We start from the raw sequence: 56,627 nt of genomic DNA on the forward strand, positions 1-56,627 counted from the left end.
GTTGTAGCTCGCAGCCTCGGTCAGTCAACGGCGGGACAATGGCCTGCGTTGGGCTGCTGTTGTGCCCAAGGAGTCTCCCAAATGTCCAAACTCATCACTTCCCTCTCCGTCGTCGCCGCGCTCGTGCTGTCGGCCTGCTCGACGACCAGCCCCGACGTCGTGCAGCGCGGTGACGCGCAACGCCTGTCCCAGGTCCAGGACGCCACCGTGCTGAACGTGCGCCCCGTCACCGTGGACGGCTCGCAGAGCGGCGTCGGCGGCGTGGCCGGCGGCGTCACCGGCGCCATCGCGGGCAGCACGGTCGGCGGCAGGCGTGAAGGCCAGGTGGCCGGCGTGCTGGGTGCGGTGGCCGGCGCCGTCATCGGCAACGCCATCGAGCGCTCGGCCACGCGCGAGGACGCGCTGGAAATCATCGTCCAGTTGCGCAACGGCGAGCGCCGCTCCGTCATCCAGGCCAAGGGCGCCGAGACCTTCAACGCCGGTGACCCGGTCATCCTCGTGACGACCGGCGGCAAGACCCGCGTGACGCGCGCCCCCGCCGTCGCGCCGGCCGCGGCCCCGGGCAGCAACAGCTGACGCCAGGCGCCGCAAAGGACAATGGCGGGCTTTGGCCCGCCATTTTTCTTTCCCGCCCATGCCCGACATCATCGATACCGACGAACCCGTCCACGAGCCGCGCCTGTGGCGCGACAACGGCTGGACTGCCCAGGTCATCAAGAACGAGGACGACGAGGGCTGGGCCGTCGCGATGTTCAAGGCCGGCGAAAGCGAGCCGGCCCTGGTCGGCCCCTGGACCATGGGCCGCGACAAGAAGAATCCCAAGCCGCTGGACGGCAACGCCTTCAACACGCTGGTGAAGACGGCCTCCGAGGTGATCCGCCGCCACGAGCAGCAGCTGCACGCCCAGCTCAACAAGACGCTCTACGTCGCCCGCGACGGCGCCTGGCTGAAGATCACGCTGGAGATCGTGCCCGCCGAGGACGATCCCTATGCCTGGCTGCGCGCCTTCGACGCGGCCGGCGAGCAACTGGCCCAGGTCAAGGTGGCGGCCGGCTTCCGGCTCAGCCAGTCGGCCGCCGAGGCCTGGGTGGACGCCGGTTTCGAGCGGCCCGCAGGCAGGGACTGAGGGCAATTCGGGGTCCGATTGCGGCCAGACGCGCCGCACCCGCCTCTGAAGAATCGCGTGCATCCCATCTCACGGAGCACGCCATGTCGTTTCGCATCACCGGGCTGCCGGCCCAGCCCTTCGCCCATCTATTCGGCCTGAGCGACGCCGAGCTCGCCCGCCACGGCGCCATCCGCCTGCCGACCCGGGAGGGCGACGCCCACCCCGACCGCATCGAACTCACCGACGCCAGGCCCGGAGAATCGGTGCTGCTCGTCAACCACGAGCACCAGCCGGCCGACACACCCTACCGCTCGCGCCACGCCGTCTTCGTCCGCGAGCACGCCGGCACGCCCTTCGACGCCGTCGACGAGGTGCCCGGCATGCTGAGCCGCCGCCTGCTGTCGCTGCGTGCCTTCGACGCCGCCGGCATGATGGTCGATGCCGACATCGCCGACGGCACGGCCCTCGAGCCCCTCATCGAGCGCCTGCTCGCGCGGCCCGACACCGCCTACATCCATGCCCACTTCGCGCGCCGCGGCTGCTATGCCGCGCTGATCCGGCGCGCCTGAGGCAGCGGCTTCTCAGGCCCGGCCCTTCATCGCCAGCCAGTCGCTGCGCAGCAGCGACAGCGAATGGCAGTCCACATACTCGCCCGCGACGAAGACGATGCCGCGCTGGATGCCCTCGTGCTTGAAGCCGCACTTCTCGGCCACGCGCCGCGACGCATGGTTGTGCACCGACATGCCGCAGGACAACCGGTTCACCGGCCAGTTCTCGAACAGATAGTCCACCAGCAGCGCGGCGGCCTCGCTGGCCAGGCCCTGGCCGCGCATCGCGATGTCGGCCATGGTCCAGCCGATCTCGCGCGCCGTCGTGTAGCGGGCCGCGGCGAAGTGCACCACGTCCCCGATGACGCTGCCGTCGATCAGGTGGCAGATCAGCAGGCGCTCGGCGTCCTCGCCCGAGAAACCGTTGTCCTTCCAGCGCTGGTCCACCGTGTGCGGTGTCATCATGCGCGAACCCATGAAGGGGCCGCGGATCTGTGGGTCGCTGCTGGTCCGTTTGAGCCAGGGCAGGTCGTCCTCGGTGACGTGGCGCAGGCCGACGCGTTGTCCTCTCAGCATGGATTCCGTCCTTCAAAAAAAGAGGCCCGACCGGAGTCGGGCCAGCGCAGAGTGTCCCTGTTTAGAAATGAATCCCGCGCATCATCTGCTGCAACGCAATCGCCTCGGGTGACAGGCCGCCGCCCTTGCTCTTGTCGCCCTTGGCCGCGTCGCTGTCCGGGAACATGCGGAAGCTCGTGTTCATGACGATCTGCGCGATGCGCGGCGCCGCGGCGTGCAGCATCTCGCCGGAGATGCCGAGCTTGGTCGCGATGCGCACCGGCTTGGCCACGCAGGCCTGGGCGATCATGTCGGCGGCCTCCTCGGGTGACAGCGTCGGCACGTTGTTGTAGATCTTGGTGGGCGCGATCATCGGCGTGCGCACCAGCGGCATGTTGATGGTCGTGAAGGTCACGCCGGTGTCGGCGAACTCGCTGGAGGCGCAGCGCGTCCAGGCATCCAGCGCGGCCTTGGAGGCGACATAGGCCGAGAAGCGCGGCGCATTCGTCAGCACGCCGATGGAGCTGATGTTGACGACATGGCCCTTGCGCTTGGCCACCATGCCCGGCAGCAGGCCCATGGTCACGCGCAGGCAGCCGAAGTAGTTCAGGTCCATCGTCCGCTGGAAGTCGTGGAAGCGGTCGTAGCTGGACTCGATGGCGCGGCGGATGGAGCGGCCGGCGTTGTTGATGAGGAAGTCGACGCCGCCGAAATTGCCGTTGCACCACTCGATCAGGTCGGCGCAGCCGGACTCGTCGGCGATGTCGCAGGCGAAGGCGTGGATCTGCGCCTCCTTGCCCGCCTTGTCCTTGATCTCGGCGACGGCCTCCTTCAGCTTGGCCTCGTCGCGGGCGCAGATCAGCGTGATGGCGCCCGCCTCGGCGAACTTGATGGCCGCGGCCAGGCCGATGCCCGACGAGCCGCCGGTGACCAGCACCACCTTGCCGGCGGTCGCGCCGCGCAGGCTGCGGTCGATGAAGAGGTCGGGGTCGAGATGGCGCTCCCAGTAATCCCACAGCCGCCAGGCGTAGTCGTTCAGGTCGGGGCAGGTGATGCCGCTGCCCTTCAGCACGGCCTCGGTGTCGCGGCAGTCGAAGCGGGTCGGGTAGTTGATGAAGGTGAACATGTCCTCGGGCAGGCCGAGGTCCTTCATCACCGCGTTGCGGATGCGACGCACCGGCGCCAGCGCCATCAGGCCCTTCTTCACGCTCTTGGGGATGAAGCCCATCAGCGCGGCGTTGATGAAGAGGTTCATCTTGGGCGCGTGCGCGGCCTTGCTGAAGATGTCCAGCACGTCGCCGACGCGGTAGCCCTTGGGGTCCACGAGGTGGTAGCAGCCCTGGCCCTTCGTGACCTTGTGCGAGATGTGGTCCAGCGCGTCGACGACGAAGTCCACCGGCACGATGTTCATGCGACCGCCCTCCAGGCCCACGCTCGGCATCCAGGGCGGCAGGATCTGGCGCATGCGCTGGATCAGCTTGAACACGTAGTAAGGCCCGTCGATCTTGTCCATCTCGCCGGTCCTGGAATCACCGACGACCATCGCGGGGCGGTAGACCGTCCAGGGGCGCTTGCACTCCTTGCGCACGAGCTTCTCGCTCTCGTGCTTGGTCATGAAATAGGGGTGATCGAGGTTCTCGGCCTCGTCGAACATGTCCTCGCGGAACACGCCTTCGTAAAGGCCCGCGGCGGCGATGGAGGAGACGTGGTGCACATGGCCGGCCTCGATGGCCTGCGCGAACTCCACCATGCTGCGCGTGCCCTCGATGTTGACGGCGACCTGCGACTCCTCGTCCGCGCTCAGGTCGTAGACGGCGGCGAGGTGGTAGAGGTGGTCGATCTGGCCCTTCAGGCTCTTGATGACGTCGCTGGCCACGCCGAGCTTCTTGCTCGTCAGGTCACCGTAGACGGGAATGGCGCGTGTCTTGGACACGCCCCAGTAGGCGAGCAGGTCGGGCAGCTTGGCCGCGCTCTCCTCGCGCATCAGGAAGTGGACCGTGCTGCCCCGGCGGGCCAGCAGCTTCTTGACGAGTCGCTTGCCGATGAAGCCGGTGGCACCGGTGACGAAATACTGCATGCGGGTCTCCTGCTTGTGGATTCGGACAATGTCGCATTGATTCTTCACCATCGCCGAAACCGGCCCGGTGGGCACTTTCCCGAGGAATCGGCGCAGCGCCACGGTAGAGCGCACTCACTAGGAATCCCCGTGCCGATGCGGGATCCGGCCGCTACAGTCTCGTCAGCAACTCGCTCACTCGAAAGGACGACCCATGGTCAAGAAGCTCCAGAAGATGGCTGACAAGAAGAAGGCTGCGGCCGCCACCGGCCTGCCCAAGGGCCTGCTCGACGGCGCGATGGCACAGAACGTCAAGGACAGCGCCCAGCAGATCTGGGCCGCCGGCCTCGCCTCCTTCGCCAAGGCCCAGGGCGAAGGCTCCAAGGTCTTCGAGGCCCTCGTCTCCGAAGGACTGAAATTGCAGAAGAAGACCCAATCCGCCGCCGAGGAAAAGCTCAGCGCCGTGGCCACCAAGGTCAGCGGCATGGCCGGTGACGTCGGCGCCAAGGCCGGCCAGCACTGGGACAAGCTGGAAAGCATCTTCGAGGCCCGCGTCGCCAAGGCACTGAAGACGCTGAACGTGCCCTCCGCCGGCGACGTGCAGAGCCTCATCAAGCGCATCGACGAGCTGGCCGTGTCGGCTGGCCTGAAGAAGGCCGCACCGGCCAAGGCCGCGAAGACAGCCCGCAAGGCCGTCGTCAAGAAGGCTGCAGTCGCGAAGAAGGCCGTCGCCGCCAAGGCCGAGCCGGTCAAGAAGGCCGCCGCCAAGAGGGCTGCGCCCGTGAAGGCCGCCGCCAAGGCCGTGGCCAAGAAGGCTGCTGCCACCCCGGCGAAGAAGGCCGCCGCGCCCGCCAAGAAGGCCGCCCCGGCCAAGCGCGCCCCGGCCGCCAGGAAAGCTGCCGCAGCGCCCGCCGTCGAGGTGAAGGCCGAGCAGGCCACCCAGGCCTGATACGGCTGACTGACCCTTCTGTCCCATGAGCCAGCCGAAGATCGGTTTGGCCCTGGCAGGCGGAGGCCCACTGGGCGCCATCTATGAAGTTGGCGCCCTTTGTGCTTTGGAAGAGGCCATCGACGGCCTCGACTTCACCGCCTGCGACGGCTACATCGGCGTCAGCGCGGGCGGCTTCATCGCAGCAGGCCTGGCCAACGGCATGACGCCGCGCCAGCTCTGCGCCGCCTTCATCGAGAACACCGCCGAGCCGCCGGACCGCTTCGACCCGGCCGACCTGCTGGAGCCCGCCTGGCGCGAGTTCGGCCAGCGCCTGCGCCAGCTGCCGGCCCTGCTCGCCCATGCCGCCCGCGAGGTGCTGTTCGAGGGCCGCTCCCTGCTCGGCGCCATCGAGCGCCTGGGCCGCGTGCTGCCCACCGGCCTGCTGTCCAGCGAGCGCTTCGGCGAGGCGCTGACGCGGGTCTTCGCCGTGCCGGGCCGCAGCAACGACTTCCGCAAGCTGCGCCGGCCCCTCGTGCTCGTCGCCACCGACCTCGACAGCGGCGAGGCCGTGCCCTTCGGCACGCCGGGCTGGGACCATGTGCCCATCTCGAGCGCCGTGCAGGCCAGCGCCGCCCTGCCCGGCCTGTTCCCGCCGGTCGAGATCGACGGCCACCACTTCGTCGACGGCGCGCTGAAGAAGACGCTACACGCCTCGGTGCTGCTGGACCGCGGCCTGGACCTGCTGATCTGCCTCAACCCCCTGGTGCCCTATGCGAGCGACCGCCACTCGCCGGCCCGCGAGGACCGCTCGCGCCGTGCCCGCGACCTGGCCCGCAAGCTCGGCCGCCCCGGCGGGCGCTGGCTGCGCCCCGGCATCCCGCGCCTGGTGGACGGCGGCCTGCCGCTGGTGCTGTCGCAGACCTTCCGCTCGCTGATCCACTCACGCCTGGCCCTCGGGCTCAAGGGCTACGAGCTGACCCACCCGCAAACCGACATCCTGCTGTTCGAGCCCGACCCGCACGATGCCGAGTTCTTCATGGCCAACACCTTCAGCTACAGCCAGCGCCGCCACCTGGCCGAGCACGCCTACCAGGCCACGCGCCAGTTGCTGCGCGAGCGTGCCGTCACGCTCAAGCCCCGGCTCGCAGCCGTCGGCCTGGTCCTGCGCGAAGACCTGCTGTCCGACCTGGAAGCCCGCCTGCTGCCCGTGCCGGGTGAGACGGGCGTGGACCAGGCGCTGCGCACGCTGCGCCGCAGCCTAACGGTGCTGGAGCGCCGCAAGCGGCGCTGAGCATCAGACCACCGCGTCCACCAGCTTGCGCGTGATCGCCGCGCGCAGCGGCGGCAGGTGGCGGGCCGCGTCGATGACGGCGCGGCGCAGGGCCAGCACCGGCGCGCGGTCGTCGGTGAAGAAGCGCACCAGCGCGTTCGTACCCGCATACATCGGCCCGGCGGCGCGGCGGTGCTCGGCCTCGTAGGCCAATAGCGGGGCCAGCTCGCCGGGGTCGCCCGCGGGGTCGAGCCGGCGCGCCAGCGCGTCGATGCCGTACAGGCCCAGGTTGTAGCCATGGGCCGTGACCGGGTGCATGCCGACGGCGGCGTCGCCGATCAGCGCAAAGCGCGGCGCCACGAAGCGCTCGGCCCAGACGGCCACCAGCGGGTAGACATGGCGGGCGCCGTCGACCTGCATCGCGCCCAGCCGGCCCTCGGCAGCGCCCTCGATCTCGGCCGCCAGCGCCGCGTCGTCCAGCGCCTGGATGCGCGGCAGCGCGGCATTGGCCACCGTCCACACGGCCGAGCTGCGCCCGCCGTTCATCGGCAGCAGCGCGAGGGTGTGGCCTTCGAGGAAGCATTCCTGCGCCAGGCCGCCGTGGTCGCGTTCGTGGCGCAGCGGCACCAGCAGCGCGCTGCGGCCGAAGTCGCGGTGGCGCGCGCCGATGCCGGCCAGGCGGCGCAGCGCCGAGAAGCGGCTGTCGGCCGCGACGACGAGGGGCGCGGCATGCGTCTCGCCGCAGCGGGTGCGCAATTGCGCCTCGCCGCCCAAGCGCTCGAAGCCCGCCACCGTGCGCCCGCACAGCACCGGCACGCCGCGCTCGCGCGCACCGGCCCAGGCGGCTGCGCGCAGATGGTGGTTGGACACCAGCCAGCCCAGGTCCTGCCCGGCAGCCTCGAAGGGTAACGGCTCACGCGAGCCGCTGGAGCGCACGCTGGCGCGGCGCAGCGGCGCGATGTCGGGCAGGCGCCGCCACAGGCCCAGGCCTTCGAGCAGGCGGCGCGAGCGGTGGGTCAGCGCGATCTCGCGGCCATCGTCGGCCGGCGCGGCCAACATGGCCTCGTCGGCCTGTTCCAGCACGCGCACGGCCAGGCCGCGGTCGTGCAGCGCGCAGGCCAGCGCGAGGCCGGCCGGCCCGGCGCCGCTGATCAGGATCTGGGGCGAGGAGGCGGCAATTTCATTCATGGTCGCGCAGCCTAGGGTGCACGACGACGCGCCGCCTTGACCCAGGTCAGGCCGGTTCGGGATCGGACTCGGCGCCGGCCTCTTCCAGCGTCCGCAGCTCCACCAGGCGCCGGTACAGCCCGCCTTCGAGGGCCATCAACGCCTCGTGCCGGCCGCGCTCCTGCAGATGGCCGTGGTTGAGCACGAGGATCTGGTCGGCCGCGCGTATGGTGGACAGCCGGTGCGCGATGGCCACCACGGTCACGCGCCCGTGCAGCGCCGCCAGCGCCTCGCCGACGCGCTGCTCGGTCGCGCTGTCGATGTTGCTGGTGGCCTCGTCCAGGAACAGGATGCTCGGCGCGCCGGCCAGCGCCCGGGCCATGGCCAGCAGCTGCTTCTGGCCGGTGGACACGCGGGCGCCGCCCTCGCCCAGCCGGGTGTCGTAGCCCTGGGGCAGCGCGGCGATGAAGTCGTGCGCGCGCGCGGCCCGGGCGGCGTCCTCGACGTCTTCATCCGTGATGCCGGGCCGGCCCATCGCGATGTTCTCGTGCACGCTGGCCGACATCAGATAGGGCTCCTGGGGTACCAGGCCCACCGCCGCGCGGAAGGCAGCGTCCGGCACTGAGGCCAGCGGCTGGCCGTCGACCGTGATGCGCCCGGCCTGCGCCGTGTAGAAGCGCAGCAGCAGCGACAGCAGCGTGCTCTTGCCGCTGCCCGTGTGGCCGACGATGCCGACGAAGCTGCCGGCCGCGATGTCCACATCGATACCGCGCAGCACCGGCCGCGCCGGGTCGTAGCCGAAGCTCAGGGCCTCGATGCGGATGGCACCCAGGGCGATGCCGTGCCCGTCCTGGGCCGGCCCGCGGTGCTCGTCCTCCTCCAGCAAAGTACGCACGCGCGACGCGGCCACCATGGACTGCTGCAGCTGGCCGAACTGCATCGTGATCTGGATCAGCGGCTCGACGACGCGGGCGATATAGCTGAGGAAGGCATAGAGCAGGCCCACCTCCAGGCCGGACAGCTCGCGCCTGCCGAAGCTGTAGATGACGGTGACGAGCAGCAGCACGTTCAGCAGGTCCAGCGCCGGGCGCAGCAGCCAGGCATTGGCGCGCAGCTCGGCGATGCGCGACAGCCGATGCTCGGCATTGGTCGCCTCGAAGCGCGCGCCGAAGCGCGCCGCCGCGCCGCTGGCCTGCAGCACGGCCATGCCGGCCATGCTCTCGGCCATCTGCGCATTGATGTCGCTGCGCAGCTGGCGCGTGCGCTGCACGGCCGGCGCCGACAGGCGCTGGTAGCCCGCGATGATGATCACCATGGCCGGCACCAGCGTCGCGACGATCAGCATCAGCCGCCAGTCCAGCAGCGCCATCGCGATCAGCGAGCCGACGACGACGATGGTCGAATCCAGCATCACATAGAGCACCTGGCGGTAGAGCTGGTTGACGGCCTCGGTGTCGTTGGTCACGCGGCTGACGAGCTGGCCGGTGATGGCCTTGTCGAAGAAGCTCATCGGCAGCGCCAGCACATGGGCGTAGACGCGCTCGCGCAGCCGCAGCACCGAGCGCCGCGCGACGCCGGCCATGCGCGACAGCTGGGCATAGCGGATCCAGGTCGCGGCCCAGCCGGTGAACAGCATCAACCCCAGCAGCGTGGCCATCTCACCGATGACGTAGCGCCCCGGCAGCAGGTGGTGGTCGATATAGCGCTTGCCGAGAATGGGCCCGAGCGCTTCCAGGCCGGCAGCGATGACGAGCCAGAGGCCGCCGCGGACCAGCTGCGCCCGCTCGGGCCGGGCCGTGTCCAGCAGCAGGCCGACGCTCTTCCACGGCGAGGCTTGTTGTTGCTTCATGTCAGTGATCCATGACGCCGACGCGTTCCCGCGACTGAACCCGACGGTTTGCGGGCCGAGCGCCGGGCCGCTCCCAAGCCGGCCCGCGCTGGCGATGTGCTTGGCGGTCGAGCCGCCAAGCATCGCCGCCCCCGCGGGGGGCGGACCAGCGTACCCGCTGGGCCGGGGGCTTCACTTCAGGCCGCTTCAAGGCTGGCTTCGATCTGTTGATAGCGCCACTGCGAGGCATACCAGCCGCCCAGTCCCAGCAGCTGCTGATGCGTGCCGCGCTCGATGACATGGCCCTGCTTCAGCACGATGACCTCGTCGGCATCCATCACCGCCGACAGCCGGTGCGCGATGACGATGACGCTGCGGTCCGGCCGCGCGGCACGCAGTTCGCGCAGATGGTCGAGGATGGCCGTCTCGGTGCGGGTGTCGACGGCGGAGAGCGCGTCGTCCAGCACCAGCAGCGGCGCGTCGCTCAGCAGCGCCCGCGCGATAGCCACACGCTGGCGCTGGCCACCGGACAGCGTCACGCCGCGCTCGCCGACCTCGGTCGCATAGCCCTCGGGCAGGCGCACGATGTCCTCGTGGACGGCGGCCAGGCGGGCGGCAGCTTCGATGTCGGCCGGCGTCGCGCCGGGCCGGGCCAGCGCGATGTTGTCGGCCACCGAGGCCGAGAACAAAAAGGGCTCCTGCGGCACCCAGGCGATGTGGGCGCGCAGCTCGCCGAGCGGCAGTTCGGGCAGCGGCACGCCACCCAGCTTCATGCGGCCCGCGTCGGGTTCGGCCTGGCGCAGCAGCAGGCGCACCAGCGTCGACTTGCCCGCACCGGTGGCACCGACGATGCCCAGCGTGCGGCCGGGCGCGAGCACGAAATCCACCTGCTCGACGGCGGGCCGCTTCGCGCCGGGGAAGCCGAACGTCAGCCCCTCTGCCCGCAGCGGTGCGGGCAAGGGCAGCGCCGCCCTGCCCTCGTCGGCCAGCGTCAGCGGCGCGTCCAGCACCGGCGCGAGTCGCGCCCAGGCTGCCCGCCCGCGCTCCAGCAGCGCCATCACCCAGCCGGCCGCGAACATCGGCCAGATCAACTGGCCCAGGTACATCGTGAAGGCGGTCAGCTGGCCGATGCTGATCTCGTGGCGCGCCACCAGCCAGCCGCCCACCGCGAGCGCGATGGCCGTCGCCGCGGTGAGGGTCATGCCCACGGCCGGCTCGTAGGACGCCTCCCAGCGCTGCGAGCGGAAGCTCGCCTCCGCGGCCCGGTCGGCCAGGCCGCCGAACTGCTGCTCGCTACGAGCGACCAGGCCGAGGGCCCGCAGCGTGCGCACGCCGGCCAGGCTCTCCTGCACCTGCTGGTTCAGGTCGCCGAAGCGCGTCAGCGAATCCTGGGCCGCCGTGTGCAGATGCTTGCTGATCCACCAGAAGGCCAGCCCCATCAACGGGAAGGGCACAAGCGCCGCGAGGCCCAGGCGCCAATCGATGCCGATCGTCATCATCGCCAGCACCAGGATCAGCGTCTGCGAACCGTCGAAGCCGGCCAGCATGGCCTCGCCCGCGGCCTGCTCGACCGTGTCGATGTCGTTGGTCGCCAGCGCCATCAGGTTGCCGGTGCGCTGCGCCTGGAACCAGGCCGGGCCCTGCAGCGCCAGCCGCGCATACAGGCGCGTGCGAAGCCGCGCGCCGAGCTGGAACGAGGCCTTGAAGAGGGTCAAGCGCCAGCCGGCCCGCAGCAGATAGATGACGGCACCGGCCGCGACGAGCAGGCCGAGTTGCTGCAGCAGCGCGCCGTCCTGCAACCTGCCCGACACCAACGCGTCGACGACATGGCCGACCTGGCGCGGAATCCAGACGGTCAGCACGGCGATGCAGCTCAGCATCGCGCCGGCAGCAGCGTAGGCGCGCCAGTGCTCGCGCACGAAGGCGGCGAGCATGCGGGAGAGGGTGGTGGGATGGGATGCGGCGGACGACATGGGAGGACGGAGTGTCGCCGGGGCGGAGCGGCTCGCGGGCGGGCCGGGCACGCCGATCAGGGTTCAGCCAGCCGGCATGACTCAGCGCGTCCGGCTGATTGATGGGTTATCCGTCATTCCGCCGCGCGCGCCAGTAGCCGGGCTTTCGGCTGTCGGGCGCAAGCGCAAGCACATGGATCTCGTCCTCCCGCTCCACGTACACGACGGAGAAGGGAAACTTCCTGGGGAAGCAACGCCGCGTTCCGTGCCTGTAGGGCGAACCCATGGCGGGGAACTCTGCTGCAAGTTGGACGGCCTGCTCGACCGCGGCCATGAAGCGCTCGCCAAGTGCTGCGCTGATGCTCTTGTAGTACAGAACCTCGTGGATCAGTTCGTCCCGAGCGGCCTCGTGAAAGCGGACGCGCTTCACTTGAGGATGCGGCGAACCTCTGCGAAGACTTCTTCTGCCGGAATCAGCTTGGCGGTCCCGTCATTGATCTCCGCGAGGCGGCGCTCAATCTCTTGATCCCAAGCTGCCTCGACCCCTGCATCAATTTCATGAACGGTCGCGAGCAATTGCTCGGCCAGGCGTACGCGCTCTTCGGGGGGCAGTTCCAGAGCCTTCTGGGAGAGTTCGTCGACAAGGGTAGTCATGGCAGGCTCCTGCGGCAGCGCCTCAGTTTACTGGTCAGCATGGAACGAGGGCGGCGCGCGGGTGTCGACGACGGCTATCGATCCGGTCATGGAAAGGCGCTGCGACGGTCGGTCGGCTTCGGAGCCAGCCAGCGATTCGTCCCATCATTGCGAACGTGCGCAAACGATCTCGCTACTGAGAACCGACTCGTAATTTTCCGGCCTGCGCTCGTAGTCCAACTGGAAAGCGCTGAAAAGCACTTGGTCACTGGGAACATGCCGCCCATAGCGTTCGTCGAAATCGTCCTCATGCGAGTCGTCGCCCTCGGCGAGCGCTCTGTTTGCCTCCTCGATATCCGAGGCAAGCACTTCAAAACCGAAATATTGGAACCCTTTGCACGCATTGATGAGTTCGGCCTGCGTCAAACATTCAACTGCATGCAGGACTCCACCGTTCATTGCAAGGCCGTGAAACTTCAACAGCGCATTCAATGCAACGTCACCTGCGCGTTCGCTGCCCTCCCCGCCAAAGCAGGCGCGATTCCAGATCAAGTCGGCGTTTGTAGAAGTTGGCATAGGGTCATATTGAATGTTGAACGATACAAGCCATGGCAAGCCGGGCGGGCGGCTACAGCCTCCGGTGCGCGAGCAACAAGCCTGCCCAGGTTAGCAATCCATTCAGCACCAGCAACTCCAATCCGATCTGATACCCACCCCAAGGCTGCCCCAGGTCCAGCACCGCGCACAGCAAGGGCGCTGCAATGCACACGCCCAGCAAGACCCGCCCCGACACCACCCTCGGCGTGAACAGCGCAAACGCGAACAGCCCGAGCAGCGGCCCGTAGGTATAGCCGGCCAGCTTCAGGATCAGGTAGATCATGCTGGCGCTGGCTAGCGCCTTGAAGCCCAGCACCATCGCGAGGAAGAGCGCCGCGAAGGCGAGGTGGACGCGGCGCCGCGTGCGCACGTCCTCGCGCGGGATGCGCAGCAGGTCCAGGCAGGTGCTGGCCGTCAGCGCGGTGAGTGCACCGTCGGCGCTGGGCAGCAGGGCCGAGACCAGGGCCAGCACGAACACCGCCTGCACCCAGGCCGGCAGATGCTGCATGACGACGGTCGGGAAGAGCGCGTCGCCGCGGGCCGCGATGCCGTGCTCGCGGGCATAGAGCGTCAGCAGGCCGCCGAGCAGCAGGAAGGCGCCGATGACGACGACCAGCAGGCCGGCCAGCAACAACAGGTTCTTCTGCGCGTCGCGCAGCTTCGCGACGGACAGGCTCTTCTGCATCATTTCCTGGTCCAGGCCGGTCATCGCGATGGCGATGAAGGCGCCGGCCAGCAGGGCCTTGGCGGAGAAGTCGCGGCTAAGCGGGTCGCTCACCCAGACGCGCGTGAGGCCTGCGGCGTCGAGCTGCGCGAAGGCGTCGGGCCGCCACAGCAGCGCGGTGCAGACGACGAGGCCGGTCAGCATGCCGGCGGTCTGCAGCGTGTCGGTCCACACCAGGGCCTTCACGCCGCCCTCGACCGTGTAGAGCAGGATCATCGCCAGCACGACGGCCGCGCCCAGCGCGAAGGGCAGGCCCAGCGGGCCGAGGATGAGGGTGTGCAGCACCTGCACGACAAGGTAGAGCCGCGCCGTGGCGCCCACGGTGCGCGACAGCACGAAATAGGCCGAACCCAGGCGCCGCGCCGCCGGCCCAAGGCGCTCGCCCAGCAGCTCGTAGATGGAGGCCAGGCCGAGGCGGTGGTAGTGCGGCAGCAGAACGAAGGCGATGACGACATAGCCGACCACATAGCCCAGCGTGACCTGCAGATAGCCGAAGCCGCCGGCCGCGACGGCGCCCGGCACGCTGATGAAGGTGACGCCGGAAAGCGAGGTTCCGATCATGCCGAAGGCGACGACCGGCCAGGGACTTTGCCTGCCGCCGACATAGAAGCCTTCGGTGCCTGCGCGCCGTGACGCACGATGTGCGACCGCAAGGAGGATCAGGAAGTAGGCAAGGACGCCGGACAGCAGCAGGACGGGCGACATGGGCCGCGATGATGCCCGAGTCCGGCCGGGCCCCGCCCGCCCCGGCAGGCACGAATCATCGCGGAGGAAGTCGCCAGGGTTATGGGCTCAGTAGGTCCGCCCGCCCTCGAACTGGGCTTGCTGGCGGCTGATGGCCTCGAAGGTGCGATGCGCACGCCTGATGACCAGGCCCAGCGCGGCCGACGATGGTCTTCTTCATCTGCGCGGCCGTGTACTCGCTGACGGCCAGATCCGTGGACACCCGCTGGATGTGGCAGCGGCCCGCAACAGGCGGGCCGCTCCGGGGTGCGCCCTGTCAGTTCACCTTGCCGGCATCGGCATTGCGCTTGTGGACGTCATGCGCCTTCTTGGCCTTGGCTTCGCCGAGTTCCTTGCCCTCCTGGTGGCGGTCGGCGCGGGTGGCGGCCAGGTCGGACTTGGCATGGGCCTCGTTGCGCTTGAGACCGCCGATGTCGCGGTTCTCCTGCTCACGCGCCTTCTCGTCGCGCTGGGCGGCGGCCATGTCGCCACGCTTGATGGCCGCGTCTTCGGCACGCTGATCGGCGTTGCGCTCGCTGCGCTCCGCGGCCAGCCTGCGATCGTCGCGGGCCACGCGGGCCTTGTCAGCGCCGACGCGGGCGTTGTCCTGCGCGATCTCCTTGCGCTGGTACTGGATGTTGCGGTTGTCCTTGTGGATCTGTGCGTTGTCCTGCTTGACCTGGGCCACCGGATCGGGGGCCGAGGCCGGAGCAGTCTGGGCCGACGCCGCGCCACCGAGGGCGAGAGCGATCGTGGCAAGCGCGAAGGAAACGGTGGTCTTCATGAGATGGCTCCGGGAATGAACGGTGGAGGAAGTGTTTTTTGGAAACTCGGCGGGCCCGTGCGATGAACAACGCGCACCCCCCTGTGCCGTTGACCCGAGACGGCTTGCAGACAGCTTGCAGGCTGGCCGCACCGGTGCGAGTCGAGTCAAGGGGAAACACCGGGAGGACGCGCTCAGTAGGTCCGCCCGCCCTTGAACTGGGCGTGCTGGCGGCGAGAGAGCGTCGTGCTGCGGCTCATGGCCTCGAAGCTGACGCGCGCATGCGCATGCATGATGGCCAGGCCCAGCGCGTCCGCCGCGTCCTTCCCCGGCACGCCGGGCAGGTTCAGCAGGCGCTGCACCATGGCCTGGATCTGTTCCTTCTTCGCGTGGCCATGGCCGACGATGGCCTTCTTCATCTGCAGGGCCGTGTACTCGCTGACGGCCAGGTCCGCGGACACCAGCGCCGTCAGCGCGGCGCCGCGCGCCTGGCCCAGCAGCAGCGTGGACTGCGGGTTCACGTTGACGAAGACGATCTCCACCGCCGCGCATTGCGGCTGGTAGCGCGCCGTGACCTCGCGGATGCCGTCGAACAGGATCTTCAGCCGCGCCGGCAGGTCGCCGGTGGCGACGCTGCTGGTCTTGATGGTGCCGCTGGCGACATAGGCGAGGCGCGGGCCGTCGGCGTCGATGACGCCAAAACCGGTCGTCTGCAAGCCGGGATCAATGCCGAGAATTCTCATCGGTGCCCCAGCGGCAACTGGAAGTACCAGCGCACCGAATGAAAGAGCACCGGCGCCGCAAAGCACAGCATGGCGATGCGGTCCAGCAGGCCGACGGCGCCGGTGATGGAGCTGCGGTTGCCCCAGTACAACACGCCGGCGTCCTTCTTCAGCGCCTTCATGACGAGGCCGCCGAAGCCGGCCGCCGCGGCGGTCAGGAAGGCCATGGCCAGGGCCTGGCCGGCCTTGAAGGGCGTGATCCAGAACAGCAGCAGGCCGGCCAGCGATCCGGTCAGCGTGCCTATCCACCAGGCCCGCATCGAGAAGCTGCGGCTGATGTGGCGCGCGACCGGGCGGCGGCGCAGCGTGCGCGTCGCGATCTCCTGCGCGATCTGCGAGGCCGCCACGACCATCACGAGGAAGAACAGCAGGAAGGCGCCGCGGCCGGTGTAGCCGGGGAAGTCCAGCAGCAGCAGAGCCGGCGCATGCGACAGGCCGTAGACGCAGACCATCACGCCCCACTGGATCTTGGCATTGCGCTCGAGGTAGTTGCGCGGGTCGTCGGCCAGCGCGCTGACGATGGGCAGCACGAGGAAGCCGTAGACCGGCAGGAAGACCGTGAACAGGTCGAAGAAGCGCGTGCCGCAGATCATGTACTGCACCGGCAGCAGCACGAAGAAGGCGACGATCAGGGTGCGGTGGTCGCTGCGCTGCGTGTGCATCAGCGTGATGAACTCGCGCAGCGCCAGGAAGGAGAACAGCGCGAACAGCAGCGTCGCGCCGAGCGGCCCGGAGATCCAGGCGACCCAGAACATGCAGCCGCCGATCCAGGCGGCGCGCAGGTCACGGCGCACGCGCTCCCAGGTCAGCTGCGAGGCCAGGCGCGCATCCTCGTCCGCGCGCTCGCGCAGCGAGTTCAGGAACAGCCCCACCGTCAGCAGCGTCAGGAAGCCGAACAGCACGACGAAGAGCAGGGCCACCTGCTCGCTGGTGGTCAGTTGCTTGAGCCAGGAGACCATCAGTCCGGCTCCGCCTCGTGGCCGACCGCGTGCGGATCGGGCCGCTGCTCCATGACCGCCTCGCGGGCGCGGCACAGGAAATCGGACTTGCTCTCGCCCTCGCGCAGCTGGATGGGCGCTCCGAAGGTGACCGTGCACAGGATGGGCACGGGCACGACCTCGCCCTTGGGCATGACGCGCTGCACGTTGTCGATCCAGGTCGGGACCAGCTTGACGTGCGGGAACTGCTCGGCCAGGTGGAAGATGCCGCTCTTGAAGGGCTGGGGGTTGCCCTTGCTGGAGCGCGTGCCCTCCGGGAAGATGACCAGGGAGTCGCCGTTGGCGAGTGCCTCGACGAGGGGCTCGAGCGGGTCTTCGTCGGGGTTGGCGCGCGTGCGGCTGACGTAGATGGCGTTGAAGACCTCGGTCGTCAGCCAGCGCCTGAGGGCGCTCCTGGTCCAGTAGTCGCGCGCGGCGATGGCCCGCGTCTGGGCGCGCAGCTCATGCGGGAAGGCGGCCCAGATCAGGACGAGATCGAAATGGCTCTGGTGATTGGCGATGTAAATGCGCTGCTCGGCAAGAGGCGGGCAGCCCTTCCAGTGGCCCTGCGCGCCGGTGATCAACCGGGCGATGAAGGCGAGCAACTGGCCGGTGAAGGCGGCTAGCGTCATGGGCCGGGATTATCGCGGCCCGGCCCAGGGCTCCCGGTCAGGACTTACCAGTCGCCGCCGCCACCGCCGCTGAAGTCGCTGCCGCCGCCAGCATCGCCGCCGCCCCAGCCGTCGCCGCTGCCGAAATCGACGTCGCGCGAGGCCAGTTCGTCCGCGGCGCCGTTGCCGCCGCCGTTGTCGAAGCTGCCGGGCATCAGGCCGCTGCCGCCGCCGGTGTCGCGCGGGATGCTGCGCTCGTCATGGCCTTCGTGCAGCATCTTCTCGGCCAGCATGCCGGCCGCCACGCCGCCCGCCGCGGCCAGGCCGACGCCCAGCATGCCGGAGCCGCCCGGGGCCGGCGCCGGGCCATAGCCAGGGCCGTAGCTCGGGCCATAACCGCCCGTGGTGTAGCCGGCGCCGGCCATCGCGGGCTGGCTCTGCACGGCCGTGCGGTTGCGCATCCAGCGCGTCACCAGCCAGATGAAGACGACGGCGCCGACGATGAGCAGCCAGACCGGCACGCCGCCGCTGCGCTCGACCGGCGCGGCCCGCATCGGCGGCGGCGCGCTGATGACGGCCGGCGAGGTTGTCGCCTTCGCGGCACCGGCCTGTTCACGCTGCAGCAGCTGCTCGAAGGCGCTGAACTTGGCCGGATCGGCGAACTTGATGGCCGGGTCCAGCGCGCGGGCGCGGTGGGTGTGCTCGGCCGCCTCGTTGAACTGGCGCTCGTGGGCCAGGATCTCGGCGAGCACATAGTGGGCGCGGGCGCTGTCGGGCTTGGCCGCAACCACCTCGCGCATCATCTTCTCGGCACCGGGGTAGTCGCCGCGCTGGGCGGCGGCCTGCACCTCGTCGACGCTCGGCAGGGCCTGGGCCGTGCCCAGCCACAGCGCGGCCAGCAGGCCCAAGCACAGCAGCAGCAATCGGGGGAACTTCATCACAACTCTCCTCAAACCATGAGCCGCGCGCGGCGCGCGCGGGCAGACGGCAGTTTGCGCCCCTGATCTGACGGCGACCGTCACGGTTTCAAGGGCTTACTTGGACAAGTGGCGCATGTTCTCACCTCGCGGCGCCGACGGCGTCCAGCCTGCCGATGCCGGGCGGGCCGCTGCATTGCGCGCCTTCCCCCTGTTCAAGGGTTTGTGCGAGCTTCCGCGCAGCCCCGGTTGGAACGGCGCTATCCCGCGCCCGGTGCGAATCCGACGATGGCGCGACTCGGCACCTTGACCGAGCGGTCACAAAACCCGACGAGGAGACAAGCCTTGCTAACCCAATCTTCAGCGGCCCTGGCCACCCGCCAGCGCCGCCGCCTGCGGTGGCTACCCGCCGCCGCCACACTGGCCCTGGGCTGCGCCGCCGCCCATGCCGCCCCGGCCGAGGATCACCCCTCGCCCGCCAGCACGCACACGGCCGCCGCGCAGGCGGCCCGCGCCGAGCTGCTACGCCAGACCCAGGCCGCCACGCGGCCCGGCGCCCCGCACAACGGCGCCCACGTGGCCAGGCAGGCCGTGCACCCCTCGCAGCTGCCGCTGCGCCGCCAGGACGACAGCCTGCCCAACCGCCAGCGCATCGGCGAGCCCACCAGCGCGGCGCCGACGACGACGCTGCCGCCCGCCAGGGCCGCCGCCATCAAGGCCGCCGTGAAGATCCAGGCGGCCGGCAGCACGCGCCTGCTGGCCGCCACCAACGCCGCGCCCGTCGCCTGCACGGGGCAGGACTTCGTCGGCAGGAACGGCCAGAACCTCATCGGCTTCATCGACGCGGCCGACCTGCGCGGCTGCATGTACAGCCTCTACACCGGCTCCGTGGCGCAGTACCGCACGGTGTTCAGCGACGCCAACATCATCACGGTGTCCAACGAGCTGAAGGCCCGCGCGCTGAACTACCCCGGCGACGACAGCAACCACGCGATGAACCTGCTGTCCTTCCTGCGCACCGCCGGGTACTGGAACTTCATGTCCACCCAGGGCGACGCGGCCAACGGCATCCCGGCGGGCAGCCGCGCGATGATGAACGCCGCGCGCGGCGCCCTGGTTCAGCTGACCGTCTCGCCCAACTTCTACAACAAGACCGAGAGCAACGCCTACTTCGCCAGCGAGGTCTTCAAGACCACGCCGTCGGGCTTTGCCGCCGCCTTCGCGCCGTCCGCCAGGCGCTGGCTGGACCAGACCGACCCGGCCACCGTCGGCATCGGCTACTGGACCGGCGAAACCATCATGGGCGCGATGAACGTGCTGTTCAACGGCAACTTCCAGGCCGACTACCGCGCCGCCGTGCAGAACGACCCGAGCTATGCGCAGAGCCTGAACGCCTTCCTGACGCGCAACCTGGGCCTGATCGGCGGCGGCAACAGCTACCACCTGTCCAACGCGATGGGCGAGCTGATCCGCTTCGTGCAGTACCCGGCCATCGGCAGCCAGGTGCGCGCGCTGGGCGTCGGCCAGATGCCCAATTTCCCGATCTCGTCTGACAACACCATCGACGCCTGGATGCGCGCCGCCGCCGTCGTCGACCAGTACGACGCCGCCAACTGCAATGCCTACGGCACCTGCAACGGCTATGCGCAGGTCGCGCAGCTCAAGCTGCCGATCCGCTATGCCTGCGGCACGCAGTACACGATCCGCGCACAGGCGATGACGGCGCAGCAGCTGGCCGACACCTGCACCAGCGTCACCAACGAAGCCCAGTACTTCTTCGGCCTGATGGGCACCGACGCCGCCCACCCCGTCGCCAACGACAACAACACCACGCTGGAGCTGGTGGTGTTCGACAACTACGGCCAGTACTCGCGCTTCTCGGGCTACCTGTTCGGCAACGGCACGAACAACGGCGGCATCTTCCTGGAAGGCGACCCCGCCGCGCCAGGCAACCAGGCCCGCTTCCTGGCCTTCCGCGCCGACTGGCTGGCCAGCTTCGAGATCTGGAACCTGAACCACGAGTTCACGCACTACCTCGACGCGCGCTACGACATGTGGGGCAAGTTCAGCGACTACCCGCTCTACCCGAACACCAACGGCATCGCGAACCCGTCGGTGTGGTGGATCGAGGGCCTGGCCGAATACGTGTCCTACAGCTACCGCCGCGCCTACTACCCCGATGCCACCTCGCGCGCCCAGACCGCGCCGCTGGCCCTCAGCGACGTGACGGGCAACACCTACGACAGCGGCCAGCCGCGCGTCTACAACTGGGGCTACCTGGCCGTGCGCTACATGCTGGAACGCCAGCCCGCCCAGGACCATGCCTTCGTGCCGATGATGCGGGTGGGCAACTACACGGGCTACAGCGCGCAGATCTCGGCCATCGGCAGCACGCTGGACGCCGACTTCGGCAACTGGCTGAACCAGTGCGTGGCCGGCGGCGACACCACCTCGTCCACCTGCGCCAGCCTGCGCGCCGGCACGCTGCCGCTGGTGCCCGCCTCGGCCATCGGCAACTGCAACCTCGGCTATACCAACCAGTTGGCCAACGGCTGCGCACGCACGCTCACGCCCGGCGGCCAGCTGCAGTTCGCGATCCCGTCGAGCAGCTGGGGCCAGGTGATCTTCAAGCTGAGCCAGGTCAACGGCGCGGTCGACCTCTACGCCCAGGCCGACGGCTGGGCCGGCCCCTCGTCCTATGTCGGCACGGCCAGCAGCACCGGGCAGGACGTGAGCGTCACCGTGCCCACCGGCACCACGGGCTGGACCTATGTGACCGCCGTGCCGCGCGCCGGCTTCGTGTCGGCCACGCTGCGCGGCATGTTCAGCAACCTGCCCATCGCCGCTGCGGCGGACTGGACCGCCGCCCCGGCCTGCACCGACCCGTATGCGCCGGCGCTGAACGCCAGCACCGCCTGCGTGCGCAAGGCCCAGGCCAGCAGCGGCGCGCCGCTGTGGTTCAGCGTTCCCGTGCCTGCGGGCAAGACCGCCATCACCGTGCGCACGGGTCTGGGAAGCGGCAATGCCGACCTCTACGTGCAGGCCAATGCCTGGCCCTCGACCAGCAGCTTCGGCTGCAGCTCCACCGGCAGCGGCAACACCGAGAGCTGCACGCTCACGGGCCTGCAGCCGGGCAGCTATGTCTATGTGATGGTCAATGCGGCCAGCCCGTTCAGCGGCCTGTCCATCGCGGCATCGGCCAACTGACACCCTTCAACGGCGCGGCGCACGGCGCCGCGCCTCCAGCCAGGACACTCCCATGAAACTTTCTTCCTCCGTGGCCTGCCTCGCCGCGCTGGCCGCCCTGTTGGGCGCCACCGGCGCGCAGGCCGGCATCACCTTCTTCAACTCCGAGGCCGCCTTCCTGGCGGCCACCGGCGGCCTCAAGACCGACACCTACGGCGATCTCGCCGCCGGCACCGTCATCGACGGCAGCCTGCAGCGCCCGGGCTACCAGGTCAGCGCGCAGGACGGACTGGAGAACGAGCTCTACGCCACCGGCACCGGCCTCTCCACCAACCGCCCCGACGCCACGCTGGAGTTCGGCGGCTTCGCATCCGACCTGCGCGCCCTGGGGGGCCAGTGGCTCGCCACCACCTACACCGGCGACGCCTGGACCGGCGCGCGGCTGAATCTGGACTTCAGCGATGCGAACGGCAGCCATCAGCAAGTGCTGGACCTCGCCAGCAGCAGCGGCTTCTTCGGCTGGCTGAGCGACACGGTGCTGCAGTCGCTGCAGGTCAGCGTCTACGACAGCAACCTCACGGTCTTCCCGACGGTGCAGAGCTTCAGCCTCGGCTATGCCGCGGGCGACGCGCCGGCCGGGCCGACGACGGGCGGCAGCGTGCCCGAGCCCGCGGCGCAGCTGCTGGTGCTGGCCGGCCTCGGTGGCCTCGCGCTGGCGCAACGCCACCGCAAGCCGCTGCGCTGACATCAAGCCGCCCCGGCTCGGCAATCACGCCAGCGCCGCCCGCCGGGGAGTTTCCAAACCAAGCCCAACCCGCCAACGGAGAAATCCCGATGCCTGCCTTCCTGGCCCGCAGCCTGCTCTGCCTGCTGACCTTGTTCATTCCGTTTTGCGCCTGGTCGGAGGCCGCGCCCCCGCAGCCGCCCCGCACCGAGAACGGGCTGGCGCTGACGCCGCCTATGGGCTGGAACACCTGGAACCGGTTCGGCTGCCACATCGACGAGAAGCTGATCCGCCAGGCCGTGGACGCGATGGTCGAGTCCGGCATGAAGGACGCCGGCTATGAATACATCGTCATCGACGACTGCTGGCAAACCGCCCGCGCGGAAGACGGCACCATCCTGGCCGACCCGCAGCGCTTCCCCTCGGGCATGAGGGCGCTGGGCGACTACATCCACGCCCACGGCCTGAAGTTCGGCATCTATTCCGACGCCGGCAAGCTGACCTGCGCCAAGCGGCCCGGCAGCCGGGGGCATGAATATGCCGATGCCCGCACCTATGCGTCCTGGGGTGTCGACTATCTGAAATACGACTGGTGCTCCACCTACGAGCAGAACGCCAAGTCCTCCTACGAGACCATCAGCGACGCGCTGCGCGCCACCGGCCGCCCCATCGTGCTGAGCATCTGCGAGTGGGGCGTGAACAAGCCCTGGCTGTGGGGCAAGGCCATCGGCAACCTGTGGCGCACCACGGACGACATCTACGACCACTGGGAGGGCATCCACGACTTCGAGCACGGCGTGATGGACATCCTCGACCGCCAGGTGGGCCTGGAGGCCTATGCCGGCCCCGGCCACTGGAACGACCCCGACATGCTGGAGGTCGGCAACGGCAAGATGAGCGACGAGGAATATCGCTCGCATTTCAGCCTCTGGGCCATGCTGGCCGCGCCGCTGATGGCGGGCAACGACCTGGCCGCGATGACGCCGCAGGCCCGGGACATCCTGACCAACCGCGAGGTCATCGCCATCGACCAGGACCGGCTCGGCATCCAGGCCAGCCGCGCGCAGAAGCAGGGCGATCTGGAGGTCTGGGCGCGGCCGCTGGAAGGCGGGGGCCGCGCCGTGGTGCTGCTCAACCGCAGCGAGAAGGCGCAGCCGATCTCGGTGGACTGGGAGACGCTGAACCTGCCCCGCGCGCTGCGCCTACGGGTGCGCGACCTCTGGCAGCACCACGATCTGCCGGCGGCCACGGGCAGCTACAGCGCCGACGTGGCGCCGCACGGCGTCGTCATGCTCAGGCTGGCGCTGTGATCATGAAGCCGGGGGCGCTGCTCGGCGTGCTGCTGTGCCTGGCGGGGCTGCAGCCCGCCGTGGCGGCAAGCGGCGTCCCTGCGCTGGCGCCGCGCTGGCAGGCCGACGGCAATGCCATCGTCTGGCAGGCCAGTGACGCCCACGCCGACCAGCTGGAGATGAGCGGCCGGCAGGTGTCGGCCGTCATCGCCTACGGCCGCGATGCGCAGGGGCAGCTGACACTGAAGCGCACCGTCGTCTGGCCGATGCTGCGCACCCTGCCGGACGACACCCACGCCAGCCTGATGCGCGACTTCGACCGGCGCGCGAGCCCGGCGCTGAGCATCGATGGCCTTCCCGCCGAGCATGAGGTGCTGACGCAGGTGCGCTTCGACGGCCAGCTGCGCCTGGTGTCGGACATCGGCGGCGGCCTGGTGCTGGAGCGCCTGCTGTCGCCCTCGCCCGACGAGCCGGCACTGATCGAGAGGCTGGCCCTGGTCAACACCGGCACGCGGGCGGTGGCCTATCGCTTCGCGCCGCAGGACCAGCGCGAGACGACGGCCGCCGGCGCCGGCACGCACGGCGCCTACGAGATCCAGGCGGCGTCGGAAGGCGGGGCCGGCTCGCTGGCGCCCGGCGCGCGCATCACGCAGGACGTGGTCTACAGCGCGCGGCTGGCCAACGAGATGGTGTTCGTCGATCCAACGGAGGAACTGCGCAAGCGCCGGCAGAAGCTGCAGGGCTGGAACCGCCGGCTGGTGCTGGAGACGCCCGACAAGGCGCTGGACCTGATGTTCGGCTTCGCCAAGATCCGCGCCGCGGAAAGCATCTTCGCGACGCGCGGCGGATTGCTGCACAGCCCCGGCGGCACCCGCTACTACGCGGCGATCTGGGCGAACGACGAGGCGGAATACGCCAACCCCTTCTTCCCCTACCTCGGCGACGCCGCCGGCATCGCCGCCGCGATGAACAGCTACCGGCTGTTCGCCAGCTACATGAACCCGCAGGGCCGGCCCCTGCCCTCCTCCGTCATCGCCGAAGGCCGCAGCTACTGGAACGGTGCCGGGGACCGGGGCGACTGCGCCATGATCGCCTATGGCGCCAGCCACTTCGCGCTGGCGCTGGGCGATGCGCGGCGTGCCGGCCAGCTGATGCCGCTGATCGACTGGTGCCTGAAGTTTTCGCTGGACAAGCGCACGCCGGACGGAGTCATCGCCTCCGACAGCGACGAACTCGAGGGCCGCTTCCCGGCCGGCAAGGCAAATCTCAGCACCAATGTGCTGGCCTTCGGCGGCCTGACGGGCGCGGCCATGCTCAGCGCAGCGCTCGGCCAGCCCGAGGACATCGGCAGGCATTGGCAGCAGGAGGCCGCCCGCCTGCGCGCCGCCATCGACCGCTACTTCGCCGCGCAGGTCGGCGGCTTCGACACCTACCGCTACTACGCCGGCAACGACAGGCTGCGGGCCTGGATCGCGCTGCCGCTGTGCTTCGGCATCGACGAGCGCCGGCCGGGCACGGTGGCCGCGCTGCTGTCGCCGCAGCTCTGGTCGGAGAACGGCGTGCTCAGCGAGGCCGGCGACACCACCTTCTGGGACCGCGCGACGCTGTACGCCTTCCGCGGGCTGATGCAGGCCGGCGAACTGGAGCGGGTCTTCCCCTACTTCGTCTACTACTCGAAGCGCCGCCTGCTGGGCGAGCATGTGCCCTATGCCATCGAGGCCTGGCCCGAAGGCAACCAGCGCCATCTGTCGGCCGAGAGCGCGCTGTATGCACGCGTGGTGACCGAAGGCCTGTTCGGCCTGCAGCCGACCGGCCTGCGCAGCTTCCGCCTCGCGCCGCGCCTGCCGGCCGCATGGCAGCACATGGCGCTCCGGAACATCCGCGCCTTCGGCCTCAGCCATGCGGATGGCGAAGAGCGCGAGCAGGGCCTCGACATCCTGACCCGGCGCTCCGGCAGCGGGCAGCAGGTCGAGGTCTTCCTGCGCGGGCAGCGCATCCTGAGCCGGCATTGGGACGGCAGGGACGCCCTCGGCGTCACGCTGCCCGAGTGACGGGGCGGGCCTGCCGTTGCCTGCCCTCAGGCCCAACGCATCATCTGCGCGGCCTTCTCGCCGATCATCATGGCCGGCGCATTGGTGTTGCCGCTGATCAGCGTGGGCATGATGGAGGCGTCCACCACGCGCAGGCCCTGCAGGCCGTGCACGCGCAACTCGGCGTCCACGACGGCCATCGCATCGGCGCCCATCCTGCAGCTGCCCACCGGGTGGTAGATGGTGTCGACGCGCCGGCGCAGCAGGGCCTCGATGTCGGCATCGCTGCGCGTCTCGGTGCTCCACAGCTCGCGGCTCCAGTAGGCGCGCAACGCGGGCTGGTTCAGCAGCGCGCGCGTCAGCTTGAAGCCCGCCACCATCTCCGCCAGGTCGTCGGGATGCTGGAAGAAGGCCGGGTCGATCAACGGCGCCGCGCCGGCATCAGGGCTGGCCAGCTTCAGCGTGCCGCGGCTGCGCGGGCGCAGCAGGCAGACATGGCAGGACATGCCATGGCCCCAGGTCAGCTGGCGGGCATGGTCCTCGACGGCCGCGACGACGAAGTGCAGCTGCAGGTCGGGCCGCGCCTGCGCGGCGCTGCTGCGCAGGAAGCCGCCGCCCTCGGCGAAGTTGCTGGTCAGCATGCCGCGGCGCTCGGCGCGGTAGCGGCGCAGCGCCTGCCAGAACGCCAGGCCGCCGCGCAGCGACAGGCCGAAGGTGTCGAGGCTGCTGCTGCGCAGGCCGAAGACGAAATCGGGATGGTCCTGCAGATTGGCGCCCACGCCGGGCAGGTGATGCAGCACGGCGATGCCCTGCGCCTGCAGCTGGGCCGCGTCGCCCACGCCGGACAGCATCAGCAGCTGGGGCGACTGGATGGCGCCGGCCGCCAGCACGACCTCGCGCCGCGCCTGCAGGCGGCGCAGCACGCCGCCGACCTTGGCCTCCACGCCCACCGCGCGGCGGCCGTCGAACAGAATGCGCTGCACCTGGGCCTGCACCGTCACGCGCAGATTGGGCCGCGCCAGGTGCGGGCGCAGGTAGGCGCGCGCGGCGCTGCAGCGCTCGCCGCGATCCTGGGTGACCTGGTAGATGCCGATGCCTTCCTGCGTGTCGCCGTTGAAGTCGGCGTTGATCGCGTGCCCGGCCTCGCGGCCGGCGGCGAGCCAAACCTGCTGCAGCGGGTTGTCGCTGCGCAACTGGCTGACCTTCAGCGGGCCCGTGCTGCCGTGCAGCGGCGCGCCGAAGCTGTCGTTGCACTCGCTCTTGATGAAATAGGGCAGCACGTCGTCCCAGGCCCAACCCGGGTTGCCGAGCGCGGCCCAGTGGTCGTAGTCCTCGCGCTGGCCGCGGATGTAGACCATCGCATTGATGCCCGACGAGCCGCCCAGCATCTTGCCGCGCGGCACATAGCCGCGCCGCCCGCCCAGGCCCGGCTGGGGCACGGTCTCGAAGGCGTAGTTGTGCAGCTTGCTGGGCACCATCAGCACGGCGCCGGTGGGCACATTGCCAAGCCAGTTGTTGACGTCGGCGCCGGCCTCCAGCACCAGCACGCGGGTGTCGGGATCCTCGCTCAGGCGCCCGGCCAGCGCCGAGCCGGAGGAGCCGCCGCCTATGACGATGACGTCATGGCTCTCGTCGAAGCCTTGCGTGTCTTGCATGGGAAACCTCAGCTGATGCGCTTGAGCAGCGCGAGCAGGCGCTCGAACGTGGCGCCATAGGGCGGCTGGAACAGCTTCGTGCCGGCGAAGCGCGACTGGATGAACAGCGGCTTCTCCTTGCTGAAGGTTCGAAAGCCCCATTCGCCGTGGTAGGACCCCATGCCGCTGGCGCCCACGCCGCCGAAGGGCTGCTCCTCCTGGCCCAGATGCCACAGGCAGTCGTTGACGGTCACGCCGCCCGCATGGGTCTCGCGCATGACGCGGTCGCTCGCGGCGGTGTCCTGGCCGAACCAGTACAGCGCCAGCGGGCGGTCGCCACGGTTGATGTGGGCCAGCGCCTCGTCCACGCGGTCGTAGGCGACGATGGGCAGCAGCGGGCCGAAGATCTCTTCCCGCATGACGGCGGCTTCGGGTGGCACGTCCAGCAGCAAGGCCGGCACGAGGCGACGGTCCTGGCCCGGATCAGGCTGCTCGTCGTGCGTGCGCAGCACGCGCGCGCCGCGGGTGGCCGCGTCGTCGATGAGGCCTTGCAGCCGCGCAAGGTGGCGTGGCGTGACGATGCTGGTGTAGTCGGCATTGCCGGCGATGCGCGGGTACATGCGGCGCATCTCTGCCAGGAGGCGCTGCGCGAGCGGCTCCAACATCTCGCGCGGCACCAGCAGGTAGTCGGGCGCGACGCAGGTCTGGCCGGCGTTGAAGAGCTTGCCGAAGGCCAGGCGCGAGGCGGTCAGCGTCAGGTCCGCACTGCGGTCGACGACGGCGGGCGACTTACCACCCAGCTCCAGCGTGACGGGCGTCAGGTTCTTCGCGGCGGCCTGGGCCACATGACGGCCGACGGCCGTGGAGCCGGTGAAGAAGAGATGGTCGAAGGGCAGGCCGACGAAGGCCTTGCCGACCTCGGCATCGCCGGTGATGACCTGCATCTCCTCGGGCGCGAAGTGCTCGGCGACGATTCGCGCCATCAGCTCCGACGTGGCCGGCGTCAACTCGGAAGGCTTGATCAGCACGCGGTTGCCGGCCGCCAGCGCGGCGACGGCGGGCGCCATGGCGAGGTAGTAGGGGTAGTTCCAGGGCGACACGATGCCGACGACGCCCAGCGGCTGGCGCATCAGCACATTGCGGCCGGGCAGGAAGTGCAGCGGCGTCTCGACGCGCCGCGGCTGCATCCAGCGGCGCAGGCGCTTCAGCGCATGGCGAGCACCGGCCTCGACGGTGAAGAGGTCGGCCAGCAGCGACTCCTGGCGGGCGCGGTGGCCGAAGTCCTGAGCCATCGCGACGACCAGCGCGTCGCCATGCTGGCGCGTCATGGCCAGCAGCCGCTGCAGGCGGTCGCGGCGCACCGCGTAGCTCGGCATGCGCTCGGCCTCGAAGGCGCGGCGCTGTGCCGCCAGCGCGAGCTGCAGGCGCTCCTGTAGCGCGTTGTCCATGGGCTTGTCTCCGGTTCTCGATCTCTTGCATCGAGGCTAACCGCAAGCCGGGCCGCCACCATCGGGGGCGGCCCTGGACTAGAGGAACGCGTCTAGTCGCGCAGGTGACAGTCGTTAATGGCGGAAGTGCCGCACGCCGGTGAGGACCATGGCAATGCCGCGCTCGTTCGCCGCCGCGATGACTTCGTCGTCACGCATCGAGCCGCCCGGCTGGATGACGCATGTGGCGCCGGCGTCGGCCAGCACGTCCAGGCCGTCGCGGAACGGGAAGAAGGCGTCGCTGGCCACGGCCGAGCCTGCCAGGCTCAGGCCGGCATGCTGGGCCTTGATGGACGCGATGCGGGCCGAGTCCAGCCGGCTCATCTGGCCGGCGCCCACGCCCAGCGTCATGCCGCCGCCGCAGAAGACGATGGCATTGCTCTTCACATACTGGGCCACGGTCCAGGCGAACATCAGGTCGTCGAGCTGCTGGGCCGAGGGCTGCAGCGCCGTGACGACCTTGAGGTCCTCGCGCTTCAGGAAGTGGTTGTCGGCCGTCTGCAGCAGCAGGCCGGAGCCGACGCGCTTGCTGTCGCCGGCGTTGCGGCCCTGCAGCCACGGCGTCGCCCCCCCCTGCGGCAACGCGATCTGCAGCAGGCGCACATTGGCCTTGCTCTTGAACACTTCCAGCGCCTCGGCGCTGAAGCCGGGCGCCATCAGCACCTCGACGAACTGCTTGCTGACCAGCTGGGCCGCCGCGCCGTCCACCTCGCGGTTGAAGGCGATGATGCCGCCGAAGGCACTGGTCGGGTCGGTCTTGAAGGCCTTGGCATAGGCCTCGGCCGCGTTGGCCGCGACGGCCACGCCGCAGGGATTGGCATGCTTGACGATGACACAGGCCGGCGTGTCGAACGCCTTCACGCATTCCCAGGCCGCATCGGCGTCGGCGATGTTGTTGTAGCTGAGTTCCTTGCCCTGCAGCTGCTTGCCCGTGACCAGCGAGCCGGGCGCGGGGAACAGGTCGCGATACAGCGCCGCGGTCTGGTGCGAGTTCTCGCCGTAGCGCAGATCCTGCACCTTGACGAAGGTGGCGTTCATCTGTGCCGGGTACTCGGCCTTGCTGCCGTCTTCCTGCAACGAGGACAGGTAGTTGCTGATGGCCGCGTCGTACTGGGCGATGCGGTTGAAGGCGGCCACGCTGCAGGCGAAGCGGGTCTTGTCGGTGGTCTTGCCGTGGGCCTTCAGTTCATCGAGCACGCCGGCGTACTGGGCGGCGTCGGTCAGCACCGTCACGTCGCCCCAGTTCTTGGCCGCGCTGCGCACCATGGCCGGACCGCCGATGTCGATGTTCTCGATGGCGTCTTCCAGCGTGCAGCCGGGCTTGGCCACCGTCGCCTCGAAGGGGTAGAGGTTGACCGCCAGGATGTCGATGCGCGTGATGCCGTGCTTCTCCATCGCGGCCACATGCTCGGGCAGGTCGCCGCGCGCCAGCAGGCCACCGTGGATCTTGGGGTGCAGCGTCTTCACGCGGCCGTCCATCATCTCGGGGAAGCCGGTGTGCTCGGCCACCTCGGTGACCGGCAGGCCGGCCTCGGCCAGCAGCTTGGCGGTGCCGCCGGTGGACAGCAGCTTGGCGCCGAGGGCGTGCAGGCCCTTGGCGAAGTCGACGATGCCGGTCTTGTCGGAGACGGAGAGGAGTGCAGTGAGTGCCATGGTGCTTAGTCAGTTGGGGTCGGAGCTTCTCGCTGCGCTCGAAGGTCCAACCCACAAGGGGTTAAAGATTGTGATCGGTCAGCTTGCGGCGCAGCGTGTTGCGGTTCATGCCCAGCCATTGCGCGGCCTTGCTCTGGTTGCCGCCGGCCTCGCGCATGACGATCTCGAACAGCGGCTTCTCGACGAGCTTGACCAGCATCTCGTGCATCGAGTGCGGCTCCTGGCCGTCGAGGTCGCGGAAGAAGGCTTCGAGGTTGTCGCGCACGCAGGCGTCGATGGGGTTGGGCGGGTTGGTGTTCTTCTGGGCACTCATGACAGGAGCTTTCAGAAGCTGCGAACGGAGCCCGCGCGGCCGAGCAGACCGCCGCCATGGTGCCAATCAAGGCGCAAAGCGCAGCCGTAGCTGGGGCTACGGCGAGCATTTGCAACGCAGAGTGGCGCCATGGCGGCGGGATGAGCGGGCGTGTGGGCTTCGTTCACAGCTTCTCATTAGGCGGCGCAGGCTTCGTCGGCCTGTGCGTCTTCGTCGTTGGCGGCCGCGGTGGGCGGCAACCGGTCGTGGGTCTGGCCGAGGTCGTCGAACCAGTCGCGGAGCGCCTGCACCTGCTCTTCGCAGCGCTCCAGGGTGTTCATGTGCTGGCGGAAATCCTCACCGCCGGGCAGGCCGCGCACGGCCCAGCCGATGTGCTTACGCGCGCTGCGCACGCCACTGCGCTCGCCGTACAGGCCGTAGTGGTCGTGCAGATGCTCGGTGAGCAGGTCGCGGGCCTCGGCCACGGTAGGTGCGGCCAGGTGCTCGCCCGTCGCCAGGAAATGCGCCACCTCGCGGAAGATCCAGGGCCGGCCTTGCGCCGCGCGGCCGATCATCAGCGCGTCGGCCTGCGTGTAGGCGAGCACGTCGCGGGCCTTTTCGGGCGAGGCGATGTCGCCGTTGGCGACGACGGGAATGCGCAGCACGGCCTTCACGGCGGCGATGGTGTCGTACTCGGCCAGGCCCTTGTAGCCCTGCTCGCGCGTGCGGCCGTGGATGGTCAGCATCGCGATGCCGGCCGCCTCGAAGACGCGCGCCAGGCGCAGCGCGTTGCGCTCGTCTGCGCTCCAGCCAGTGCGCATCTTCAGCGTGACGGGCACGCCGCGCGGCTCGCACACGGCGACGACGGCCTCGACGATCTCCAGCGCCAGCGCCTCGTTGCGCATCAGCGCCGAGCCCGCCCATTTGTTGCAGACCTTCTTGGCCGGGCAGCCCATGTTGATGTCGATGATCTGGGCACCGCGGTCGATGTTGTAGGTCGCGGCCTCGGCCATCATGGCGGCGTCGGTGCCGGCGATCTGCACGGCGATGGGGCCCGGCTCGCCCGCGTGGTCGGCACGGCGCGAGGTCTTCAGGCTGCCCCACAGCTCCTTGCGCGACGTGACCATCTCGCTGACCGCATAGCCCGCGCCCAGGCGCCGGCAGAGCTGGCGGAAGGGCCTGTCCGTCACCCCGGCCATCGGCGCCACGAAGAGCCGGTTGGGGAGGGAGTGGGGGCCGAGTTGCACGAGGGGTCTGCTTAAAAAAGAGGCGAGATTGTAGCCAGCCGCACTTGCGGCCCCGGCCCACAATGCCGGCATGGAAGCCTGGCTCGGTCAACTCATCCACGATCTGCTCGCCACCCTGGCCCTGCCTCAGGTGGGGCTGGTGGCGGTCTTCATCATCACTTTCGTCTCGGCGACGCTGCTGCCGCTAGGCTCCGAGCCGGCTGTCTTTCTCGTCGTCAAGGCCGACCCGGGCATGTTCTGGGTCGTCATCGCGGTCGCCACCCTAGGCAACACCCTGGGCGGCGTCACGAGCTGGTGGGTCGGCTATGGCGCCGAGAGGGCCGTCGAAGCGGTCCAGCACCGCGAGCCGCCCAACCCGCGAGCGCTGGCCTGGCTGAAGCGCTTCGGCGCCAAGGCCTGCGTGCTGAGCTGGCTGCCCATCGTGGGCGACCCGCTCTGTGCCGTGGCCGGCTGGCTCAGGCTGCCCTTCTGGCCCTGCGTGGGCTGGATGGCGCTGGGCAAGGGCCTGCGCTTCATCTGTTTCACCGCCGCACTGATGTGGCTGGTCCCCGAAACCTGGTTGTCATGGATGCAATGAACACACCCGCCTACCAAGACCTGAGCACGCGCCAGCAGCGCCTGCACCATCTCGGCCATCTGCAGGCCATCGCGCAGTGGGACCAGGCCGCCAACATGCCGGCCAAGGGCAACGAGGCGCGCAGCCTCGCGCTGGCCGAGATGGACGGCCTGCTGCACCAGCTCGCCACCGACCCGGCCCTCGCCGGCCTGCTCGACGCGGCCGCCGCCGAACCGCTGGACGACGGCCAGCGCGCCAATCTGCGCGAGATACGACGTGCCTGGCGCACCGCCAACGCACTGCCGCAGGCCCTGGTGGAGGCCAAGAGCCTGGCCAACAACCGCTGCGAGCATGCCTGGCGCATGCAGCGCCCGGCCAACGACTGGGCGGGCTTCGCGCCCAATCTGCGCGAGGTGTTGAAGATTTCCCGCCAGGAGGCCGAGTGCCTGTCGCAGAGCACGGGCCTGTCGAAGTACGACGCGCTGCTGGACGTCTACGAGCCGGGCATGCGCAGTGCGGAGGTCGAGCGCGTGTTCGCGCCGCTGCGGCAATGGCTGCCGGGGCTGATCCGCGACGTCGTCGCGAAGCAGTCGCGCGAGACCGTCATCCAGCCCGTCGGCCCCTTCCCCACCGCCGCGCAGAAGGCCCTCGGCCTGGACGCGATGAAGCTGATGGGCTTCGACTTCGCCGCCGGCCGCCTCGACGAAAGCACCCACCCCTTCTGCGGCGGCGTGCCCGAGGACGTGCGCATGACGACGCGCTACCGCGAGGACGACTTCCTGCCCGCGTTGATGGGCACCATCCACGAGACCGGCCACGGCCGCTACGAGCAGAACCTGCCACGCGAGCTGCTCGGCCAACCCATCGCCCGCGCGCGCTCCATGGGCATCCACGAGAGCCAGAGCCTGAGCTTCGAGATGCAGCTGGGCAGCCATCCCGCCTTCGCCGGCCTGCTGGCACCGCTGCTGGTCAAGCATTTCGGCAGCCAGCCCGCCTTCGAGCCCGGCAACCTGCACAAGCTGCTGACGCGCGTGCAGCGCGGCTACATCCGCGTCGATGCCGACGAGGTGACCTACCCCGCCCACATCCTGCTGCGCTTCGACATCGAGCGCGCGCTGATCGAGGGCGAGGCCGAGGTCGACGACATCCCGGCGCTGTGGGACGCGAAGATGGCCGGGCTGCTGGACCTGGACACGCGCGGCAACTTCAAGGACGGCCCCATGCAGGACGTGCACTGGGCCGCCGGCCTGTTCGGCTACTTCCCCTGCTACACGCTGGGCGCGATGTATGCCGCGCAGTGGTTCGCGGCGATGCGCGCGCAGCAGCCGCAGCTCGACGCGCAGATCGCCGGCGGCGAGCTCGGCGGCGTGTTCGACTGGCTGCGCGCCAACGTCTGGCAGGCCGCCAGCCGCTACGAGACGCCGGAGCTGGTCAGGCGCGCCAGCGGCGAGGCGCTGAACCCGACCCATTTCGAGGCCCATCTGCGCGGGCGCTATCTGGGTTGACAGCCCCTCGCCCAATACTGCGCCGCTGAACGCGGGCAATCTTGGTCGGTCCCCCGGGGGGACGGCGATGCTTGCTGGATTGACCAGCAAGCACATCGCCCACGGGCCGGCTTGGGGCGGCCCGGCGCTCGGCCCCCCGATCGAAGACGCCGAGGAGTGAAGCCCCTCGGCGTGATTCAATCATTGGCCATCAGATCAGCCGGCGGTCTTGGCGTTGGTCTTGGCGTGATGGATGCGCGCGCTCTGGCGGTTCTCGGCATGCTGCAGGCGCTTCTGTTCGCCCGCACCGACGTTTCCGTCGGCCGCCGCATGGGCCTCGGCGCCGTCCACATGCGCTTGGCCGCGCTCCAGGCCGGCGGCCTCGCGCTTGGTCAGGGCGCCGCTCTGCAGGCCGTTCTCGACGCGCTTCTCCTGGTTCACATTGCGCTGCACGTCGGCCTGCATGCGCTGGCTGGAGGCCGACAGCGGGTTGCCATTGACGCCATTGGTCTCGGCCGTCTTGATGTCGCGGCTGGCCTTGTTCTGGGCGGCGCGCAGCTGGCGGCGCTCGGCCGGGCTGAGCTTGCCGTCCTTCATGTCCTTGGCCTGCAGCCTGTCGACCTTGGCCTCGTCGCGCTCGAGCTGGCCGGCTTCACGCGTCGTGATCTTGCCGCTCTGCAGGCCGTTCTCGATGCGCTGCTGCTGGTTCACGTCGCGCTGCACGGTGGTCTGCGCGGTGACGGGAGCGGCGGGGGCCGCGGGCGTCTGGGCCATCGCGGCGCCGGTCAGCAGGGCGAGGGTGGCGGAAACAGCGGCGGCGATCAGGGAGGTCTTCATTTGGAGGTTCCTTTCAGCGGTCAGCGACGGCTGGCCTGGGCAAACAACGCCAGGCACGGCGGCGGGCCGACTGCCGCCGACACCGATCGGTGAGAAGACGTAACGCGCCCGACAGCTTTCCGTCAGGCGGGCGGCAGGGGCAAAAAAGGGGCCGCTCCGTCGGGAGCGGCCCATCGAACGATCTATCAATCCAACCCACTGCGCTTCCCCGGCCCCCCGGCCATCTCCGCGCGTGGCGCCCGGGTCTTGTGCTCTCGGGCTCGGCCGCCGCCACTCGATGCGGCGACCGTGAACAGATTCTGGGCATGCCGCCCCGCGCTGCCATCCCCGCAAGCCGAGGGGCCTGACGGGCGGATGTGACAGGCGTCACAGCAACAGCGCCAGCCGTTCCAGGATCAACGCGCCAAAGAAGGCCAGGCCGGCCACCAGCGTCCACTTGACGATGACGACGCCGCGCCGCCGCCAGCGCGCCTGGCCTGTGGCGATGGAGAACGCGAAGCAGACGATGGCGGAGAACAGCAGCAGGCCGACGAGGAGGCGGGCGATCACCATGCCGGCGCCAGCTCCGCGAACCCCTTCGGCGCCTGGCGCTCGTCCTCGAAGCGGACGATCTCGTAGGCCGACTCGTCGGCCAGCAGCGCACGCAGCAGCTTGTTGTTCAGCGCGTGGCCGCCCTTGAAGGAGGTGTAGGCAGCCATCAGCGGCATGCCGGCGACCTGCATGTCGCCGATGGCGTCGAGGATCTTGTGCTTCACGAACTCGTCGTCGTAGCGCAGACCGTCGGCGTTCAGCACCTTGTAGTCGTCGACGACGATGGCGTTGTCCATCGAGCCACCGAGCGTCAGGCCGCGCGAGCGCATCAGGTCGATGTCGGCCGTCATGCCGAAGGTGCGCGCGCGGGCGATCTCCTTCTTGTACTTGCCCGAGCCCATGTCGAAGACGAAGCGGCTGCCGGTCGCGGCCACGGCCGGGTTGTCGAATTCGATCTCGAAGCTCAGCGTGTAGCCGTGGTGGGGCTCCAGCCTTGCCCACATCAGCTTCTTGCCCTCGCCCTGACGCACCTCGACGGGCTTGTTCACCTTCAGGAAGCGCTTGGGCGCGTCCTGCAGGACGATGCCAGCCGACTGCAGCAGGAAGACGAAGGCGGCGGCCGAGCCATCCAGCACCGGCACCTCGTCGGCATTGATGTCGATGACGAGGTTGTCCAGCCCCAGGCCAGCGCAGGCGGACAGCAGGTGCTCGATGGTCTGCACCTTGGGGCCGCCCGGGTCGCCATCGGGGCTGATGGTGGTGGCCATGCGGGTGTCGCTGACCGACATGACGCCGACCGGGATGTCCACCGGCGGGCAGAGATCCACGCGGCGGAAGACGATGCCGGTGTCCGGCGGCGCCGGACGCAGCGCCAGCTCGACCTTCTGGCCGCTGTGGATGCCGACGCCGACGGCCCGCGTGATGGACTTCAGGGTGCGTTGCTTGAGCATGCCCGGATTGTCCCGGATCAGGCGCGGGCCTGTTGGCGTCAGGCCTTGCGCTCCACCGGCAATCGCAGCGACAGCCGCGTGCCCAGGCCGGGCGTGGAATCGATGCGCAGCTTGCCGCCCAGGTGCTGGGCGCGCTTGATCTGGCTCTTCAGGCCGCGGCCGTGCTGCACGTTCTGCAGCTCGAAGCCGGCGCCGCCGTCCTCGACGCGGATCTCGACATAGCTGCCATGATGGCGCGTCACCATGCGCACACGGCTGGCGTGGGCGTGCTTGACGACATTGTTCAGCGCCTCCTGCATCAGGCGCAGCACATGCAGCGCATCGGGCGGCTCCAGCCAGTCCAGCGGCGGCAGGTCCTGGACGTCCCATTCCAGCTTCAGGCCGCCGACCTGCAGGCGCTTGCCCAGGCGGTAGCGCATCGTCGCCAGCAGCGAGACGAGGTCATGGCCGACCGGCTCCAGCGAGTCGATGACCAGGCGCAGGTCGTCCACGCATTCGCGCAGCACCTCGACACATTGCTCGTGCGACATGCTGCCCTGCTCCATCGCGACCAGGGCCGAAAGCAGCGAGGAGCCCAGGCCGTCATGCATGTCGGCCATGATGCGCTGGCGCTCCAGCAGCAGGGCCTGTTGGCGCTCGACCTCGCGCAGCTGGGCGTTCTGCGCCTGCAGCACGGAGACCTGCTCGTCCAGGTCCTCCTGCAGCTGGCTGTTCTCGGCCTGGAACTGCTCGACCGCGCCGACATAGCGGCGCTGCACCGCGTACAGGAAGCTGATCATGACGATCAGCGTCGCGAAGGGCATCAGGAAGAAGTGCTCGGGCCAGGCCCAGCCGGCCAGCACGGCCAGGTCGTGCGCGCCGAGCACGACGCCGCTGACCAGGGCCAGCGCCATGATGCGCAGCTCAGGGCGGCGCTCGCGCCAGGCCAACCAGCAGACCCAGGCCGTGCCGACGGCGGCAACCACGGCCGTCACCAGATACTGCAGCACCACCATGTCGAGCTGGCGCAGCCACAGCGGCACGCTGAACAGGCTGACGACAAGCACGCTGCCGAGCAGCAGCCGCTCCAGCCAGCGCAGGCGGTGGCTCGCGAAGCGCAGCGCGAACAGCAGCGCGGTGAGCATGACCCAGGCCATGGAGGCATGCGTGGCCCACCAGAACCAGTCCTGCCCCCAGGGCGACACCGGCAGGCTGACGTAGTAGTGCAGGTTGCGCACCATCCAGGCCGCGGCGCCCAGCGCGAACAGGCCGTAGATGGGCTCGGCCGGCCGGCGCAGCCACAGTGTCAGCGCGAACAGGCCGAGCACGGCCAGCGTCAGGCTGACGGCCTGGGGCAGGCCGGTCTGGGCACGCACCCGCCACAGCCAGCGCTTCTCGAGCGCGTCGCGCGGCCCCACCCAGATGCGCGACGCGGCGTGATAGCTACCCACAGGCACCGGCAGCGCGACGACCAGGTCCAGCCCGCTCTCGCCCGCGCCGGGCAGGGGCAGCCACAGCGGCTGGACCCATTGCTCGCGCTCGGCCGGCTGGTTGTCCAGCAGCATCTGCCAGCCCGGCCCGCGGCGCGCCAGCACCGCGGCCGACAGCGTGACCAGGCGCGGCATGTAGAGGGCCAGGGGCTCGTCGCCACCAGGTGGGATGCGCAGCCGGTACCAGCGCATCTCGTAGCCGCGCGCATCGCTGACCATGGCGGCGCCGGGACGGGCCTGCACGTCGGGCATGGCGATCTGCCGCCAGGCCGCGCCGTCCGCGGGCGGCAGCAGCTCGGGCGGCAGCGCCAGCCGATCGCCGCCGGCCACCGCCTGATGACGCAGCGCGGCCCACCAGGCCTCGAGCTGGGCACGCGTCCAGGCGCTGGTCGCGAGTTCGGTAGGCGCAGCGTCATCGACGGCAACGCCGGAGCTCGGCTGGGGCAGGCGCTGGGCCTGCAGGCCGGCCGCACACGCGAGCAGCAACAGCAGCAGCCCGTTGCGCAGCAGGGCACGCAGCTCAGGCATCCCGGCTTGTGGTGGGCATAGACATGGGGCGCCAGCATGCCACAGGGGTTGGCAGCTCCCTGCCGGGAAGGCGCGCAAAGACAAAGGGCGCCCCGTCGTCACGGAGCGCCCTTTGCGCGGATGTACCCGGAGGCAGCCGGGTTCAGTTGTGTTGCAGGCGGCTTCAGTCGGCCTGCTTGCGCAGGAAGGCCGGGATCTCGATCTCGTCCATGCCGTTGGACGACAGCGCCTCGACCTTGGCGGCGGCACTGCCCGAGCGGCCATGGCGCCAGACGCTGGGCACATTGGCGTTCGCGAAATCGCCCAGGCCCAGGCCGACATTGGCCTGCTGGGCCGTGGCGGCGGGGGCCGTCATGGCCACGGCCTGGGTCAGCACGGGCATGCCGTCGGTGCCGTTGCGCACGACGGCCTGAGTCTGCACGACCTGCAGCGGCGCCTGCTGGCGGGCGCGGCCGGCGGTCAGGCCGGTGGCGATGACGGTCACGCGCAACGCGTCGCCCAGGGTCTCGTCGTAGGCCGTGCCGAAGATGACGTGGGCGTCTTCGGAGGCATAGCGCTTGATCGCGTTCATCGCATTGCGCGACTCGCTGAGCTTGAAGTTGCTGCGCCCCGCGGCGATCAGCACCAGCACGCCGCGCGCGCCGGACAGGTCGATGCCTTCCAGCAGCGGGCAGGCCACGGCCGCCTCGGCGGCCTTGGCGGCGCGATCCGGGCCGGTGGCCTGGGCCGTGCCCATCATGGCCTTGCCGGGTTCGCTCATCACGGTCTTCACGTCCTCGAAGTCGACGTTGACCAGGCCGGGAATGTGGATGATGTCGGAAATGCCGCCAACGGCGTTCTTCAGCACGTCATTGGCATGCGCGAAGGCCTGATCCTGCGTGACGTCGTCACCCAGCACGTCGAGCAGTTTGTCGTTCAGCACGACGATCAGCGAGTCGACATTGGCCTCCAGTTCGGCCAGGCCGGCATCGGCCGCCTTGGCGCGTCGGCCACCTTCGAATTCGAAGGGTTTGGTGACGACGCCGACTGTCAGGATGCCCATTTCCTTGGCGACGCGGGCAATTACCGGCGCCGCGCCCGTGCCGGTACCGCCGCCCATGCCGGCGGTGATGAACAGCATATTGGCGCCGGCGATGGATTCGCGGATGCGGTTTTCGGCTTCCTCGGCGGCGGCCTTGCCCATTTCGGGTTTGGCACCGGCGCCCAGACCGGTCGAGCCGAGTTGCAGCAACTGGTCGGCCTTGGAGCGGTTGAGGGCCTGCGCGTCGGTATTCGCGCAGATGAATTCAACGCCTTGAACGCCCTGGGCGATCATGTGGTCAACGGCATTGCCGCCGCCGCCACCGACCCCGATCACCTTGATTTGGGTGCCTTGGTCAAACTCTTCGATCATCTCGATGGGCATATCAAACCTCCTACTGCAATTGTGCCTTGGCACACAAAGAATGACTAGTTGCTGAAACGTCTTTTTAGTGGTTCTTGGGGGTCAGAAATTCCCCATGAACCAATCCTTGACCCGACCGAGCAGGGTTTGCACCGAGCCGGCCTGCTGTGCCGCCTTGAAACCCCGGCTGCGCGACAGTCGGGCTTCTTCGAGCAGGCCCATGACGGTGGCCGAGCGCGGGTTGGCGACCATGTCGTAAAGGGCTCCGGAATACGTGGGCAGGCCGCGCCGGACAGGTTTCAGAAAAATGTCCTCGGCGAGTTCCACCATGCCGGGCATGACGGCCGAGCCGCCGGTCAGCACGATGCCGGAGGACAGCAATTCCTCATATCCGCTCTCGCGAATGACCTGGTGCACCAGCGAAAAGATTTCCTCGACGCGCGGCTCGATGACGCCGGCCAGCGCCTGCTTGGACAGCATGCGCGGGCTGCGGTCGCCCAGGCCCGGCACTTCCACCTGGTCGGACGGGTCGGCCAGCAGTTGCTTGGCGACGCCATACTCGACCTTGATTTCCTCGGCATCCTTGGTCGGCGTGCGCAGGGCCATCGCGATATCGCTGGTGATCAGGTCGCCGGCGATGGGAATGACGGCGGTATGGCGGATGGAGCCGCCGGTGAATATCGCGACATCGGTCGTGCCGGCGCCGATATCCACCAGCGCAACCCCCAGGTCGCGCTCGTCGGCGGTCAACGCGGCATGGCTGGACGCGCTCGGGTTCAAAACCAGCTGGTCGACTTCCAAACCGCAGCGGCGCACGCATTTGACGATGTTTTCGGCAGCGCTCTGGGCGCCGGTCACGATATGGACCTTGACCTCCAGCCGGCCGCCGCTCATGCCGATGGGTTCTTTCACCTCGTGACCGTCGATGACGAATTCCTGCGGTTCGACCAGCAGCAGGCGCTGGTCGTTGGGAATATTGATGGCCTTGGCGGTTTCGACGACCCGGGTCACGTCGACCGGCGTGACCTCCTTGTCGCGCACGATGACCATGCCGGTGGAGTTCTGGCCGCGGATATGGCTACCGGTAATCCCCGTGTAAACCCTGGATATTTTGCAGTCGGCCATCATTTCGGCCTCTTTCAGGGCCTGCTGGATGGACTGCACGGTGGCGTCGATATTGACGACGACACCGCGCTTCAAGCCATGCGACGGCGCCACGCCGAGGCCGGCGATGCGCAATTCCCCGCCCGGCAAAACCTCGGCCACGACGGCCATGATCTTGGCGGTTCCAATATCCAAGCCGACGACCAGATCCTTGTATTCCTTGGCCATGTCCGTCCTCAACGTTTTCTATTTACGGGTTTCCCCGGGATCTGGGTCGTCACGCCGCGCAGCCTGACCGCATAGCCGTCGGCGTGGCGCAGGTCGGCCGACAGCAGCGGGCTGCGGTATTGCGCCGTGACCTGGGTGATGGAGCGGGCGAACTGGCCGAAACGCTCGGCGACTTCCGGCAAGCTGCCGCGGCCCAGCTCGATGACGGCGCCGCTGCCGAAGGTGGCGCGCCAGGAGCCGCGGCCGGACAGGTCCAGCCTGTCAATGGTCTCGCCCAGCTTCTCGGCGGCGGGCTGCAGCGCCCGCCACATCTGCAGCATCGGGCCGGCAGCATTGGCCGGGCCGGCCAGCACGGGCAGGTCTTCGTCCTCGACGTCGCCGAGATTGGCCTGGAAGACCTCGCCGAAGCTGTTGACCAGGACCCGCTCGGCGCTGGCCTCGGTGGCCGAGTCGGCGCCGTCGGCGCGCGCCTCCCAGTAGGCGGCGGCGCGGTGCTCTTCCAGATTGACCCTGAGGCGCATCGGCCAGATGCGCTGCAGTTGGGCATGGCGCACCCAGGGCACGGCCTCGAAGGCCGCGCGACCGTCCTTCAGGTTCATGCTGAGAAAGGAACCCTTCAGGCGCGGCAGCGCATTGGCGCGCAGCGACGCGACGCTGTTGCGGCTGACATCGCCATCGACCTGGATGGCCCGGATGTTGAACACCGGCAGGCGCACCGCCCAGCGCACCAGGCCCCAGGCCGCCGTCGCCAGCAACGCGGCGAAGAGCAGCGCCGACACCGCATTCATCAGGCGGACGTCGGGAGGCAGCGCCGTCATGCCCACCCCTCGCCCGACGAGTACGTCGGTCGATCCCCCAAGGGGATGCGGGCCGGCTTGGGAGCGGCCCGGCGCTCGGCCCGCAGTTGCGCGACGGTGGCGACGGCGGAGTTCACTTCCGGTCCAACCTCGCTTGCGAGAGCAGCCACAGGCAGAGCTGCGGGTAGGCTATGCCCACGGCCTTGGCCGCCTTGGGTACGAGCGAGTGCGAAGTCATGCCCGGGCTGGTGTTCATCTCCAGCAGGAAGGGCTTCATGTCGGACTTGCGCAGCATCAGGTCGGCGCGGCCCCAGCCGCGGCAGCCGAGCAGCTGGTAGGCCTTCAGCACGAGCTGCTGGATCTCGGCCTCGAGCGCCGCGGGCAGCGTGCCGAACAGATATTGCGTCGTGTCGGTGTGGTACTTGTTCTCGAAGTCGTAGTTGCCCGCCTCCGCGCGGATCTCGACCACCGGCAGCGCGACGGCCGTGTCGCCCTGGCCCAGCACGGCGCAGGTGACCTCGGGGCCTTCGATGCACTGCTCGAACAGCAGTTCGTCGTCGAAGCCCAGGGCGAGCTCGACGGCACCCTGCATGTCGGAGTAGCCGGCGGCCTTGGTGATGCCGATGCTGCTTCCCTCGTGCGGCGGCTTCACGATGACGGGCAGGCCGAGTTCGTCGGGGATGGCGCGGATGCGCTCGCGCGTCAGCTCGGCGCGGCCCAGGGCCAGGTATTGCGGTGTCGTCAGGCCCTCGGCGGCCCAGACCCGCTTGGTCATGGTCTTGTCCATCGCGACGCCCGAGGCCGTCACGCCGGAGCCGGTGTAGGGGATGCCCAGCCATTCGAGGGCGCCCTGCAGCGTGCCGTCCTCGCCGCCGCGGCCATGCAGCGCGATGAACGCGCGCTCGAAACCCTCGTCCTTGAGCGCCTGCAGCGGGCGCTCGGCGGGGTCGAAAGCGTGGGCGTCCACGCCGAGCGAGGTCAGCGCGTCCAGCACGCCGCTGCCGCTCATCAGCGACACGGGGCGTTCGGCGCTGATGCCGCCGAGCAGCACGGCGACCTTGCCGAGCGCCTTGGCGTCGACGTTCAGATCGATAGGCGCATTGCTCATGCCGATGCTCCTTGCGAGAAATATTGGGCGACGAGGCGCGGCAGCGCGCTCATCGAGCCGGCGCCCATGCCGATGACGACATCGCCATCGCGGCTCAGCCTGGCCAGCGCGGCCGGCATGTCGGCCACCGCCGCGACGAAGTCCTGCGTGCCCACGGCATCGGCCAGCGCGCGGCCGGTGGCGCCTTCGATGGGCGCCTCGCCGGCCGAATAGACCTCGGTCAGCAGCACGACGTCGGCCCCCTTCATGACCCGCACGAAATCGGCAAAGCAGTCGCGTGTGCGGGTGTAGCGATGCGGCTGGAAGGCCAGCACGAGGCGCCGGCCGGGATAGGCGCCGCGCGCGGCGGCGAGCACGGCGGCCATCTCGACCGGGTGGTGGCCGTAGTCGTCGATCAGCGCGAAGCGGCCGCCGTCGGCCGCCGGCCATTCGCCATGCTTCTCGAAGCGGCGCCCCACGCCGGAGAAGTTCGCCAGGCCCTTCAGGATGGCCTCGTCCGAGCAGTCCAGCTCCATCGCGATCGCGATGGCGGCCAGCGCATTGCGCACGTTGTGCTCGCCGGCCAGGTTAAGCAGCACGTCCAGGTCGGCCGCGCCTTCGCGCTGGCAGCCGAAGCGCATCTGCGCACCGGCCAGCGCCTGCACGTTCACTGCGCGCACGCTGACGCCCTCGGACAGCCCGTAGCTGACGACCGGCCGCTCGATGCGGCCGAGGATGGCGCGCACGCCGGGGTCGTCCGCGCAGACCACCGCCGCGCCGTAGAAGGGCATGCGGTGCAGGAAATCGACGAAGGCCTGGTGCAGCTTCTCGACCGAATGGCCGTAGGTGTCCATGTGATCCTCGTCGATATTGGTGACGACGGACAGCACCGGACTGAGCTTCAGGAAGGAGGCATCGCTTTCGTCGGCCTCGACAACGATGAACTCGCCCCGGCCCAGGCGCGAGTTGGCGCCGGCGGCATTCAGCTTGCCGCCGATGACGAAGGTCGGGTCCAGCCCGGCCTCGACGAGGATGGCCGTGACGAGGGAGGTCGTCGTCGTCTTGCCGTGCGTGCCGGCGATGGCGATGCCGCGGCGCAGCCGCATCAGCTCGGCCAGCATGACGGCGCGCGGCACGACCGGAACCTGGCGCGCGCGCGCTGCCCGCACCTCGGGGTTGTCGGCCGCGACGGCGGTGCTCGTGACCAGGGCCTGGGCGTCGCCGATATTGGGCGCCGCGTGGCCGATCTCGACGCGCAGGCCCAAGGCACGCAGGCGCTCGGTCGTCGCGCTCTCGACGGCGTCGGAGCCGCTGACCGTGAAGCCGAGGTTGTGCAGGATCTCGGCGATGCCGCTCATGCCGGCGCCGCCGATGCCGACAAAGTGCAGTCTTTGGACGGCGTGCTTCACTTCAACATTCCTTCGATCTCGTCGGCCACGCGCGCAGCGGCACGCGGCCGCGCCAGCGCGCGGGCCTTCTCGCCCATGGCCAGCAGTGCGCCGCGATCCAGGCCGCTCAGCAGTTCGTGCAGCTTCTCCGGCGTCAGCTCGGTCTGCGGCAGGTGGATGGCCGCGCCGTGCTGGGCCATGAAGACGGCGTTGTCGCGCTGGTGCGAGGTCGTGCTGACGACCAGGGGCACCAGCACCGCCGCGCAGCCGGCCGCGCACAGCTCGCTGACCGTGATGGCGCCGGCGCGGCAGACGACGACATCGGCCCAGGCCAGAGCCGCGGCCATGTCGTCGATGAAGGGCCGCACCTCGGCGGTCAGGCCCGCGTCCGTGTAGGCCTGCCAGACGGCGCCGAGATGGTCCTGGCCGGACTGGTGCAGCACCTGGGGCCGTTGCTCGGCCGGCCACAGCGCCAGCGCCTGCGGCAGCGCCTGGTTCAGCGCACGCGCGCCGAGCGAGCCGCCCAGCACCAGCAGGCGCAGCGGACCGATGCGATCGGCCATGCGCTCGGCCGGTGCGGGCAGCGCCTCGATCTCGGCGCGCACCGGGTTGCCGCTGACGACGGCGCCGCGCGTGGACGCAGCCGCCGCACCGTCGAAGCCGAAGGCAATCCGGCGCGCAAAAGGCTTCAGCGCGGCATTGCTCTTCAGCATCGCCGCATCGGCGTTCACCAGCATCAGCGGCCGGCCGCTGAGCGCCGCCGACAGGCCCGCGGGCACGCAGACATAGCCGCCCATGCCGAGCACGGCCGTCGCGCGGCGCTTGTCGTAGACACGCCGTGCCGCGCCCAGCGACTTGAAGAAGCCGACGATGCCGCGCAGCGTGTGCCCGAGGCCCTTGCCGCGCAGGCCGGCGAAGGGCAGCGCGTCGAGCTCGATGCCGCGCGCCGGCACGAGGCGGTTCTCCATGCCGGCCGGCGTGCCTATCCAGGACACGGTCCAGCCGCGGCGCTGCATCTCTTCGGCGACCGCGAGGCCGGGAATGACGTGGCCGCCCGTGCCGGCGGCCATCACGACGAGGTGCTTGTCGCTCATGCGCGGCCTCCGCGCATGAGTTGCCTGTTCTGGCTGCGGCCCGCGGACTGCGTCCGCTTCACGTCGCTGCGCGACATGAGCCTGCGCCGAAACAGGCCACGCGGGCACAGCCCGCTGGGCCTGTTCGCGCTCCACGCAAACAGGCCGTTCATGCGCGGCCTCCGCGCATGAGTTGCCTGTTTTCCAGGTCGATGCGCAGCACCACGGCCAGCGCCACGCAGTTCATCAGGATGGCCGAGCCACCGAAGCTCATCAGCGGCAGCGTCAGGCCCTTGGTCGGCAGCGCGCCGAGGTTCACGCCCATGTTGATGAAGGCCTGTCCGCCCATCCAGATGCCGATGCCCTGGGCGTAGAGGCCGGCGAACACGCGGTCCAGCGCGATGGCCTGGCGGCCGATCAGGAAGCAGCGCCGGGTCAGCCAGAAGAAGGCCAGGATGACGACGGCCACGCCGGCGAAGCCCAGCTCCTCACCGATGACGGCGAGCAGGAAGTCGGTGTGGGCCTCGGGCAGGTAGTGCAGCTTCTCGACGCTGCCGCCCAGGCCCTGGCCGAACCACTCGCCGCGGCCGAAGGCGATCAGGCTGTGCGTCAGCTGGTAGGCCTTGCCCTGGGCGTATTTGTCGTCCCAGGGATTGAGGTAGGCAAAGATGCGCTCGCGGCGGAAGTCGCTCAGCGTGATCATCAGCGTGAACGCGCCCATCAGCACCGCGACGATCAGGAAGAACATGCGGCCGTTGACGCCGCCGAGGAAGAGGATGCCCATCGCGATGGCCGCGATGACCATGAAGGCGCCCATGTCCGGCTCGGCCAGCAGCAGCAGGCCGACGAAGGCCAGCGAGATCGCCATCGGCGTGACGGCCTGGAAGAAGTTCTCCCGCGCGTCCATCTTGCGCATCATGTAGTTGGCCGCGTACAGCGCGATGCCGAACTTGGCCAGCTCGGAGGGCTGGAAGTTCATCACGCCGAGCGGGATCCAGCGCCGCGCACCGTAGACGACCTTGCCGATGCCTGGGATCAGCACCCCGACCAGCAGCACCAGGGCCGCAACGAAGACCCAGGGTGCCCAGCGCTCCCAGGCCGACACGGGGATCTGCACGGTGACGAGGCCGGCGACGAGGCCGAAGCCGATGGCCACCATGTGGCGGGTCAGGAAATGCGTCGGCAGGTATTTGGCGAAGCGCGGGTTGTCCGGCATCGCGATGGAGGCCGAATAGACCATCAGCAGGCCGAAGGCCATCAGCGCGAGCACGACCCAGACCAGGGTGATGTCGAAGCCCTGCAGCTGCGTCGGCCGGCCGGCCGACGTGGAGACCCAGTCGCGCACCGGCACGGCGGCGTCTTCACCGCCGTCGCGCTTCCACAGCGACTGCAGCCTGGCGGTGAAACCGGTCAGCACCGCGTTCACAGCGCCACCCCGCGCTCGTCGGCGAGCCGCTGCACCGTCGCGACGAAGACCTCGGCGCGATGGGCGTAGTTCTTGAACATGTCCAGGCTCGCGCAGGCGGGCGACAGCAGCACGCTGTCGCCGGAAGCAGCTTGTTCCAGGCACCAGATGGTGGCAGCTTCGAGCGTGTCGTGGCGCTGCATGGGCACGCCGGTGTTCGCGAGCGCGGCTTCGATCTGCGCCGCGTCGCGGCCGATCAGCGCGACAGCGCGCGCATGCCGGGCCACGCCCTCGGCCAACGGCGAGAAATCCTGGCCCTTGCCGTCGCCGCCGAGGATGAGCACCAGCCTGGCAGGCGCGCGATCGGCGCCCAGGCCGGAGATGGCGGCCACAGTCGCACCGACGTTGGTGCCCTTGCTGTCGTCGTAGAACTCGACGCCGTCGATGCTGCCGAGCGGCTCCACACGATGCGGCTCGCCGCGGTATTCGCGCAGGCCGTGCAGCATGGGCGCGAGCTCGCAGCCGGCCGCCGTCGCAAGCGCCAGTGCCGCCAGCGCGTTGGCCGCGTTGTGGCGGCCACGCACGCGCAGCGCGTCGGCGGGCATCAGGCGCTGGATGACCAGGGGCTCGTCTTCATCACCCTTGCGCTTCTTGATCGTCGGATCCAGCTCGCGGGCCCGCACCAGCCAGGCCAGGCCGCCCTCGTCCACGAGGCCGAAGTCGCCCGGCGCCTTGGGCGCATTCAGGCCGAAACGCACGACATGGCGCGATACGGTCCGGCCGGGCTTGCCGCGCGTGCCCTTCACGAACACCGGCTGCGGCACGAGACCCTCGACCTCGGCATCGTCGCGGTTGGCGACGATGACGGACTCGCGGCCGAAGATGCGCGCCTTGGCGCGGCCGTAGGCGGCCATGTCGCCATGCCAGTCGAGATGGTCCTGCGTCAGGTTGAGCACGGCGCCGGCCGTGGGCTCGAAACCGGTGACGCCGTCAAGCTGGAAGCTGGAGAGCTCCAGCACCCAGAACTCGGGCAGGGTCTCGAAGACCGGGCCGCGCGGGGGCCGCGGGGCAATGGGCAGCGGCGCTTCCTCGTCGGGCAGCACGGCCGCGGCTTCCTCGCTGGCGCCCTCGTCGGCCGGCGCATCGTCGGCAGGCTCGACAGCGACCTCGGCCGGCGCCGGATCGGGCTCCCTGGCCAGCGCCTCGCCCAGCGTGTCCAGCAGCGTCGGGCCGATGTTGCCGGCAATGGCCACGCGCTTGCCGGCGCGCTCGGCGAGCAGGCCCGTCATGCAGGTCGTCGTCGTCTTGCCGTTGGTGCCGGTAATCGCCAGCACCGCGGGCGCATAGCCGTGCTGGGCCTTCAACGCGGCCAGCGCGTCGGCGAACAGGTCCAGCTCGCCGCGCACGGCGGGGCCATGCTCGTAGACCGCCTTCAGGCGCGCGTCCAGCGGCGACAGGCCCGGGCTCTTCAGCACCGCGTTGAAGCCGGCGACCCCATCGGCCGTCAGCTCGCCGGTGATGAAGGCCGCCCCACCGTCTATCGTGCCCAGTGCGCCTAGCTGCGGCGGCTGCGTGCGCGAGTCCCACACGGTGACCTGCGCACCGAAGCGCGCGCACCAGCGGGCCATCGCGAGACCGGAGTCCCCGAGGCCCAGCACGAGCACGCGCTGATCTTGCAGTTGCGGCAGGTCCAGCTTCATGCGCCTACCTGAGCTTCAAGCTGGCCAGGCCGATCAGGCACAGCAGCATCGTGATGATCCAGAAGCGGATGACGACCTGGGTCTCGTTCCAACCGCTCTTCTCGAAGTGGTGGTGCAGCGGCGCCATCTTGAAGATGCGCCGGCCGGTGCCGAACTTCTTCTTCGTGAACTTGAACCAGCTGACCTGCAGCATCACGCTCAGCACTTCGGCGACGAAGATGCCGCCCATGATGCCGAGCACGATCTCCTGGCGCGTGATGACGGCCAGCGTGCCCAGGCCGCCGCCGAGAGCCAGCGCGCCGACGTCGCCCATGAAGACCTGGGCCGGGTGAGCGTTGAACCACAGGAAGGCCAGGCCCGCGCCGGCCATCGCGGCGCAGAAGATCAGCAGCTCGCCGGCGCCCGGGATATAGGGCAGCAGCAGGTATTTGGAGAACACCGAGGAGCCGGTCAGGTAGGCGAACAGGCCCAGGGCCGAGCCCACCAGCACGACGGGCATGATGGCCAGGCCGTCCAGGCCGTCGGTGAAGTTGACCGCGTTGCTGGTGCCGACGATGACGAAATAGGCCAGGGCCACGAAACCCCAGACGCCCAGCGGCATGCTGATGGTCTTGAAGAAGGGGATCAGCAGGTCGGCCTTGGGCGGCAGCTCGGTCGAGAAGCCGCTGGACACCCAGCGGATGAAGAGCTGCACGACGCCCAGAAAGGACGTCTCCGACACGCTGAAGGCCAGGTAGATGGCCGCGAACAGGCCGATGAGCGACTGCCACAGGAACTTCTCGCGGCTGGCCATGCCCTCGGGGTTCTTGTCGACCACCTTGCGCCAGTCGTCGACCCAGCCGATGGCGCCGAAGCCCATCGTGACCAGCATGACGACCCAGACGAAGCGGTTGCTCCAGTCGAACCACAAGAGCGTCGACACGCCGATGCCGATCAGCACGAGCACGCCGCCCATCGTCGGCGTGCCGCTCTTGGCCAGGTGGGCCTGCACGCCATAGGCGCGCACCGGCTGGCCGATCTTCATCTCGGTGAGGCGGCGGATGACCCAGGGCCCGAAGGCCAGGCCGATCAGCAGCGCCGTCATCGCGGCCATCACCGCGCGGAAGGTGATGTACTGGAAGACGCGCAGAAAGCCCAGGTCGGGGTAGAGGCCCTGCAGCCACTGGGCGAGGCTAAGCAGCATGCGGGTCTCCGGCGTTTGCGGTTTGCAGGGCAGCGACCACTTGTTCCATCTTCATGAAGCGCGAGCCCTTGACCAGGGTCTGGCTCACGCCGGGTTGTTCCTTGAGGGCCGCGATCAGCGCGGCCGTGTCGTCGAAGGCGCGGGCGCGCGGGCCATAGGCCACGGCCGCATCGCGGGCGGCCGCACCGGCGGTCCAGAAATGCGCGACGCCGCGCTCGGCCGCGTAGGCGCCCACCTCGCGGTGGAAGGCCGGGCCCTCGTTGCCCACCTCGCCCATGTCGCCGAGGACCAGCCAGCCGTCACCGGGCATGCCGGCCAGCACGTCGATGGCGGCGCGCACGCTGTCGGGGTTGGCGTTGTAGCTGTCGTCGATCAGCGTGCGGCCGCGTGCGTCGCGCTTGAGTTCGGAGCGCCCCTTCACGGCCCGGAAGCTCTCCAGCCCGCGGCCTATTGAACTCAGCGGCGCGCCGGCGGCCAGCGCGCAGGCAGCAGCGGCCAGCGCATTGCGCAGGTTGTGCTCGCCGGCCATGTGCAGCGCGACGGGCACCGTGCCGGCCGGCGTGTGAATCTCCAGCGCCCAGTGGGCGCCCATCCAGCTCGCCTGGCCCGTCACGTCAGCCTGGCCGCGCAGCGCGAAGCTCAGATGCGGACGCGCACCGGCCAGCTCCAGCCAGATCGGTGCGCAGGCGTCCTCGGCCGGAAAAACGGCGCAGCCGGTGGCCCCCAGGGCCTCGATGACGGCGCCGTTCTCGCGCGCGACGGCTTCCACCGTGGCCATGAACTCCTGGTGTTCGCGCTGGGCGTTGTTGACCAGGGCCACCGTGGGCCGGGTCATCGCGGCCAGCGGGGCGATCTCGCCGGGGTGGTTCATGCCCAGCTCGATGACGGCGGCGCGGTGGCTCAGCTCGTCGTCATGGCGCAGGCGCAGCAACGTCAGCGGCACGCCGATATCGTTGTTGTAGTTGCCCTCGGTGGCCAGCGCGTCATCCCCCACCCAGGCGCGCAGGATGCTGGCGATCATCTGCGTCGTCGTCGTCTTGCCATTGCTGCCGGTCACGGCGATGACGGGCAGCTGCTGCTGGCGGCGCCAGGCGGCGGCGAGCTGGCCCAGCGCAGCCTTGGCATCCGGCACCAGCAGGCCGGGCAGGCCCGCCTCAACCAGGCCACGCTCGGCCAGCGCCGCGACGGCGCCGGACTGCCTGGCCTGGGCCAGGAAGTCGTTGGCATCGAAGCGCTCGCCGCGCAGCGCGACGAAGAGGTCCCCCGGCCGCAGCGAACGCGTGTCGCTGTGCACGCGGGCAAAGCCGGTTGCGCCAGCGCCGACCAGCGTGGCGCCGGGCAGCAGGCCCTGGGCTTCGGCCAGCGTCATGAAGAAGCTCACAGACCCGCCCTTTCCAGCAGCGCAGCGCGCGCCTCGGCCACATCGGAGAAGGGACGGCGCACGCCGTGGACCTCCTGGTAATCCTCATGGCCCTTGCCGGCGATCAGCACGATGTCGCGCGCGCCTGCTTCGGCGACGGCGGCGCGGATGGCCTCCTCGCGCGACTCGATGACACGGGCAGCCGGCGCCGCCGCGGCGATGTCGGCCAGGATCTGCGCCGGCGCCTCGGTGCGGGGGTTGTCGGTCGTGATGACGACGCGGGCGGCCAGGCGGGCGGCGATGGCCCCCATCAGCGGGCGTTTGCCGCGGTCGCGGTCGCCGCCGCAGCCGAACACGCAGACCAGGGCGCCACCGCGCGCCGCGGCCAGCCCCTGCAGCGCGGACAGGGCCTTGTCCAGCGCATCCGGCGTGTGGGCATAGTCGACGACGACCTGGGGCAGCTCGCGGCCGTTGCCGACGCGCTGCATGCGGCCCGGCACCGGCGTCACCGCGGCCAGGGCCAGGGCCACGTCGGCCAGCGCATGGCCCTTGGCGCGCAGGGCGCCGGCCACGCCGAGCAGGTTGGCGGCGTTGTAGTCGCCGATCAGGCCGGTCTGCACGGCCACCGACTCGGCGCCCTCGTGCAGCGTGAAGCCCAGGCCGGCGCCGGTGTAGCGCAGGCCGCGGGCCGTGAGCCGGGCGTCGGCACGCTCGATGCCGGTGGTCCAGACGTCCAGCGCGGTCAGCTCATTCGCGAGGTCGGTGCCCTTGGGATCGTCGACATTGACGACCGCCGCGCGCAGCCCCGGAAAACCGAACAGCGCGCGCTTGGCCGCCCAGTAGGCGTCCATGCTGCCGTGGTAGTCGAGGTGGTCCTGCGTGAAGTTGGTGAACACGGCGACGCGGACGGCACTGCCGGCCAGCCGCCCCTCGACGATGCCAATGCTCGACGCCTCGATGGCGCAGGCCGCGAAGCCGCCGTCGCGCATGCGGGCGAAGGCGGCCTGCAGCAGCACCGGGTCGGGCGTGGTCAGGCCGTTGTAGTCCAGCCGGGGCGGCTCGCCCGCCGGCGCGCCGCTGCGCGGCGGCTCCCCGACCCCGAGCGTGCCGACGATGCCGCAGCGCCGGCCGAGCTGGCTGGAGGCCTGTGCGATCCACCAGGCCGACGAGGTCTTGCCATTGGTGCCGGTGACGGCGATGACGTCCAGCGCGTCGGTCGGCTTGCCGAAGAAGGCGGCGGCGATCTCGCCGGTGCGGGCCTTCAGGCCGGGCAGCGAGGCGACGCGCGCATCCACGAAGCCGAAGCGCTCGACGTCGCCGTCCTCGACGAGGCAGGTGGACGCGCCGGCGGCCAGCGCCGCGGCCACGAATTCGCGGCCGTCGCGGCCATAGCCGGGCCAGGCGATGAAGGCGTCGCCGGGCTGCACCTGGCGGCTGTCGGTGCGCAGCGTGCCGGTGCACCACTCGGCAAGCCAGCGAGCGGCGGCTTCGGGGGATTTGAGACGAGTCAACATCAGAAGCTTTCTTCCGTGGCCACGGCGCCCTTGTTCGCGAAGATCTGGCTCTTCACGTCGAGGTCGGGCTGCACGCCCAGCAGGCGCAGCGTCTGCGCCGCCACCTGGCTGAACACCGGGCCGGCGACCTGGCCACCGTAGTGAGCCCCGGTGCTCGGCTCGTCAACCATGACAGCGACGACGATGCGCGGCTTGCTGATGGGCGTGATGCCCACGAACCAGGAACGGTATTTGTGGGCGGCATAGCCGCGGCCTTCCTGCTTGTAGGCCGTGCCGCTCTTGCCGCCGACGCTGTAACCGGGCACCTGGGCCTCGGGCGCCGTACCGCCGGGGCCGGCCGCGGCCTGCAGCATCAGGCGGACCTCCTGCGTGACCTTGGGCGAGAACACGCGGATGCCGGCCACCGGATGGTCGTGAGGCTGGCGCAGCATGCTGACCGGGATGATCTCGCCGTCGCGCGCGAACACGGTGTAGGCGCGCGCCAGCTGGAACAGCGAGGCCGACAGGCCGTAGCCGTAGCTCATCGTCGCCTGCTCGATGGGCCGCCAGGTCTTCCAGGGCCGCAGCTTGCCGCTGATGGCGCCTGGAAAGCTGATCTGCGGGCGCTGGCCCAGGCCGATGGCCGTGAACATCTCGTGCATCTCGCGCGGCTGCATCTGCATCGCGAGCTTGGTGGCGCCGATGTTGCTGGAGAACTTGATCACGTCGCGCACCGGGATCACGCCGTGGGCATGGGTGTCGGTGATGACGGCGCCCTGGAAGGCATATCTGCCGGGGCCGGTGTCCACCAGCGTGTCGGGAGTGACGCGGCCGGTTTCCATCGCGAGGCCGGCGATGAAGGGCTTCATCGTCGAGCCGGGCTCGAAGACGTCGGTCAGCGCGCGGTTGCGCAGCTGCTCGCCGGAAAGGTGCTGGCGGTTGCCGGGGTCGTAGCTGGGGAAGTTGGCCAGGGCCAGCACCTCGCCGCTTTGCGCGTCCAGCACGACGACGGAGCCGGCCTTGGCCTTGTTCTCGGCCACCGCGTCGCGGATGCGCTGGTAGGCGAAGAACTGCACCTTGGAGTCGACGGAGAGGTCGATGTCCTGGCCGTTGGCGGCGGGCACGACGTCGCCGATGTCTTCCACCACGCGGCCCAGGCGGTCGCGCACGACGGAGCGCGAACCGTCGCGGCCCTGCAGCTCCTTCTGGAAGGCCAGCTCGATGCCCTCCTGGCCCTTGTCCTCGACATTGGTGAAGCCGACGACATGGGCCGCGGCCTCGCCCTCGGGGTATTTGCGGCGGTACTCGCGGTCCTGGAAGACGCCCTTCAGGCCGAGGGCCTTGACCTTGGCGGCGGTGTCGTCGTCGGACAGGCGCTTGAGCCAGACAAAGCGCGCCTCGGGGTTGAGCTTGGCCTCCAGCTCCTGGTTCGACAGCCCCAGCGCCTGGGCCAGCGCCTGGCGCTTGTCGGCGTCGGCGTCGACCTCCTTGGGGATGGCCCAGATCGACGGCACGGCCACGCTGGCGGCCAGGGTCTGGCCGCTGCGGTCGTTGATGCGGCCGCGGCTGGCCGGCAGCTCCAGCGTGTGGGCGTAGCGCGCCTCGCCCTGCTTCTGGAAAAAGTCGGTGTTGAGCACCTGCACGTAGACGGCGCGGGCCAGCAGGCCGAGGAAGGCCAGGCCGACGAGGGCGACCAGGAAGCGCGAGCGCCACGGCGGCGTCTTGGACGCCAGCAGCGGGCTGGTGGAATAGCTGACGCCGCGGCCCGAGCCGAGGGCGCGCGCGCCGGACCTGGCCTTGCCGCCGCCGCTCATGGCGTGCCTCCCGAGGCGACGACGGCCGGCGTGATGACGCGCATGCCCAGGCGCTCGCGCGCCACCTGCTCCACGCGCAGGTTGGTGGCCTGCGCATGGCGCTCGGCGGCCAGGCGCTCGGCGTCGGCGGCCAGGCGCTGGCCCTCGGCCCTGGCCTTGTCGAGCTCGGCGAACAGGCGGCGCGACTCGTAGGCGCTGTGCACGAGCACGACGCCGCTGGCCAGCACGGCCAGGATGAGGAGCAGGTTGAGCCTGGCCACCGCGATCAGCTTTTCAGCGGCGCGTCGGTGCGCTCGGCGATGCGCAGCACGGCGGAGCGGGCGCGCGGGTTGGCCTTGACCTCCGCCGCGCTGGGCATCACGCGGCCCAGGGCCTTCAGCGCCAGCGCCGGCGGCGGCGCGAACGGCGCGCGGCGGTCGAACTCGGCCTTGCTGTGGGCGGCGATGAACTGCTTCACGCGCCGGTCCTCCAGCGAGTGGAAGCTGATGACCGACAACCTTCCGCCGGGCGCCAGCAGGCGCAGGGCCGCGCTCAGCCCCTGCTCCAGCTGTTCAAGCTCGCGATTGACATGAATCCGAAGGGCTTGAAAGGTGCGCGTGGCCGGGTCTTGCCCGGGCTCGCGGGTCTTGACCGCGCGAGCCACGAGTTCGCGCAGCTCGTCGGTGCGCGTGAGCGGCGCACCGGCTTCCCGGCGAGCAACAAGCGCCTTTGCAATCTGGCCAGCAAACCGTTCTTCGCCATAGTCCCGAATCACCTGTGCGATCTCGCGCTCGTCGGCACGCGCGAGGAAGTCCGCCGCGCTCTCGCCGCGGGTCGTGTCCATGCGCATGTCCAGCGGCCCGTCGAAGCGAAAGCTGAAGCCGCGCTCCGGGTTGTCGATCTGCGGGCTGGACACGCCCAGGTCCAGCAGCACGCCGTCGACCTGGCGCACGCCGATGGCCGCCAGTTCCTCGGCCATGTCGGCAAAGCCGGCGTGCACGATGCGAAAGCGCGGGTCGGTGATGGCCGCGGCCGCGGCGACGGCCTCGGGATCGCGGTCGATGCCGATCAGCCGCCCCGCGGGCGCCAGTCGCGCCAGCAGCGCGCGCGAATGCCCGCCGCGGCCGAAGGTGCCGTCCACATAGGTTCCGTCCGGGCGCGCGAGCACGCCTTCCACCGCCTCGTCCAGCAGCACGGTGGTGTGGCGGAACTCGGCGCTCTCGTTCACGTCGGCGCCCATCAGAAACTGAAGTCCTTGAGCGCGTCGGGCAGCGGGCCGGCCATCACCTCGGCCTCGTGGGCGGCATGGGTCTCGGCGTCCCAGAGCTCGAAGTGGCTGCCCATGCCCAGCAGCATCACGTCGTTCTTGAGCCCGGCGCTCCTGCGCAGCTCGGGCGAGATCAGCACGCGCGCCGCCGAGTCGATCTCGACGTCCATCGCATTGCCGAGGAAGACCCGCTTCCAGCCCGCGGCCGACATCGGCAGCGCGGCGACCTTGTCGCGGAAGACCTCCCAGGTCGGGCGCGGGAACAGCATCAGGCAGCCGTCCGGGTGCTTGGTGACCGTCAGTCGGCCCTGGCAGAGCAATTGCAGCACCTCACGATGACGCGTGGGAACGCTCAGGCGCCCCTTGGCGTCCAGCGCCAAGTTGGAGGCTCCCTGAAAGACGATTTCCGACACTTTTCACCACGAAATGACACTTAGCCCCACTTTAAGCGCACCAATCCACCCGGTCAAGAATCCGCACAAGTTTTTTCAATGAAATCAAGCACTTAGCGCAAACTGTTGAAATCGACAGTGGCACCAGAAAATATCCTTCATAAATAAGGACTTGCTGGTCACTTGCGAAGTGGCGCTTGAAGTGTGGCGCGGCGACGCACCGTGTTTGTCCGCATGCGCCGGCAAGCCGCGCGGCTCGCGCGCCCGTGGCGTCGATGCGCGCAGCAAGGCGCAAGGCGACTGCACGCTGTGCGTCCAGGTCTGCCCGGCCGGCATCGACATCCGCAATGGCCTGCAGGCCGCGTGCATCAGCTGCGGCCTCTGCATCGACGCCTGCGATCAGGTGATGGGGAAGCTGGGCTCGCCCAGGGGTCTGGTGCGCTTTGGCGCCATGCAGCTCGACACCACGATGCGCGCGGACTTGCAGCATGCGCTGATGCGCCCGCGGGTGCTGGTTTACGGGAGCGCGTTGCTGGCCCTTGCCACGGCCATGGTCTGGGGATGGCTGGAACGCCCGGTGTTGAGGCTGAACGCGATGCGGGACCGCAGCGTCCTGGTACGCCAGTTGGATTTCGGCGCCGTGGAGAACGTCTACCGCCTGCAGGTGATGAATGCGAGCCTGCGGCCACGCACGCTGCGCCTGACGGCCTTCACGGGCGAAGGCCCGGCCGCAACCCCGGTTCAGGTGCAGCACGCCGAGCCCTTCACCGTCGATGCCGCAGGCGCGTCCACGCTGGTGACGACGGTACGGATGAGCGCCGAGGAGGCCGGCCGTCACCCCGGTGGCAGGCCCATCCCCCTGCACTTCGTGGTGGACTCCATGGAAACGACAGGCCCGGTGCAGGCGCGGACGGCGTCCACCTTCCTGCCAGGA

The 56,627-nt window shown here is 69.7% G+C and carries 50 protein-coding genes (1 of these 50 only partly in view); 12 read left to right on the forward strand and 38 right to left on the reverse strand.

The features are described 5' to 3' along the window. Window positions 1-81 precede the first annotated feature (81 nt). From EV671_RS06285 to EV671_RS06295, 3 genes are all read left to right on the forward strand, one after another. Complete coding sequence (locus EV671_RS06285; RefSeq protein WP_132570441.1) at window positions 82-576, forward strand: outer membrane lipoprotein; 495 nt, start codon at window positions 82-84, stop codon at window positions 574-576. A gap of 58 nt (window positions 577-634) precedes the next feature. Further along, window positions 635-1,126 carry a hypothetical protein gene (locus tag EV671_RS06290; RefSeq protein ID WP_132570442.1) on the forward strand — a complete coding sequence of 164 codons (492 nt, stop codon included), beginning with the start codon at window positions 635-637 and terminating at the stop codon, window positions 1,124-1,126. Between the two features lie 83 nt (window positions 1,127-1,209). After that, on the forward strand, window positions 1,210-1,677 hold the full coding sequence (locus EV671_RS06295; protein ID WP_132570443.1) for a DUF1203 domain-containing protein: 468 nt from the start codon (window positions 1,210-1,212) through the stop codon (window positions 1,675-1,677). 12 nt (window positions 1,678-1,689) lie between these two features. Here the strand turns inward: EV671_RS06295 and EV671_RS06300 are convergent, their stop codons facing one another. Beyond that, entirely contained in the window at window positions 1,690-2,232 is a 543-nt protein-coding gene (locus EV671_RS06300; RefSeq protein WP_132570444.1) for a GNAT family N-acetyltransferase, read from the reverse strand. A 61-nt stretch (window positions 2,233-2,293) separates the two neighbouring features. Continuing rightward, window positions 2,294-4,288 (reverse strand): SDR family oxidoreductase, encoded by a 1,995-nt coding sequence (locus EV671_RS06305; RefSeq protein WP_132570445.1) that lies wholly within the window; start codon window positions 4,286-4,288, stop codon window positions 2,294-2,296. A 193-nt stretch (window positions 4,289-4,481) separates the two neighbouring features. Between EV671_RS06305 and EV671_RS06310 the strand changes: the two genes are divergently transcribed. Both EV671_RS06310 and EV671_RS06315 read left to right on the forward strand, forming a co-directional pair. Further along, a complete protein-coding gene (locus EV671_RS06310) occupies window positions 4,482-5,216 on the forward strand; it encodes a phasin family protein (RefSeq protein ID WP_132570446.1) in 735 nt (244 codons plus the stop codon). Between the two features lie 25 nt (window positions 5,217-5,241). Next, window positions 5,242-6,489 (forward strand): patatin-like phospholipase family protein, encoded by a 1,248-nt coding sequence (locus EV671_RS06315; RefSeq protein ID WP_132570447.1) that lies wholly within the window; start codon window positions 5,242-5,244, stop codon window positions 6,487-6,489. A gap of 3 nt (window positions 6,490-6,492) precedes the next feature. On the opposite strand, the gene ubiM is transcribed toward EV671_RS06315, so the two are convergent. The 12 genes from ubiM to EV671_RS06375 form a co-directional block, all read right to left on the reverse strand. Continuing rightward, window positions 6,493-7,656, reverse strand: coding sequence for a 5-demethoxyubiquinol-8 5-hydroxylase UbiM (gene ubiM / locus EV671_RS06320; protein ID WP_132570448.1), 1,164 nt, complete (start codon window positions 7,654-7,656; stop codon window positions 6,493-6,495). Between the two features lie 46 nt (window positions 7,657-7,702). Next, window positions 7,703-9,484: an ABC transporter ATP-binding protein gene (locus tag EV671_RS06325; RefSeq protein WP_132570449.1), complete on the reverse strand. Its 1,782-nt coding sequence runs from the start codon at window positions 9,482-9,484 to the stop codon at window positions 7,703-7,705. Between the two features lie 176 nt (window positions 9,485-9,660). Continuing rightward, window positions 9,661-11,397: an ABC transporter ATP-binding protein gene (locus EV671_RS06330; RefSeq protein ID WP_243655601.1), complete on the reverse strand. Its 1,737-nt coding sequence runs from the start codon at window positions 11,395-11,397 to the stop codon at window positions 9,661-9,663. A gap of 145 nt (window positions 11,398-11,542) precedes the next feature. Beyond that, complete coding sequence (locus EV671_RS06335) at window positions 11,543-11,845, reverse strand: type II toxin-antitoxin system RelE/ParE family toxin (RefSeq protein WP_132570451.1); 303 nt, start codon at window positions 11,843-11,845, stop codon at window positions 11,543-11,545. Continuing rightward, the gene (locus EV671_RS06340; protein ID WP_132570452.1) at window positions 11,842-12,069 is read right to left on the reverse strand and encodes an addiction module protein; all 228 of its coding nucleotides are present in this window, start codon (window positions 12,067-12,069) and stop codon (window positions 11,842-11,844) included. The genes EV671_RS06335 and EV671_RS06340 overlap by 4 nt, the downstream gene beginning before the upstream one ends. A gap of 144 nt (window positions 12,070-12,213) precedes the next feature. Next, entirely contained in the window at window positions 12,214-12,600 is a 387-nt protein-coding gene (locus tag EV671_RS06345; protein ID WP_132570453.1) for a hypothetical protein, read from the reverse strand. 76 nt (window positions 12,601-12,676) lie between these two features. Further along, a complete protein-coding gene (locus tag EV671_RS06350) occupies window positions 12,677-14,074 on the reverse strand; it encodes a sodium:solute symporter (protein WP_132570454.1) in 1,398 nt (465 codons plus the stop codon). A 295-nt stretch (window positions 14,075-14,369) separates the two neighbouring features. Then, complete coding sequence (locus EV671_RS06355; protein ID WP_132570455.1) at window positions 14,370-14,876, reverse strand: hypothetical protein; 507 nt, start codon at window positions 14,874-14,876, stop codon at window positions 14,370-14,372. 173 nt (window positions 14,877-15,049) lie between these two features. Beyond that, window positions 15,050-15,598, reverse strand: coding sequence for a crossover junction endodeoxyribonuclease RuvC (gene ruvC / locus EV671_RS06360; protein WP_132570456.1), 549 nt, complete (start codon window positions 15,596-15,598; stop codon window positions 15,050-15,052). Beyond that, a complete protein-coding gene (locus tag EV671_RS06365) occupies window positions 15,595-16,596 on the reverse strand; it encodes a phosphatidate cytidylyltransferase (RefSeq protein WP_132570457.1) in 1,002 nt (333 codons plus the stop codon). Before EV671_RS06365 ends, ruvC begins: the two co-directional genes overlap by 4 nt. Beyond that, a complete protein-coding gene (locus tag EV671_RS06370) occupies window positions 16,596-17,246 on the reverse strand; it encodes a lysophospholipid acyltransferase family protein (RefSeq protein ID WP_132570458.1) in 651 nt (216 codons plus the stop codon). Before EV671_RS06370 ends, EV671_RS06365 begins: the two co-directional genes overlap by 1 nt. 44 nt (window positions 17,247-17,290) lie before the next feature. Then, a complete protein-coding gene (locus tag EV671_RS06375; protein ID WP_132570459.1) occupies window positions 17,291-18,163 on the reverse strand; it encodes a tetratricopeptide repeat protein in 873 nt (290 codons plus the stop codon). Between the two features lie 324 nt (window positions 18,164-18,487). Between EV671_RS06375 and EV671_RS06380 the strand changes: the two genes are divergently transcribed. The 4 genes from EV671_RS06380 to EV671_RS06395 all read left to right on the forward strand — a co-directional run bounded on the left by EV671_RS06380 (window position 18,488) and on the right by EV671_RS06395 (window position 25,392). Beyond that, window positions 18,488-21,349 carry a M9 family metallopeptidase gene (locus tag EV671_RS06380; protein WP_132570460.1) on the forward strand — a complete coding sequence of 954 codons (2,862 nt, stop codon included), beginning with the start codon at window positions 18,488-18,490 and terminating at the stop codon, window positions 21,347-21,349. A 52-nt stretch (window positions 21,350-21,401) separates the two neighbouring features. Beyond that, window positions 21,402-22,073, forward strand: coding sequence for a PEP-CTERM sorting domain-containing protein (locus tag EV671_RS06385; protein WP_132570461.1), 672 nt, complete (start codon window positions 21,402-21,404; stop codon window positions 22,071-22,073). A gap of 89 nt (window positions 22,074-22,162) precedes the next feature. Then, entirely contained in the window at window positions 22,163-23,362 is a 1,200-nt protein-coding gene (locus EV671_RS06390; RefSeq protein WP_207911100.1) for a glycoside hydrolase family 27 protein, read from the forward strand. Between the two features lie 2 nt (window positions 23,363-23,364). Further along, complete coding sequence (locus EV671_RS06395; protein WP_132570532.1) at window positions 23,365-25,392, forward strand: glucosidase family protein; 2,028 nt, start codon at window positions 23,365-23,367, stop codon at window positions 25,390-25,392. A gap of 26 nt (window positions 25,393-25,418) precedes the next feature. Here the strand turns inward: EV671_RS06395 and EV671_RS06400 are convergent, their stop codons facing one another. The 5 genes from EV671_RS06400 to dusB all read right to left on the reverse strand — a co-directional run bounded on the left by EV671_RS06400 (window position 25,419) and on the right by dusB (window position 31,684). After that, window positions 25,419-27,026 (reverse strand): GMC family oxidoreductase, encoded by a 1,608-nt coding sequence (locus EV671_RS06400; protein ID WP_132570462.1) that lies wholly within the window; start codon window positions 27,024-27,026, stop codon window positions 25,419-25,421. Window positions 27,027-27,034: 8 nt separating this feature from the next. Then, the gene (locus EV671_RS06405) at window positions 27,035-28,453 is read right to left on the reverse strand and encodes a coniferyl aldehyde dehydrogenase (protein ID WP_132570463.1); all 1,419 of its coding nucleotides are present in this window, start codon (window positions 28,451-28,453) and stop codon (window positions 27,035-27,037) included. A gap of 114 nt (window positions 28,454-28,567) precedes the next feature. Continuing rightward, a complete protein-coding gene (gene purH, locus EV671_RS06410; protein ID WP_132570464.1) occupies window positions 28,568-30,145 on the reverse strand; it encodes a bifunctional phosphoribosylaminoimidazolecarboxamide formyltransferase/IMP cyclohydrolase in 1,578 nt (525 codons plus the stop codon). A gap of 61 nt (window positions 30,146-30,206) precedes the next feature. Next, window positions 30,207-30,458, reverse strand: a complete 252-nt coding sequence (locus EV671_RS06415; protein WP_132570465.1) for a helix-turn-helix domain-containing protein — start codon at window positions 30,456-30,458, stop codon at window positions 30,207-30,209. A 176-nt stretch (window positions 30,459-30,634) separates the two neighbouring features. Next, window positions 30,635-31,684, reverse strand: a complete 1,050-nt coding sequence (gene dusB, locus EV671_RS06420) for a tRNA dihydrouridine synthase DusB (protein WP_243655602.1) — start codon at window positions 31,682-31,684, stop codon at window positions 30,635-30,637. A gap of 70 nt (window positions 31,685-31,754) precedes the next feature. On the opposite strand from dusB, the gene EV671_RS06425 reads away from it, so the two are divergent. Next, entirely contained in the window at window positions 31,755-32,261 is a 507-nt protein-coding gene (locus EV671_RS06425) for a YqaA family protein (protein WP_132570467.1), read from the forward strand. After that, window positions 32,258-33,745 (forward strand): carboxypeptidase M32, encoded by a 1,488-nt coding sequence (locus EV671_RS06430; RefSeq protein ID WP_132570533.1) that lies wholly within the window; start codon window positions 32,258-32,260, stop codon window positions 33,743-33,745. Before EV671_RS06425 ends, EV671_RS06430 begins: the two co-directional genes overlap by 4 nt. A 195-nt stretch (window positions 33,746-33,940) precedes the next feature. Here EV671_RS06430 and EV671_RS06435 read toward each other — a convergent pair whose 3' ends face one another. The 19 genes from EV671_RS06435 to mraZ all read right to left on the reverse strand — a co-directional run bounded on the left by EV671_RS06435 (window position 33,941) and on the right by mraZ (window position 55,705). Then, entirely contained in the window at window positions 33,941-34,561 is a 621-nt protein-coding gene (locus tag EV671_RS06435) for a hypothetical protein (RefSeq protein WP_132570468.1), read from the reverse strand. Between the two features lie 366 nt (window positions 34,562-34,927). After that, window positions 34,928-35,113, reverse strand: coding sequence for a hypothetical protein (locus EV671_RS06440; protein ID WP_132570469.1), 186 nt, complete (start codon window positions 35,111-35,113; stop codon window positions 34,928-34,930). Continuing rightward, window positions 35,107-36,042 carry a UDP-3-O-acyl-N-acetylglucosamine deacetylase gene (gene lpxC / locus EV671_RS06445; protein WP_132570470.1) on the reverse strand — a complete coding sequence of 312 codons (936 nt, stop codon included), beginning with the start codon at window positions 36,040-36,042 and terminating at the stop codon, window positions 35,107-35,109. Before lpxC ends, EV671_RS06440 begins: the two co-directional genes overlap by 7 nt. A gap of 38 nt (window positions 36,043-36,080) precedes the next feature. Then, a complete protein-coding gene (locus EV671_RS06450; RefSeq protein WP_132570471.1) occupies window positions 36,081-38,039 on the reverse strand; it encodes a sensor histidine kinase in 1,959 nt (652 codons plus the stop codon). A gap of 163 nt (window positions 38,040-38,202) precedes the next feature. Continuing rightward, complete coding sequence (ftsZ, locus tag EV671_RS06455; protein WP_132570472.1) at window positions 38,203-39,444, reverse strand: cell division protein FtsZ; 1,242 nt, start codon at window positions 39,442-39,444, stop codon at window positions 38,203-38,205. A gap of 81 nt (window positions 39,445-39,525) precedes the next feature. Next, window positions 39,526-40,755 carry a cell division protein FtsA gene (gene ftsA, locus EV671_RS06460; RefSeq protein ID WP_132570473.1) on the reverse strand — a complete coding sequence of 410 codons (1,230 nt, stop codon included), beginning with the start codon at window positions 40,753-40,755 and terminating at the stop codon, window positions 39,526-39,528. An 8-nt stretch (window positions 40,756-40,763) separates the two neighbouring features. Further along, window positions 40,764-41,573 (reverse strand): cell division protein FtsQ/DivIB, encoded by an 810-nt coding sequence (locus EV671_RS06465; RefSeq protein WP_132570474.1) that lies wholly within the window; start codon window positions 41,571-41,573, stop codon window positions 40,764-40,766. 112 nt (window positions 41,574-41,685) lie between these two features. Next, complete coding sequence (locus tag EV671_RS06470; RefSeq protein ID WP_132570475.1) at window positions 41,686-42,660, reverse strand: D-alanine--D-alanine ligase; 975 nt, start codon at window positions 42,658-42,660, stop codon at window positions 41,686-41,688. Beyond that, window positions 42,657-44,048 (reverse strand): UDP-N-acetylmuramate--L-alanine ligase, encoded by a 1,392-nt coding sequence (gene murC / locus EV671_RS06475; protein WP_132570476.1) that lies wholly within the window; start codon window positions 44,046-44,048, stop codon window positions 42,657-42,659. Before murC ends, EV671_RS06470 begins: the two co-directional genes overlap by 4 nt. After that, entirely contained in the window at window positions 44,045-45,121 is a 1,077-nt protein-coding gene (murG, locus tag EV671_RS06480) for an undecaprenyldiphospho-muramoylpentapeptide beta-N-acetylglucosaminyltransferase (RefSeq protein ID WP_132570477.1), read from the reverse strand. The genes murC and murG overlap by 4 nt, the downstream gene beginning before the upstream one ends. Before the next feature lie 148 nt (window positions 45,122-45,269). Continuing rightward, window positions 45,270-46,526: a putative lipid II flippase FtsW gene (gene ftsW / locus EV671_RS06485; protein WP_415840385.1), complete on the reverse strand. Its 1,257-nt coding sequence runs from the start codon at window positions 46,524-46,526 to the stop codon at window positions 45,270-45,272. Further along, window positions 46,523-48,205: a UDP-N-acetylmuramoyl-L-alanine--D-glutamate ligase gene (murD, locus tag EV671_RS06490; RefSeq protein ID WP_132570478.1), complete on the reverse strand. Its 1,683-nt coding sequence runs from the start codon at window positions 48,203-48,205 to the stop codon at window positions 46,523-46,525. Before murD ends, ftsW begins: the two co-directional genes overlap by 4 nt. Before the next feature lie 4 nt (window positions 48,206-48,209). After that, the gene (gene mraY, locus EV671_RS06495; protein ID WP_132570479.1) at window positions 48,210-49,388 is read right to left on the reverse strand and encodes a phospho-N-acetylmuramoyl-pentapeptide-transferase; all 1,179 of its coding nucleotides are present in this window, start codon (window positions 49,386-49,388) and stop codon (window positions 48,210-48,212) included. Beyond that, on the reverse strand, window positions 49,378-50,757 hold the full coding sequence (locus tag EV671_RS06500) for a UDP-N-acetylmuramoyl-tripeptide--D-alanyl-D-alanine ligase (protein WP_132570480.1): 1,380 nt from the start codon (window positions 50,755-50,757) through the stop codon (window positions 49,378-49,380). The genes mraY and EV671_RS06500 overlap by 11 nt, the downstream gene beginning before the upstream one ends. A gap of 8 nt (window positions 50,758-50,765) precedes the next feature. After that, window positions 50,766-52,262, reverse strand: a complete 1,497-nt coding sequence (locus EV671_RS06505) for a UDP-N-acetylmuramoyl-L-alanyl-D-glutamate--2,6-diaminopimelate ligase (RefSeq protein WP_132570481.1) — start codon at window positions 52,260-52,262, stop codon at window positions 50,766-50,768. Then, entirely contained in the window at window positions 52,262-54,055 is a 1,794-nt protein-coding gene (locus tag EV671_RS06510; protein ID WP_132570482.1) for a peptidoglycan D,D-transpeptidase FtsI family protein, read from the reverse strand. Before EV671_RS06510 ends, EV671_RS06505 begins: the two co-directional genes overlap by 1 nt. Next, window positions 54,052-54,315 (reverse strand): cell division protein FtsL, encoded by a 264-nt coding sequence (gene ftsL / locus EV671_RS06515; protein ID WP_243655603.1) that lies wholly within the window; start codon window positions 54,313-54,315, stop codon window positions 54,052-54,054. Before ftsL ends, EV671_RS06510 begins: the two co-directional genes overlap by 4 nt. A gap of 5 nt (window positions 54,316-54,320) precedes the next feature. Further along, a complete protein-coding gene (gene rsmH, locus EV671_RS06520) occupies window positions 54,321-55,274 on the reverse strand; it encodes a 16S rRNA (cytosine(1402)-N(4))-methyltransferase RsmH (protein ID WP_132570484.1) in 954 nt (317 codons plus the stop codon). Continuing rightward, a complete protein-coding gene (mraZ, locus tag EV671_RS06525; RefSeq protein WP_243655613.1) occupies window positions 55,274-55,705 on the reverse strand; it encodes a division/cell wall cluster transcriptional repressor MraZ in 432 nt (143 codons plus the stop codon). Before mraZ ends, rsmH begins: the two co-directional genes overlap by 1 nt. A 190-nt stretch (window positions 55,706-55,895) precedes the next feature. Between mraZ and EV671_RS06530 the strand changes: the two genes are divergently transcribed. Then, window positions 55,896-56,627, forward strand: the 5' portion of a protein-coding gene (locus tag EV671_RS06530; protein ID WP_132570486.1) for a 4Fe-4S dicluster domain-containing protein. It continues 3 nt past the right edge of the window; the window shows 732 of its 735 coding nt (coding positions 1-732); the start codon lies at window positions 55,896-55,898; the stop codon falls past the right edge of the window.

The organism is Roseateles saccharophilus (genome assembly GCF_004342485.1).
Taxonomy (GTDB): Bacteria; Pseudomonadota; Gammaproteobacteria; order Burkholderiales; family Burkholderiaceae_C; genus Pelomonas; species Pelomonas saccharophila.

Excerpts from the sequence above, each read along its gene's own strand:
- ubiM (WP_132570448.1), bottom strand. The coding sequence starts at position 7,656 with ATGAATGAAATTGCCGCCTCCTCGCCCCAGATCCTGATCAGCGGCGCC.
- EV671_RS06330 (WP_243655601.1), bottom strand. The coding sequence starts at position 11,397 with ATGCTCGCCGCCTTCGTGCGCGAGCACTGGCGCGCCTACGCTGCTGCC.
- EV671_RS06425 (WP_132570467.1), top strand. The coding sequence starts at position 31,755 with ATGGAAGCCTGGCTCGGTCAACTCATCCACGATCTGCTCGCCACCCTG.
- EV671_RS06310 (WP_132570446.1), top strand. The coding sequence starts at position 4,482 with ATGGTCAAGAAGCTCCAGAAGATGGCTGACAAGAAGAAGGCTGCGGCC.
- EV671_RS06500 (WP_132570480.1), bottom strand. The coding sequence starts at position 50,757 with ATGACGCTGGCCGAAGCCCAGGGCCTGCTGCCCGGCGCCACGCTGGTC.
- EV671_RS06350 (WP_132570454.1), bottom strand. The coding sequence starts at position 14,074 with ATGTCGCCCGTCCTGCTGCTGTCCGGCGTCCTTGCCTACTTCCTGATC.
- EV671_RS06305 (WP_132570445.1), bottom strand. The coding sequence starts at position 4,288 with ATGCAGTATTTCGTCACCGGTGCCACCGGCTTCATCGGCAAGCGACTC.
- EV671_RS06385 (WP_132570461.1), top strand. The coding sequence starts at position 21,402 with ATGAAACTTTCTTCCTCCGTGGCCTGCCTCGCCGCGCTGGCCGCCCTG.
- rsmH (WP_132570484.1), bottom strand. The coding sequence starts at position 55,274 with ATGGGCGCCGACGTGAACGAGAGCGCCGAGTTCCGCCACACCACCGTG.
- EV671_RS06365 (WP_132570457.1), bottom strand. The coding sequence starts at position 16,596 with ATGGTCTCCTGGCTCAAGCAACTGACCACCAGCGAGCAGGTGGCCCTG.
- EV671_RS06465 (WP_132570474.1), bottom strand. The coding sequence starts at position 41,573 with ATGACGGCGCTGCCTCCCGACGTCCGCCTGATGAATGCGGTGTCGGCG.
- EV671_RS06395 (WP_132570532.1), top strand. The coding sequence starts at position 23,365 with ATGAAGCCGGGGGCGCTGCTCGGCGTGCTGCTGTGCCTGGCGGGGCTG.
- EV671_RS06370 (WP_132570458.1), bottom strand. The coding sequence starts at position 17,246 with ATGACGCTAGCCGCCTTCACCGGCCAGTTGCTCGCCTTCATCGCCCGG.
- EV671_RS06315 (WP_132570447.1), top strand. The coding sequence starts at position 5,242 with ATGAGCCAGCCGAAGATCGGTTTGGCCCTGGCAGGCGGAGGCCCACTG.
- EV671_RS06505 (WP_132570481.1), bottom strand. The coding sequence starts at position 52,262 with ATGTTGACTCGTCTCAAATCCCCCGAAGCCGCCGCTCGCTGGCTTGCC.
- EV671_RS06450 (WP_132570471.1), bottom strand. The coding sequence starts at position 38,039 with ATGCCTGAGCTGCGTGCCCTGCTGCGCAACGGGCTGCTGCTGTTGCTG.
- ftsA (WP_132570473.1), bottom strand. The coding sequence starts at position 40,755 with ATGGCCAAGGAATACAAGGATCTGGTCGTCGGCTTGGATATTGGAACC.
- purH (WP_132570464.1), bottom strand. The coding sequence starts at position 30,145 with ATGGCACTCACTGCACTCCTCTCCGTCTCCGACAAGACCGGCATCGTC.
- EV671_RS06510 (WP_132570482.1), bottom strand. The coding sequence starts at position 54,055 with ATGAGCGGCGGCGGCAAGGCCAGGTCCGGCGCGCGCGCCCTCGGCTCG.
- EV671_RS06325 (WP_132570449.1), bottom strand. The coding sequence starts at position 9,484 with ATGAAGCAACAACAAGCCTCGCCGTGGAAGAGCGTCGGCCTGCTGCTG.
- EV671_RS06430 (WP_132570533.1), top strand. The coding sequence starts at position 32,258 with ATGAACACACCCGCCTACCAAGACCTGAGCACGCGCCAGCAGCGCCTG.
- EV671_RS06290 (WP_132570442.1), top strand. The coding sequence starts at position 635 with ATGCCCGACATCATCGATACCGACGAACCCGTCCACGAGCCGCGCCTG.
- EV671_RS06415 (WP_132570465.1), bottom strand. The coding sequence starts at position 30,458 with ATGAGTGCCCAGAAGAACACCAACCCGCCCAACCCCATCGACGCCTGC.
- EV671_RS06440 (WP_132570469.1), bottom strand. The coding sequence starts at position 35,113 with ATGGTGATCGCCCGCCTCCTCGTCGGCCTGCTGCTGTTCTCCGCCATC.
- EV671_RS06470 (WP_132570475.1), bottom strand. The coding sequence starts at position 42,660 with ATGAGCAATGCGCCTATCGATCTGAACGTCGACGCCAAGGCGCTCGGC.
- EV671_RS06390 (WP_207911100.1), top strand. The coding sequence starts at position 22,163 with ATGCCTGCCTTCCTGGCCCGCAGCCTGCTCTGCCTGCTGACCTTGTTC.
- mraY (WP_132570479.1), bottom strand. The coding sequence starts at position 49,388 with ATGCTGCTTAGCCTCGCCCAGTGGCTGCAGGGCCTCTACCCCGACCTG.
- EV671_RS06435 (WP_132570468.1), bottom strand. The coding sequence starts at position 34,561 with ATGAAGACCTCCCTGATCGCCGCCGCTGTTTCCGCCACCCTCGCCCTG.
- EV671_RS06295 (WP_132570443.1), top strand. The coding sequence starts at position 1,210 with ATGTCGTTTCGCATCACCGGGCTGCCGGCCCAGCCCTTCGCCCATCTA.
- EV671_RS06340 (WP_132570452.1), bottom strand. The coding sequence starts at position 12,069 with ATGACTACCCTTGTCGACGAACTCTCCCAGAAGGCTCTGGAACTGCCC.
- ftsZ (WP_132570472.1), bottom strand. The coding sequence starts at position 39,444 with ATGCCCATCGAGATGATCGAAGAGTTTGACCAAGGCACCCAAATCAAG.
- EV671_RS06405 (WP_132570463.1), bottom strand. The coding sequence starts at position 28,453 with ATGGACAACGCGCTACAGGAGCGCCTGCAGCTCGCGCTGGCGGCACAG.
- EV671_RS06300 (WP_132570444.1), bottom strand. The coding sequence starts at position 2,232 with ATGCTGAGAGGACAACGCGTCGGCCTGCGCCACGTCACCGAGGACGAC.
- lpxC (WP_132570470.1), bottom strand. The coding sequence starts at position 36,042 with ATGCTCAAGCAACGCACCCTGAAGTCCATCACGCGGGCCGTCGGCGTC.
- EV671_RS06285 (WP_132570441.1), top strand. The coding sequence starts at position 82 with ATGTCCAAACTCATCACTTCCCTCTCCGTCGTCGCCGCGCTCGTGCTG.
- murG (WP_132570477.1), bottom strand. The coding sequence starts at position 45,121 with ATGAGCGACAAGCACCTCGTCGTGATGGCCGCCGGCACGGGCGGCCAC.
- EV671_RS06355 (WP_132570455.1), bottom strand. The coding sequence starts at position 14,876 with ATGAAGACCACCGTTTCCTTCGCGCTTGCCACGATCGCTCTCGCCCTC.
- ruvC (WP_132570456.1), bottom strand. The coding sequence starts at position 15,598 with ATGAGAATTCTCGGCATTGATCCCGGCTTGCAGACGACCGGTTTTGGC.
- EV671_RS06375 (WP_132570459.1), bottom strand. The coding sequence starts at position 18,163 with ATGAAGTTCCCCCGATTGCTGCTGCTGTGCTTGGGCCTGCTGGCCGCG.
- murD (WP_132570478.1), bottom strand. The coding sequence starts at position 48,205 with ATGAAGCTGGACCTGCCGCAACTGCAAGATCAGCGCGTGCTCGTGCTG.
- EV671_RS06400 (WP_132570462.1), bottom strand. The coding sequence starts at position 27,026 with ATGCAAGACACGCAAGGCTTCGACGAGAGCCATGACGTCATCGTCATA.